The following is a 57,671-nucleotide window of genomic DNA, read 5'->3' on the forward strand; positions in this document are numbered from 1 at the left end:
GGGATCAATGGTGATAGCTTCTTTTAATAATGATGCTAACTCTTTTTCAATGCGTGCAACATTTAATGTTTCCAATCCATGAGTGTAATAAGGAAGTAACGAACTTGGCGCACAGGAATGATAAAGCTCCACATATTTAAATTTATTACGGATAAATTTAAGTAACTCACTGACAGTTATGTTTTCTATAAAAATATGAGTCAACCATTCATCTTTCAATAAGCTAAAATCACTTAAATGGGGTAAATTAGAATTAATTGTAAACTCTGATCTTAAGAGTCCATCAATCAACTTAATAGTCTTTTTATCATGTATAAGAATGTTGTTCATGTAGATTGCTATTTTAGAACCTAAATGAATTATAGTGAAAATCTATAAAAATAATCTCTGTGTCTACAATATCATGAATTAGGAAGCAACCATAATGGCTATTTAGATTGTGACTATTAAATCGTTTTTAGGTATTGGGGAGACACACTATCTATTAATCGATTTAATAGACATAAAATCTTATGGGTTTAGGATATAGCTTTAATTTGCTAAGAAAACCTTAATTATATTAATTTGGTGCTCGAGGATAATTGTCGATAGCTTGCTTTAGGTGGATATGATAATACTCCTTCAAATTTTTTGGCATATCATATTTTTTATCAGATGGTAACTGAGAATAAATTTCATTGTACAAAGAACAGACTAAATCTAAACCCCCTTCAAGTTCTGGGATATTCATAATCATCTTATTATCGAGGTGAGCCACGAACTTATCCCGATAAATTTCTATTCTGTCATGATCATAGTTAAGAACAGTTTTTTTAAAGCTAGCTGGATCGCGAACAATATTTTCCCAGTGGTATTTATGGCTTTTAGGTTTTAAAAATAGTTTTGACCATTCCAAAATCGCCATATCTAAAAAGTTATTTTGTATAGTAATCCAAAATTCGTCTTGGTCTATAAATACTTTTTTATCAAAACCAGCTTTGTAGTAGGCATAGTTTTTAACAAAATATACACATAGAATTCCTGCTCGACGTAACTTTTGATTACGGCTCATAGGAATATGTCCCCTGTCTATGGCTGTTGAGAATATAACCGAGCTAATTATATTTCCCTTGAATGTGTCTATCCTGTTATTATCTAATAAATGCCAATTTAATTCTGTATACGTGTCATCCTTAGTTATAAACCCCTCGTGCTCTTGTCCATTACTATCAAGAGTTTTATATCTAATTTTACTTCCATTTTCTAATTCTACATACAAAGTTAAAGTATCTAATTTTTCACTTTCAATTTTAGACATTAATTCAAGACTATATTCATTAGTATTATTCATATTGAACTGATGTTTTCATTAACCTTATAAAATTATAGTTAAATATTGATATGATGTGATTTTGGGACACAATAAAACAACTTATATTCTTTCGTTTTGGCTTCCTCTACTGATATTTTTTATCTCTTCAAGAGCATTCTTTATTCTTTGTGAGAACCTATCATCATCACTTTCCCAGCAGGCAGTTTCTTTGTTTTGCATCCTTTCATCAATTGAACCTGTACTATTTATAAAATTATGTGCGTGGAATATTAATTGCGCATTTGCATCCTTTAGCTTTTTTAAAGGAGTTGAGAAATCCATATTTTCAAAGTGAGAGGCTTCTGCAAGTTGGAACTCTAAATTAGCAAAAGCCTCATGAATTCGGTTATACCTCGCTTCATAACTCATTTTTATAGCGGGCCACCCCTCTTCTTCAGAAATAGCCAAATAGATTCTAAAATCACGTATAGAATTTTCAAGACTGAAGGTAGATCTGAAAATTTCTTTTCTTAAGCAATAATTATTTTTAAAATCAAACTGTTTTTTCCATGAATTAATCCCATAAATTGCAAATAATGCTGCTAAGATGGTAGCAATATGGGAGAAAATTTCTATACTTTTTGTTATTTCTATACTTTTTGTTATACAGTCCATAAGGTCCATAAGGCCTCGTCCTCAACCAATAATTTATGTCCTCTTTCGGATTCTCTTGTTTCTGGATAAGAGTATCCGACTCCGATACCACTTGAGCTATGAGGCTGGTAAACTCATGTAGATTTGCCCGTTTGTTCTTCTTGCAAATTAAGCTCGTTTCTTATTATGATTTTGCCCATGAAATCATTGAAAGTACACAAGCAAGATTTGTAGCAAGTTTATCGTTTTTTGGGTAAGCGGTTAAGTAGTTAAATCTCTGATTTAAAAACATTACTTCATTGATGACCGAGCAAATAACTATTTATTATAAGGTCGTAAAACTCATATAATAAATGTATAAAGCTTATTAACAAAATTACACCTATTATGAAAGTGAATACAAAAATAATTAAAAAACCTAATATATTATCGAATTGGTCTCTAAGAGGGTAAAACCACAGATGATACATTGTTAGCCATGAAAAAAATGAATATCTTATGATAAGTACATTTATTCGCTGTTTTTCTTTGATACTTATTCTTTTATACTGTTTAGTATATTTACCAGAAATCTAATAACCAATAATCCCCGTAAAATAAAATAGTAAAAACAACAAAAGTATATTAGCCGGTATCGAATGAGTATAGGTTGTATGTGATAATGGTATAAAGCTTAAATATCCATATATACCTGCAATATCTACAATTAAACCAACTATTGAAGTAAAGGAAATAAAAGTTATCCTTATTCCATCATTTTTAGAACAATCGCTTGATCTTACTTAGCACATAAGGGATGGAGCACCAACCAACAATGCCCTCTATGATCAATGCCAATCCTAATGCAATATAAAAATATATTCCCATTCCAAACAGTGCTGCAATACACAGTGCTGCACCAATTATTGTCCGGTTGATCCGATCTGTTTTATCTATATTGCATGTAAATCTCATCTTGCTTTCCCTGTTAGATAACCAACTGTTTAACTCTCAAAAAGACCTTCTATGGTCGCCTGCATCTCAGCCTGACTGGGCTTTGCATATCGAAAAATTTCTTTAATGGATACATTTCCACTTAATTCTTGGGCAAAGTGAACACCATGTTTATCAGTGACTTTCTTCAAGAAAGTATGCCTTAATTTATGAGGAGTAAATTCAAATTTTTCATGTTCAGGTAAAAAAGCCAACGCTTGTTTTAAAACTCTTTGGCAAATCCGGTAAACATCCAAGGTTTGTAAACGCGTACCGTAACGTGTAATAAATAATGGATCATCTTTTTGAGGAGCCCTTTGTTCTAGATACTGATCCAAATATCCTCTGCTTTCTTGTGGTAAAGGAATTTTTTGACTGATACGTTTTGACTTATGACGTAGCACCTCGCACAGCCCTTTTTGTCGATACTGCCCCACATTTAAGGTTACTACTTCGGATTCACGAAGCCCTGTGCCTAAAAGTACATAAAATAGAGCTGTTTCCATTAAAGGATTTTGATTTTTACGAGTGCAACTTTTAATGCGTTGTTCACAGGCAGATTTTAACCTCATCAATTGTCTTGATGTTAACCCATTCCAATCTGGGGCATCCGTTTGTAAATCTTTAACCTGAGCTAAGGGGTCACCAGCCAGTAATGGTCTTTGCTGATGCAGCCATCGACCAACATGACGAATCGTTGCCATGGTACGATTAATTGACGTTGCTTTATATGGTTTGCCCGTTTTCTCCGAAATTGTCCTGATTAAATTTTTTTGAAACTGTTTACTGACTGCGGGAGTCCAACTATCTACTAAGTCATGCCCTACTTCCATTTGGAAAAATTGGATGAATTTGGCCAAGTCTTTCTTTTTTGCTTGCTCCGTTTTTTCAGGAGCTCCTTTCACATGCACGGAGTAATAATAGGACAACCAAGCAGAAAGTGAATTGGTATCAAAATGAACATCTAGGGGATGAAAAATCTTATCTATCACAAACTTTTGATTTTTCGAATTTTGGCGATCCAGTAACTCCATGACTTCCCTTTTTTATTTTTTCTCCATTATACCCTGTTTGTGATGGATAAGGTACGTTATCTATCTCAAAATAGTCCTCGGGCAAACAAATGCACATTTAAATAATTTTTTAATCATTTAGTGCTATTATATATAATAATGCTCAGTGAATATATGAAAATGCCCAGAAAATTTCCTGTCATACATGAAAAAGCTGTGATAGCTCATTCCCTTCAGGGAAGTCCAGTAGGAGAAGCGCCTAAAGCAGGTGATCCTCAACCTCTCTCTCTTATGCCTCCGCAAGAACGACAAGAAATGGCTGAACGATTAGAAAAAAGTATTTTTACCCTTATGGATGAAGCTAAGAATGCTCATGAAGCTAACAATCTTAAATATAATGATCCTGATCACATTACCCGCATGAGCACTAATGAGTTCTTTTTTTACACTAAAGAGCCGCTAACCTTAAAGGAATTTGAAGAATTACAAAACAAAATTGCAGAAAAGGCTAAAACCATGCCTGAAGGGGTGCAGTTAATACTCGGATCCTTTGGGGTAAAAACCGATGATGGAAAGGTAATGAATGTCGTACCACACATTAGTTGTGGTAACCCACCCGATTTCCATCTCATTGTCAAAAGTAATACCTCGGCCGTAGACGTCCGCTATAAAGAACCTGATGGTATCGGGGGCATGGATACACTTCCTATGTTGGATAGTCGTACACATAAATCATCAATGCCCATGCCACAAATTACCATTGATGGAAAAGTTAAAGACTTCAGCTTTAATAATATAGTGCCATGCAAAACGCCTGGTGGTACACAATTTTTAACAGCAATAGACATATGCTTAGACCACAGCTATGGCGTTGCCAAAAAAAACTATCTGGAGCTAGCAAAAAAAAATCCGGAAATATTAGAGCTACCCATTTCTCACGTTGTAGTATCCAATTGGATCCGCGTAGATAAAACTAAATGTCTTGGATCCGCTGTAATGCATGTTGATCCTGTCTGTTCACCACAAGCATGCAAACAAGACATCACCCAGCAGAAAGGTTCCTCACGAAAGTTAGCGTTCGGAAATGACTCTGTCACTATTTTTGATGTTGTTGGTGAGAAAGTTCATCTTCTCGTTGAGTATGTAAAAAATACTTATGCCTATAAGACGACCGATCCATCGGCAGGACGAGATCACAAGTCCTACACAGTTACCTTAGATAAAGTCGAATTCCAAAAATCGCAAACTAGCGCTGATTTTACCACTTTCAAAAATAAATATCAGGCTCATAAAGGTGATCATCTAAAAACTCTCATTTTAGAGGATTTGCAAAAACGAATTGAAGGGACTACTACAAAACAAGAATTAGCCGACTTAAAAGAAGAATTAATGCATTCCTATGAAGGGGATGTATTAAAGAAGAGTCAAGGCTGGTTTACCGAAAAATTTGGCCTTAAGACTTCTTCGCAAAAAGTACTAGAAAATATGCTGGAACAACAAGAAAAATATTTATCCGACACTAGTCCCAAATTATCAACTTAGGGACTAGACTGAAATAGGTTAAGCTACTATGAATAAAGATAATGAGGACAAAAATGAGACCCGAAATATCAACTAAAATAACTGCCTATCAAAATCCTATTAAAGTTAATCTTGCTGGATTAAAAATAAAAGATGATGAGATTTCAGAAATAATGGCCTATATAAAAGAAAATAAACCCACTGCTACCAAGATTGATTTGGATAATAATCTTATTACTGATAAAGGAGCAAAAACTTTAAGCGAATACTTTCGTGATTTTAATGATATGCAAGAAATTAGTATTCAGTTTAATAAGATAGGTAAATCAGGAGCTATTGAATTATTCCGTCTTAAGAATGATTTCTCTAGCCTAGACATTTTGTTTCATGGAAACAAAATTACTGATGTACGTGAAATGGATGACATTGAACAGTTAGCACGCTCAGAGACATACAGGCCTTAGGTAGTGTATTTTTGATGTAGATAATAAAGCAAGCGTAGGCTGGGCTGTAAATCCCCGTATGCAACCTTGTGCACTACCTGGAAATTGATTATTAACTTGAACAGAATATTTAATTCAAGTACCAGTCCATTCATCAGATCATTTGCTGGGCTTTACAGCCCAGCCTACTCTTGCTGTATTTAAATAAGTCAAAAATAACCAAAGAATGAAGAAATAAAAAAAGACTCTCAACCATGCATCTATTGATTAGCTTACAACTAATAGATGAATTTAAACCAATCAATGAAAATCCTAATCTTGGAAGAATTATAGATCAGTCATATTGCTAAGTTAGAATAGTTTTCTTAGATCTAATTTGATTCATTCTGAAAATAATCTATGCTTATAGTAATTATTAGTTGATGGAGAATTCAATGAAACAATCAAAAAAAGTACGTAGCAAAAAGCAAGCAAAAATTCAGCATGAAGAGTTAAAAGGTGTAAGTGGAGGCAGTCCAGACATTCGGGTTTGCACGGCAAAAAAAGATGGGATAAGGGTATGCACTGGACAAAGTCCAAGAAAATAATTGAACACCATTATTTGTTATTTAAATACTGGGGCCGAGTTCCATAGCATCCAGATTACAGGCCTACGACTCAAGATCATCTAATTAATTTTCCATTTCTTATCTCTGATTGATTTAGACCTTCGTAACTTGGAATAAATTCTCATTATAATGAAAAAATATACTTTATCCGTTAATGAGTTAGCAAGCGTAGGCTGGGCTGTAAAGCCCAGCATGCAACCTTGTGCATTACCAGGAAATTGATTATTAACTTGAAAACAGTATATTTAATTCAAGTGCCTGTCCATTCATCAGATCATTTGCTGTGCTTTACAGCCCAGCCTGCTCTTGCTTGATTCTTTGTAATGAGGCGCCTATTTAACTCCTCGATAACGATAAAAACGGCTCAAAAGAAATTGACTCTGATCAATAGTGAATTCGTTTGTGAATCGAACGCTACACACAATGACATTCCCATTCCTTTAATGTCACACATTACGACCGACTCACTATTTTTCTTTCTGCTAAAAAAACAAAATAATTACAAATAGCTTCTGACGGCGTATAGACTTTAACTTATTCCATTCATTTTAAATGATTCGCTTTAAGGACAATTACGATAAATGACTTTGATTCTATCCCAAGGTTCGAGGGGCATCATAAGCCACAGGATGACATAAGCAATAAAAGCAGCCCCGCCTGCTAGAAATAAAGCAACGAAAAAGATACGAATCCAAACGGGATCGATATTGAAATACTCCCCTAAACCGCCACAAACACCGGCAATTCTCCTGTTATAGCGAGAGCGAAAAAGCCTCTTATAGGTTGTATTCGTCTTGTACATATATTCCTCTAAAAAATCACTGTCTGTTACATAAAAAATTATAGACTAATATTTAACCAAATAAGCTGATTGACAACAATTAAACGATATTTTTTTCATGTGTTAATAACAAATCATTTAAAAACTAAAGATTAATTGATTATAGATAGTTAAAGATACGATTTTCTTAAGATGTAGGTTTATTGCTCGTATCAATTATCCTATCCACATCATCCTGTTTAATTCGATCCTTATTATGTAACTCTTCAAATTGTCTAGGGATTTCGGGGCTAAAAAAGCTCACTCTTGCCACCGTAGCAATATTTTTTTTGTTTGCTAAGCCTGCTTTCTTTAAGATAAGCAGACCTTCAGTTTTATTTTCACCATCGTTCCCCATTGCTTTAACCAGTAGGGCATAACTGTTAATGCAAGAGTACAGTCCATCGCTAAAGCCCGTTAAATGTGTATGCCATTCTATTTCTAGAAGTAGTTTAACAAGCTTTAAAAATTGTTCCTCAGAAAAATTAGTTTGAGTTTCAATATCATTTGACGTTGTTTGAGTAGCGAATTCTTTGAGTTTATTTATTTCTGCTGGCGTCTCGAGGAAGAGGCGAAAAATTAGTCCGTATCTTTTTTTCACCTCTTGTGGATAATTCTCAAAGGCTTTTTGAATGTCCGCTCTTGTTATTAACATATATTTCTTTTATTTAAAGTTAAGAAGAACTTATTAATGGAGCAATAAGATGCGGTTTCGGGATATTTTATTGGCATAAGCTCATAATACAATATTCAGGCTCTTCTGGAAAAAAACCGCACCCGGCTCCCATGAACATCTCATACATAGTGTGGATAAGAAGCTACAGCTATTTTTTGATTTTTTGTTCAATTCATAATCACACGAACAAATAATTATTTATTCCTGAGACTATCAATAATCTCATCGACATCCCTTCTCCTGCCAGGAAGAATAACACCAGGGAGCAATCCTTCGGAACCTCCAGAAATATTATTTAGCTCTTCTAATGATATTTTTTTATCAACTTTTCTTTGTGCTTTGCTAAAGTGGGCTTTACTGAATTTTTTCATGATGACTCCTCATAAGCATAACAATTTATTACGGCTTATCTCTAAAAACCACTCTAATCCTTGGACTAGATCGGGGAGCCACAGCACCCGTTTGAGGACCAGACTTGTCACTACCACCAGAAACAGTGTTTAATTCCTCTGGGACTATTTTTTTTCTGGATTTTTTTTGTGTTTTATTGGTTGTTTTCATAGCCACTCCTAATCATCAAGTAACTTCAATTTAAGTATAGTCAATCTGATTAATTATTGATCATGTAATTTTTTATAAATTAGGCTTCAGAAGTCCAGGGATGGGCCCAGTCATTGTTTCTGACTCAATTGTGACAAACATGTTCAGTTATTTGACATGCATTCATTATTTACTATAATTAAAGTGTAGGCATGATGTGGCGAAAGCCAATCGAGTTTACTGCGAAACCACCTTAGGGTGGTTTCTGTCATATGAAGCCTATTAAATGATTCAAAGTGCGCCAATAATGGCAAGAGTAGCTTGCTTGTTTTCAACCAGGCTAGGTAAGATCATCCTCAATGCGCGGAATAAGAACGTAACGAAAAATCAGGCACAAACTTGCTGCAATTATCCATGACCATGAAGAATACTCATACGCATCAGAAAGCACAAAGTAATTGATATACATTTGTACAAGATCAATCAGGGTGTAAATGAACGCTGAAAACCAAATAAGATTACGATCGTGTTTGTTCCTAAATTGAGTGAGAACATACCAAAGTAAGCCTAAAAGAATGACAGAGGTGGCCAGTAAGAGGTCATTTTGGTAATGCATAAAGTCGGCTATAGCATCCGCACCTGTATGAAAAATGAGGCCGTAACAAATCCCTAACAAAAAATACCGTTGTTGCGCGAACTTTAAAGCGGCCAGGTAAAAAATCGAGGCGATCAAGCCTGAATAGATGTGAAAAGTGTGGATGGTTAAGGAGTTAGCGTGCCCATTATCAGACCCACATCGAAGGCATGATCAATGTCAATCAAATTGGCAGCAACATACCAAAAACAAGAGGTTTAAAAGGACTCTTCATCACTGCGTAAGATAGTGTAGCCACAGTTATAGAAATAGCGACATGCTGGAATAGCCACATAGTTTATTTTCTCTGGCTCCTGATAGTTTTTTTAGAATAACAATAATTTAGGGTTGAAGTCCAAGGTAAACAAAGAGAAAGTCTTTGCAAAATAAAACATAAAGACGGTTAATTCGAAGTCTCGTATTTTTCAATTTTACTTGCTTAAAACAACTTTTTATCCCATAACTTGTCGCATCCCAATTATATGTTTGTCATAATGTTTTATCTGTACCTTTCAAAATGATTTATGCAATGCAGTGCGAACCCAATAATGCATTTACCTATAATTACAAACAACCTGACGAATATCATTTTAGCCTGGATTCAATTCACCTTGCGAGATTTGTCGCATCACAATTGAAATTCCACACAGATCTTGGTTCATTACGTATCTTAGATCTCTGCGCAGGCTGCGGAGTCATTGGGATTGAACTATCCTGGCATCTTCAAGCAATCCGGCAGATTGATTTTATTGAGATCCAGGATATTTATACTGAATATTTTTATCAAAACGTGGCTAACGTCAATCGACCTGAATTGCAATTTCACTGGCATCTTTTAAATTATGATGAATTACGTGAAAAAAAATGGGAAGGAACATTTGATTTGATCATCAGTAATCCACCCTATTTCCAACTAGGCCACGGAATGCTTTCCCCTTCCGAATTTAAAAACCGTTGTCGATTTTATTTAGACAGCTCTTTTCAGAGTTATATTCGAGCACTAGAAAATTCGCTTGCAAATCAGGGTAAAGCTTATTTTTTATTACGCCCATTAAAACATCATGGTCTTGATTTATTTGCTGATATACAAAAAATACTACAGGAAACCTCAGCAACAGCAAAAAAAATATCGCATATCCGTGGCACAGATATTATTTTATTAGAAAAACTAAAATGAAATGCTAGAAAGTACTTCCTGCACTATTTCCGATTGCTTATTTTCGAAGGTTGAAGCAGGTATAGAAATTATTGGTAGTAATTTCGGCAATTTCTGCGTAATCCATACCGCGGAGATTAGCTATAGCTTCAGCAACATACTTAACCAGTGCCGGATGATTTTGTTTGCCTCGATAAGGCACTGGTGCCAAATACGGGGAATCTGTTTCAATTAATATTCTATCTAAAGGGATTTGCCTTGCTACATCTTGCAAGACAGTGGCATTCTTAAAAGTCACAATTCCTGAAAAAGAAATATAAAAATTCAAATCAATTGCTCTTCGAGCAATGTCCAGATCCTCGGCAAAGCAATGCATTACCCCACCAATTTGTTGCGCATTTTCTTCTGCCATCAACTGCAAGGTATCTTCTGCGGCTTGACGAGTATGTATAATTAAGGGTTTTGAGGTAATTAATGCCGCTCTTATATGCTCCCTAAATCTTGCTCGTTGTAATTCCTGTGCTTCCTCTGTATGGGTCCTGTAATAATCAAGGCCGGTTTCACCCAAAGCAATGCAGGCTGGATTTGCAGCTAAATCACAAAGCATTTTTGCTGTAACCGGATAGTCCATTTCACTGTTGGGATGAACGCCGACAGAAATACTAATATTGGGGTTATTAGCGGCCAGGAGCTCTAATTGAGGATAGTCGCTCAACTCAACACAGACACATAAAAAATGCTCAACACCATTATCCTTCGCTCTGGATAATACCTGAGAGATGTCATTATTAAACTCAGCTAAATCTAAAAAATTTAAATGGCAATGTGAATCAACTAACATTTAAGACCTCAAAAAAAATTTCACTCCAACATCTCAACAAACTGTCTATGTCTAATACAAAACCCCATACGATGTTTGATGGATATTAAATGGTATCAGTTAACTGGGTAGATTTAAGCATTCCGGCTAAATAAGTTTCTATCTTATTACATAAATATCGGCTATTTTCACCAATAAATTGAACCCCTATTCCCGTTGGTTTATTTCCTTGTGAACACTTGGGGGTGATCCATACTACTCTAGCATTAATCTGGTAAGGCTCAACTTCATTAATTAACTTAAGTGACAGTTGTAATTCTTTACCCAAAGGGTAAACATGATTTGTTCTTAAAAAAAGCCCTCCACCTTTAACAAAAGGCATGTAGGCGAGATATAAAAGCGCTTCACTGGGAAATGAACAGTTTATCAATTGAACATTTTCAGCCATAGCCCCTCCATGTATAAGCTAAGCCTCTGGTACTAAAGAAAATAATAAATCTTCCAAGACCAAAGTTTGATTTACATTCATATTATGGCTGATTTTTCTTAATAAAGTATTGATTTTATCAATTTGCATAAAAATCAAGACCGGATTTAATAAGGATAATAACCTGGCTAATTGATTGCTGGCAGGTCCAGTAGTACCACGGGTATTCAAATGCATGTACTGTAATTGTGAATAAACCAAGTATAAAAACCACAACATAGTACTCAACTCAAATTGGCTCCATTGAGAAGCTAAAATACAAGGATGCTCTCTTCGTTCAAGCAAGGCAACCAAGCCATCTAAAATCGACTCTGCCTGGCTTATAATCAAGGACCGATCAGACTCAGGAGGGTATTGCTCCCCAAGTTTTAGCAGATTATTGCGATATGAATCTTCAGACGAAGAAAACGATATAATCTGACAACGACTTAAAACAGTAGGTAATACCGTACTTAATTGCTGCGCTACTAAGATAAAAATCGTGTGTTTTGCTGGCTCTTCCAGAATTTTTAATAAAGCATTAGCTGATGCGGTATTCATTCGATCAGCCCCCTCAATCACTATTAATTTAAAATTCGCACGTTGAGGGGTTAGGTATGCGGAGTTTTGTAATTCTCTGATTTGATCAATTTTAATGGCACCACCACTTTTTTCTGGTTTAACCCATTCCACATCAGGGTGTTCCATACGATGAATCATCTGACAATCATTACATTTTAGACAAGGTTCATTGGCTTTTTGGTTGCAAAGAAATAATTGCATTACTTTAGTAACAAAATCGCCTAAAGCACAGTGCAAAGGGCCAACAAATAGCATGGACTGGGCAATACGTTGCTCTTGCAGCGCTGACTGAATTTGCTTCCATTGCGTTTGATGATTAATCATGCATGATGCTCTATGAATTGAGTCATTGTTTGTTGAATGGCGATCGTCACTTCCTGCAATGAACGGCTAGCATCTATGATAAAAATATTAGGATCCGCTTTAATATATTGAATATAAGTTTCATGGACCCTATGGAAAAAATCTATAGCTTGCTGCTCGATTCTATCAAATTTTCCTCTTAACTTTGCTCTTTCCATACCTAACTCAGGATTTATATCTAAATACAAGGTCAGATCAGGTTTAAAGCCATTCAGGCAAAAAGAGGATAATGTTTTAATCATGTTGGGGTCTAATCCTCGTCCCCCTCCTTGATATGCCATAGTAGATAATTCAAATCGATCTGCTATTACCCAATAACCTTGTTGCAAAGCGGGTTTAATTACTTGCTCAACTAATTGAATTCTTGCAGTATAAAGCAATAATAATTCACTTCTATCATCCAGAACATCACTATACTCAGGGTTTTTAATAATAGTTCTTAATGTCTCACCTATGGCTGTTCCGCCTGGTTCGCGAGTAGTAATCGTCTTGATATCCAGTTGAGACAGGAGATCAATTACGATATTCACTGCTGTAGATTTCCCAGCGCCTTCTAGGCCTTCAATTACGATTAATTTCCCAGCTGACATTAAGAATCCTTGTGTCGATATTGCTCAATAGCTTGTCTTTGCTGCTCATAGGTTTCTGAAAATTGATGAGAACCATCGCCCTTCGCGACAAAGTATAAGTAATTTGATAATTGAGGATGAGAAGCAGCATCTATAGCTTCTTTTCCAACCATAGCAATCGGTGTAGGGGGTAAGCCTCTGTATAGATAGGAATTATAAGGAGAGTTAACTTGCATGTCATTATGAGACAATTTCCCTTTATAATCATTTCCCAAACCATAAATTACCGTAGGATCCATTTGCAAGGGCATTTTTTTCTTTAACCGGTTAACCATGACCCCGGAAATGATCTTTCTTTCTTGAGATATCGCTGTTTCTTTTTCAATTATTGAAGCAGCAATGAGCAATTCATATGGCGTCTTATAAGGTAAATCAGCTGCCCGATGAGCCCAGGCATTATTGAGATAGTTGATTAAATTTTTATGAGCCTGCTCTAACAGCGTGCGACTGCTGCTTCCTCCTCGATATTGATAGGTATCTGCAAGCAATAATCCCTCCGCATTGGGATGACCGTCTTTAATGATAAGCCAATCGTCAGGATGATATTCTAAATATTTAGCGTTTATTAAATCTTGAGAGATCTTTTGTTGGGTAGTCCCTTCAATCACCGTAAAATTTTGCGTTAATACGTCACCTGTTACTACCTTGTGCAAAAGTTGCATTGCCGTTTCACCGGGATTAATTTGATAAACACCCGCTTTTAATTGATGAGATAACCCTTCAAAGCGAATTATTAATAAAAAAAGTCTGGTCGAATGAATTAAATGCTTCTCTTTTAAAAGAGAAGCAAACTTCGATGCAGATGCAGATGGATCAATACTAATGATCATAGGAGGGTTTTTCACGGGAATAAGAGGCGTTACAACTAAGCTATAAATATTCCAGGATATAATTAAAAAAGACATAAAAATGGCTGTAAGAATATAAATTATCAGTTTTTTATGTCTTGGGTGTTCCATTTAAATCCGCTTAAATAACAAGCTACCGTTTGTTCCACCAAAGCCCAGTGAATTACTTAAAACATAATTAATTGTTCTTTTTTGAGGTTTATGTGCCACATAATTCAAATCACATCCTTCATCAGGATTGTCTAAATTAATTGTTGGTGGAGCGATTTGATCTCTGATTGCCAAAATACTAAAAATCGCCTCTACAGAACCTGCTGCCCCTAATAAATGGCCGGTCATTGATTTTGTAGAGCTAACCGCTAAATCGTATGCATGTTCTTTAAAAATACGTTTAATCGCTTTTGTTTCATTCATATCATTAAGATAGGTCGAAGTACCATGTGCATTTATATAATCCACTTGAACTGTGTCTATATTTGCATCATGTATTGCCGCTTCCATAGCGCGAGCAGCACCATCTGCGTCTTCGTCAGGTGCCGTGATATGATAAGCATCACCCGACATGCCAAAACCAACCAACTCGGCATAAATTTTAGCACCACGAGCCTTCGCATGCTCATATTCCTCTAAGACAAGAATACCAGCACCTTCGCCCATAACAAATCCATCTCTATCTTTATCCCAAGGCCTTGACGCTTTTTCAGGTTCATCATTACGCTTGGATAGAGATCTTACAGCTGAAAAGCCCGCTAAACATAAGGGAGTTGTGGTCATTTCTGCGCCACCGCAAACCATAACATCTGCGTCACCATAAGCAATAATACGACCGGCAAGACCAATATTGTGAGTACCCGTAGTACAGGCTGTAACTACAGAAATATTGGGGCCTTTAAGATTATGCTTAATGGAAATTTGTCCAGCAACCATGTTAATTATGCCTGCTGGAATAAAAAAAGGAGAAACTTTACGGGGGCCACCGGAAACCAGTTTGTCTTGATTATTGGTTATAGTTTGAATACCACCTATACCTGCACCAACAGCAACACCAGTGCGACGTGACAAGGCTTCATTCATTATCAATCCAGAATCAAGCATTGCCTCATCAGCAGCCGCAATACCATATTGGGTAAATACATCCATTTTTCGAGCATCTTTGAGAGGTACATGGTTCTCAATGTTAAAATTCTTGACCTTGGCCCAAATTTTAGTTGAGTAATCACTAGTATCAAAATCATCCACCAGCGCTACACCACTAACACCAGCCAATATATTCTGCCAAGTTTCTTTTACATTAAGGCCGACAGGGGTAAGCATCCCCATACCGGTAACAACCACGCGCCGCTTGTTCAATGAAAGCTCCTCAAAAAAATTAAGCTTCTTCTTTATTCATATTAGATTCAATGTAATCAATCGCTTCTTGAATCGTTGTGATTTTTTCAGCTTTTTCATCAGGAATTTCTGTCTCAAACTCTTCTTCAAGAGCCATTACCAATTCCACAGTATCAAGAGAATCAGCACCCAAATCGTCAACAAATGACGCATCGTTTTTTAATTCTTCTTCTTTAACGCCCAATTGTTCAACAACAATTTTGCGGACACGATCTTCAACTGTACTCATAACTTAATTTTCCTCTTTCGGTTGATAGAAATAATTTTAAAATACTGACGGCTAGTTTATTCAATTATACAGATAACGCAAGTGCATTTAATTCATATACATACCGCCATTGACATGAATTGTTTCACCTGTAATATATTTAGCACTGTCTGATGCTAAAAAAACTACAGCATCAGCTACATCTTCTGCTTGTCCTAATTTACGCAGAGGAATTCTTTTTAGCATTTCTTCTTTAACCATATCTGGCAATGCAGTAGTCATATCTGTATCAATAAAGCCAGGAGCAACCACATTAACAGTAATTCCTCTACTACCAATTTCCTGAGCTAAAGACTTGGAAAAACCAACAACGCCTGCTTTGGCAGCAGTATAGTTAACCTGGCCTGAGTTTCCACTCGCACCTACAACGGAACCTACAGAAATTATACGTCCCCAACGCGCTTTAAACATGGGTTTTAAACACGCTTTGGACATTCGATATATAGAACTCAAATTTGTTTCAATTACTTTGTACCATTCTTCATCGTCCATACGCAATAACAGATTATCTGCTGTAATACCCGCATTATTAACGAGTATTGAAGGATATTGATTATTATCTGCAAAGAAGGACATTAAAGCATCCACCTGGTCTGCTTTGGTTACATCAAGAACCACTCCTTTCCCGGCCAGTTTTTCTTTCTCAAGAAAAGAATTTATTAAGTCTGCACCTTGTTCTGTGGTCGCGGTTCCATATACAAAGGCACCAGCTTTTGCCATTTTAAGAGCAATAGCTTGTCCTATGCCACGACTTGCCCCCGTAACTAATGCAATTTTCCCCTCTAAATTTATCATTAAAGTTCCTCTCCAGCTGGAATAAGTAGTTGCTCTATGACCTGATCCATACTAATTGTGTCATAAACACTAATCGCATTTAAACTCCGCTCTATTCTTTTAGACAGTCCACTTAATACTTTACCTGGACCGCATTCTACAACAAGCTCTACGCCATGATTTTTAAACATTTGTATGGTCTCAACCCAACGCACAGGGCTATAAAGCTGCTCTTTTAGTTTTTCTCTTATGTGCTGAGCTGAATTGTAGATACTTAAATCAACATTACTCACAACATCAATAGAAGGATTTTTAAATTTAGTTTGTGCAAGACTATCAGCGAATAACTCTGCCGCTTCAGACAATAATGGACAATGACAAGGCACACTAACTGGAATTATTTTCGCTAAGCGAGCACCAGCCTCATCAGCTAAGGCAATAAGTCTTTCTACTGCAGGTGTATGACCTGCTACAACAACCTGTCCAATAGCATTATAATTTGCAGGTGAAACGAATTGATTTGTCTGGCTGGCCTGCTCACAAAGAGTTTTAACCTGTTCATCAGCTAATCCGATAATTGCTGCCATAGCTCCAATGCCTAAAGGTATCGCCTGCTGCATTACTTGCCCTCTTCGAGCGACTAATCGGGCCGCGTCAGTTAAGGACAAAGAATCGGCACATACTAATGCCGCATACTCACCCAGACTATGTCCTGCCATAATGAGAGGGGAAGATACTCCTTGTTGCAGTAATAATTTATATATTGCTACATCTGCAGTCAGCATGACAACTTGTGTGTTTTCTGTTTGATTAAGCTTTTCTGCCGGTCCATTTTGAACTAATTGCCAAAGATCATAACCTACCGCATCTGATGCTTCTGCAAAAAGGTCAGTAACAATTGAGTATTGTGGTACAAAATCAGACAACATGCCTACAGATTGCGATCCTTGTCCAGGAAATACAAATGCTGTTTTTACCATATCAGAAAAACCCTTAAAATTTAAATTAATTATTAGTAACGAATAACCATTGCGCCCCAAGTCATTCCACCACCAAATGATTCGATTAATAACAGCTCATCTCTTTTTATAAGATTGTTTTTAATCGAATAATCAAGTGCTAAAGGTATGGACGCAGCTGAAGTATTGCCCTGATTACCAATAGTCACTATGACTTGTGACATAGGGAGTGATAATTTTCTTGCTATAGCTTGAATAATACGTATGTTTGCTTGATGTGGTATTAACCAGTTGATATCGGATTTTTTCAATTCACTAATTTCTAAAACTTCATCAACGATGTCACCCATTATATTGACGGCAATTTTAAAAACTTCATTTCCGCGCATGCCTATAGTTGCGCGTTCATCATCAAAGGTACCATTACGAAGAGTTAATAATTTATCTGCATCATATGCTGAATGTAATACACTCCCCATAATGCCTTTCCGGTCACTAGCGCTTAGTACAACTGCTCCTGCCCCATCACCAAATAAAATACATGTGGAGCGATCAGTCCAATCTAAAGCTCTGGACATACTTTCGCTACCAATCACCATGATATTTTTTGCAGCACCGGATGTAATATATTGTTTGGCAATATCCATTGCATAGACAAAGCCACTGCAAGCAGCACTTATGTCAAAAGCTGGAATAGATCTTTTAATTTTTAACGCGTATTGAACATGACACGCGACACTTGGGAAAAAATGGTCAGGAGTACATGTTGCTACCAGTATTAGATCAATTTCCTCAGCATCAAGGCCTGAGGCGGCAAGCGCTCGCTCTGCTGCTTTGGAGGCCATAAAAGAAGTGGTTTCATGCGCTTCCGCTATACTGCGACTATGAATTCCTGTCCGGGAAACTATCCACTCATTATCTGTATCAAGTGTTTTTTCTAAATCAGCGTTAGTAATTTGCCTCTCAGGAGAATAACTCCCAGTGCCACTGATGACAGCATTATTCATAACAACAATCCCTGATTTATAAAATCGTTTATTTGATCGCGTACTAAATCTACAACATTATTTTTTACTTCAAGAACAGCTTGTTCAATAGCAAATTCAAAACCTAATTCATCGGCTCCACCGTGGCTTTTAATAACAATACCATTTAAACCAAGCATACTGGCGCCATTATATCGTGATGGATCTAAACGTTTTTTTAAATGATTTAATGCAGGTAAGGCTATTAGTCCAGAAATTTTAGTAAGCCAATTTCTATTAAATGACTCTTTAAGTAAATTTAATAATAATTTTGCGATGCCTTCACTTGCTTTTAAAGCAACGTTACCCACAAAACCATCGCAAACCACTAAATCAACATCACCTGAATAAAAATGATCGCCTTCAACATAGCCCACATAATTCATCACCGAACACTCTGCAAGCATATGCGCGGTACGTTTGACCTGATCATTTCCTTTAATTTCTTCAACACCAATATTTAGCAAAGCAATTTTAGGTTTTGGTTTATTTTCAATAGCCTGAATTAACGCCGATCCCATCACTGCAAACTGAAATAAATGTTCAGCACATGAATCAACATTAGCGCCTAAATCAATGACCCAGGTTTTGCCCTTCATCGTTGGCAATTCAGAAACTATAGCAGGCCGGTCTATTCCTGGTAATGTTTTTAAAACATAGCGGGCTGTTGCCATCAAAGCACCTGTATTACCAGCGCTGACACAAGCTTGAGCGTTGCCTTCTTTAACCAGATTAATAGCCACTCGCATAGAAGAATCTTTTTTATTGCGTAACGCATGCGAAGGCAACTCATCCATACCCACCACTTCAGAGGCATGCGCTATGGATAATTGTTTCGAAGACAAGACCCCGTGCTTTTTCAAACAAGCACTGACCTTGTCTTGTACTCCGACTAGTATGATATTTAAATCAGGATTTTTTTTAGCTGCACGAATGCAGGCAGGAATCACTACATTTAATCCATGATCCCCACCCATTGCATCTACAGCAATGGTGATGTTTTTCAAGAATATTACTCTTGTTCGTCGTAAGCAGTATCGTTATCAAGAATTTTTTTACCGCGATAGTAACCATCTTCGGTCATGTGATGACGACGATGCGTTTCACCAGTAGTTGGATCAACTGAAAGTGTTGGCATACCTAACTTATCGTGTGAACGACGCATATCACGACGTGAGCGTGATTTTTTATTTTGTTGTACAGCCATTGTATTACTCCTAAACAATTTGCATTCATAAAGCGGGAATATTACCGATATTTTAACTTCAATCCAAGTATTAAATGCACAAAATATCAATAAGATTCATTTTTTTCTGTTAAAAATTGATTTATTTCACTATCACAATCGTTAATGTCAGGGTGAAATTGAGGAGCATAGAGATGCAACTCATCGACAACCAGTTCCTCCAAATCAACCTGCCAATTGGATGAAACGATACATTCGTATTGTTCCAGCAACTGCTCAGCCCGTTCATCACTTCGGCAAACAGCAATAACTGTGTGATTATCATAAGGTGTAGCAAACTCTTGCATGCAACGTTGACATACGCTTGTTAAATTGCCAGACACCTCTAGATAAATCAAATAAAAATCATCTTTAGCTTCAACATGGTAACTCACCGTTAAATGGCATGGTGTTATAAGAAAAGCAGGTAATCGCTCATTTACGGTAAGTGATGTAACTTTTTGACCATATTTAACTATTTCGGGTAAATGAAGCATACTTCAGACATCCAAAAACCGTACATTATCCAAGAATTTATAATAATTATCAAATTTATTAGTAAACGCCAGCCCCATTAGAGTGTTCAAAATGGGATGAGGGTTGCTCTGCTCACTGGAAAACAGTATTCAACGAATATGTGATATTATTAAAATCCATGATAAAAAGGAGGGAACGAACTATGGAATTAAGGAAAAAGAATTCGCTAAGCAATAAAAAAAGAAAGCATTTTCTTATACGCTCAACACTTTTGATTGGCTTATGGGGTCTAGGGGCTAATCTTTTTGCAGTCCCGGTTACCAGTGGACAACTGGTTATAATAAATGGTTTAGGTAACTCCTCTACAACAGGCAATGTTGGCACATCAGCGTCAAGTATTTCAGTGGTTGTATCTGATTCAACGGGGCCCTGCTCAACCATATCAAGCGTAGTTTATAATGGAACCGCTGTTATCAAATGGTCGTCTACAGCCGTACATAGTGCGACCGTCTGCACCGGAATTTCCTCAGTAGCAATAACTCCACTTAAGACAATGATTGGGACTATTTCCACTATTGTGTACGATTCCGTTAATACTACAACGGTCCCTGCCCTTACTGCCACTGCACCAATAACCTACTTGCCGCCGACAACTGCGTATGCCAATTTAAGTTTGATTGTAACTGGCGCCGGTGTTCCAGCCTCATCTGTACCTGCCTCAGCTACCGTATGGGGCGTTGGCGCTGCGACTGCACCGGTTTTCGATGTAGGAAATGGCTCTTTAACTAACGTAGGTGTCCCTGGCGGTATAGGAGCTGGTGGATTAAAAGCAGAAAAAGTGATGAGACGTTATGCCGTTATCCCTATGTAAAAAATCGAATAAATAATAGAGTACTGGTACAAATGCAGAAAACTTCATCCCGAGCATAGCGAGGGATCTCCTGGATGAAGGGAGATCCTTCGTCGCATGCTCCTCAGGATGACAGCGATAAGAGGCGTATTGTAATAACTCACTTCAAAAAACACCTCCAATTTTCTCTACTTTTATGAGATAATGAACAATTTGCAGTTACTTTTTGCATCTTTTTAAAGCGATATCACTATTTATGAAAGCTAAAGTTATTGTTGGTATGTCTGGAGGGGTTGATTCTTCTGTCGCAGCCTGGCTATTAAAAGAACAAGGTTATCAGGTCGAAGGCTTGTTTATGAAAAACTGGGAACAAGACGATGCAGATGGATTTTGTCCGGCAGCCCAGGATCTTGCTGATGCTCAAGCTGTATGCAATCAATTGCGTATCCCCCTTCACAGCGTCAACTTTTCAGAACAATACTGGGACCGAGTATTCGCTCATTTTTTGCATGAGTATGAAAAAGGAAGAACTCCAAATCCTGATGTGTTATGCAATAAAGAAATAAAATTCAATGCTTTTTTAAATCATGCCTTAACTCTTGGCGCAGATTATATAGCCACAGGACATTATGCCAAAAATAAAATTGTCGGAGATGTTGGTTACTTATATAAAGCAAAAGACAGAGACAAAGATCAAACGTACTTTCTACACGCTGTAGAACCTGAAGCATTGGCAAAAACGTTATTTCCAATCGGAGATTATAATAAACCGCAGATTAGAGAGTTTGCAAAAGAGCTTGGTTTAGTAACTCATGCAAAAAAAGACTCTACCGGAATTTGTTTTATCGGTGAAAAACGATTTAAATCTTTCCTAAAAGAATTTATTCTCGCAAAACCTGGTGACATTAAAAATATGAATGGCGAGATTTTAGGAAGGCATGATGGTTTAATGTTCTATACCCTTGGTCAGCGCCAAGGCCTGGGAATTGGTGGTCTGCAAAACGCAACAGATGAACCTTGGTACGTGGTTGATAAAGACGTTGTATCGAATACTTTATACATTGCCCAGGGAAGCCAACATCCAATGCTTTATGCTCAGGGTTTAATATGTAGCCCAATACATTGGCTGGCGAATTGTAAAGATAACCTGCCTTTAACCTGCTACGCAAAAACAAGATACAGACAAGCAGAACAAGGATGTATGATCTCACCCATGGATAAAGATCAGCATTATGTAATGTTTTCAAGTCCTCAAAGGGCTGTGACCCCTGGGCAATATGTGGTTTTCTATGACAAAAACCAATGTTTAGGAGGAGCCACTATAGAACAAATCATTAGATAAATTTTGCTTATACTTCACCTGGCTCTAAAATGAGGTTTTTTAGCCCTACAAAGTATATAATTATTATAGAATGGGTTTTGATACTCGTTTTATTATTAAACCGGAGTTAATTATGGCTGCTATTGATGTGTCCCCTACTGTCAACGATATCTCTTTTTCTGTAAGTGCTGCCGATAAAGTAGCAGAACTAATTAAAGAAGAAGATAATTTCAATCTTAATTTACGCGTGTCAATCACTGGGGGCGGCTGTTCTGGTTTTCAGTATGGATTTAGTTTTGATGAGGAAATCAACGAGGATGACACGATTATTGAACAACTCTGTTCCGACAATAAGTCGACAGTCAAACTTCTTATTGACTCAATGAGTTATCAATATTTACATGATGCGGAAATTGATTACATTAAAGGAATACAAGGCGAACAGTTTGTCATTAGGAATCCTAATGCAAAAACCACTTGTGGATGTGGTTCATCGTTTAGTATGGATGATGAAGACGATCTGTAAATAAAAACATGAAACAAAAAACACACTAGGAAATCCTTTCATAGTGTGTTTTTTATATCTGCGGAAGTACTGCAAATAGCCTCATTAATAAGGCTTAATAATAACCCTGGTTCCTATATGCATAAAATTCTGGCTTAGCCATCTTGCATCGCTGGGAGATACCCGTACACAACCATGACTGGCATTATAATTGGGTAACTCATAAGAGCCATGCACTGCATAATATTTACTAAAAAACATACAGTAAGGCATAGGGGCACCGCCTCTTCCTACCGGAAAACGACTGGAGCGACAACCAGGCCCTCCCTTACTAATGACTCGGAATACCCCAGAAGGCGTTTTACATCCTCTATGAATATCAGGACAATAATGTCTTCCTCCCGAACCTCGACCCGACCGCACTACCTTACCATTTGCATTTATTGCTTTCCACGACAGAGTATTAGGATTAAAAATAAAAGTATTTCCTGCCGCATAACCAGTGCTCAAAAAAATGGCAGAAAATAGAATTATTGAAATACGAGATAAGAGTGTAAAGCTAAAATTGGACTGTTCCATAATTATTCCTATTTATTCCTTCACACTCTTATATTAGTTTAAATTTTAAACAAATCAAATAAAACAAATCCATTTGTAGCTGTCTTAGACTGATAATTCAACAAAATCTTCATATAAATAAGTTATTTGAAGGCAATTTGCGATTTCTTGTTCTACTATTTAATTGATACCAAAAATAAGGATAACTCATCATGTCAAGGAAATTTCTTATAGCCACAACAATTGCACTAAGTAGTGCTTTTGTACCATTTATTTCGAATGCTGAAACGTCCGGCACAAGCACACAAACAAACGCTCAATCAGAGATGCCCAAAGACAATTGGTTAAATTCTATGGCCCCAATGCTACCTGATCTAATTTGTAAGGGTTTTATACAAGATGCGGATTTAAAAAAACGCTTCGATGAAATTAAAATGACCTATGAAAAATGCGTGTCTTTAATTCCTGACAGTGCAAAAAAATGCCAGGATCAAATATACGCCAGTATTCCTGATAAAATAAACAGCGAATCTGCTGGTACTTGGGGCAGAACGTTGGGTGAATGCATTGGCAGAGATTTTGCTGAAAAATATTTGGTTCCCAAAAGCTAATCACGTAACACTATATTGAGTAATCCAACATTCTCATCGGTAGACTTGACGCTACCGATGAAGCAACATAGGTTGGGCTCCCAACCCCGCTGCTTGTTTCCCGTGTATTTCAGTATGTTACAAAAACGCTTACAAAAATCAATCAACCGGCTCCGTTGCTTGCTCTTCCCAGTGATTTATTCCTGATTTTTTCGCCAAGAAATTTACAAACTCCTGGTGCAAAGTTAACTCTTCATCGCTTGCCTTTAACACCACTGGATTAGCCAAATTAAGGGCATAAATTTCTTGCGTTTTACTTTTTAAATCAGTGGAGGCAGATTCAACTTCAGCAAATAAACTGGATTGACCGCCAGTCATTGCCAAATAGACGAAAGCCAGGATTTCCGCATCAAGTAAAGCTCCATGCAGCTGGCGATTGGAGTTATCTACATCATAGCGTTTGCATAAAGCATCCAAGCTATTGCGTTGCCCGGGGTGTTTTTCTCGTGCGAGCGTTAAAGTATCAAAAATAGTGCAATAGTCTTCTAATTTTTTCTGCCACTTAACGTGTTTGAGCTCGGAATTAAGAAATCCCACATCAAATGGTGCATTATGAATAATTAGCTCAGCTCCACCGACGAATTGTAAAAACTCAGAAACTATGTCTTCAAATAACGGCTTATCCTGTAAAAACTCAGAACTGATCCCGTGAACACGAAAAGCACCTTCATCAACCAAACGTTGCGGATTAATATAAACATGGTAATGCTTTCCAGTTAATTTTCTATCAATTAACTCAACACAACCAATTTCAATTACTCTATGGCCCTGTTCAGGGCCTATGCCGGTAGTCTCTGTATCTAAAATAATTTGTCGAATCATCTTCTAGCTCATTTATGTTAATTCTTCTATGCCTTGATTTGCTAAAGCATCAACCAAATCATTTTCCACATGACCTGAATGTCCTTTCACCCAATGCCACTTAATTTGATGAGAAGACGCCAAACTATCCAGCAATTGCCAAAGATCGGCATTTTTAACGGGTTCTTTTTTAGAATTTCGCCAGCCATTAATTTTCCAGCCACGCAACCATTCCATCATTCCTTTTTTTAAATATTGCGAATCAGTATACAAATCAACTTCACAAGGACGTTTCAAAGATTCAAGACCTTTAATCGCGGCCATCAACTCCATGCGATTATTAGTAGTATGGGGCTCGCCACCGTGAAGGGTTTTTTCTTTACCATTATAACGCAGCAATACGCCCCATCCCCCAGGCCCAGGATTTCCTTTGCAAGCACCATCGGTATAAATTTCAACACTCATAAAATAATTCTATAAAAAAATTAACGTTAAAAGGAATAATAGTTTATTGAGAAATTATCTGTTTTTTTTGATTTTAATACCACCAATTTTAGATAAAAGCATATCCAGTAACCTGCCATAAGGAGGATAAAGCCATGAAATTGTAGAAAACCGGCTTTGCACAAATACTGGCTTCAGTTTTGAAAAAGTATTAAAACCTTCCTGCCCATGATATTGTCCCATGCCACTCATACCCACACCACCAAATGGCAAATCATCAGCAGCAATATGCATTATGGTATCATTGATGGTTAAAGCCCCGGAAAGCGTCTGAGTCTGAATATACTCTATCTCCGCATCATCTTCACCAAAATAATATAAAGCCAAAGGGTTAGGATAAGATTTGATATACTCCACGGCCTCGTTGACTGCTTTATAACATATAATAGGCAAAATGGGACCGAAAATTTCTTCTTGCATTACTTTCATCTCTTGGGTGACGCCAAATAATAAATAAATGGGTATTTTATTATTAGCTGGGTTCAACTCGCCAAAGGTGACAACCTGAGCTCCTTTATTACGCGCATCCTGGACCAACTCCAGCAAGCGCTGCTTGTGATGCTCAGAAATAATGCTGGAATAATGTTCATTATTCATCAAGTCCGGATAATGAGTATGAATAAAATTTTTAAATTCTTCTTGTATTTTTTCTTCCCACCCATCGGGAATTAATAAATAGTCTGGAGCAATACACGTTTGAGCCGCATTAAATAATTTACCCATAAATAGTCGTTTGAAATATTTAGGGTTCATAGACGAGGACAATACTGCAGGAGATTTCCCTCCCAACTCTAAAGTAACCGGAGTAAGATTTTTGCTTGCCATACTCATGACTGATTTTCCTACAGAAGTAGAACCAGTAAATAGTAAATGTCCAAATGGAAGTGAGGCGAATTGTTTTGACAGTTCTACGTCTCCATCAATAATCTGAATAGCGTCTCCTACAGGGAGAGTACTAAACAATAATTGCAGGGTCTGAGCCGTATTGGGTGATAATTCAGACATTTTGATCATTACTTTATTACCCGAAGCCAAAGCGTAAATTGCGGGTACCAAAGCCAAGTAAACAGGGTAATTCCAGGGAACCATAATGCCCACAATACCTAATGGCTGAGGAATCAGATAAGCGCGGGCTGGAGCAAGCATCCAGGATACATTTCTTGACTTTTTTTTAATCCAGAACTTCATCTTTTTAAGACAAAAGTTGATGGCTTTTATTGTTGGGAAAATCTCCAAAAAAAGAGTTTCCTGTTCCGCCCTATAAGTAAAATCTTTGCTAACCGCTTCAGCTAAACTATAAGCATTTTTTTGCAACGCTTTTTTTATCGCCAGTAATAATTTTTTCCTCTCAGTCAAAGAGGGATAAGGATTCCTTTGATATTCATTTTGCAAATGTTTAAATTGCGTATTTAAATCCATTTTTTTATCCTCATCCTATAAGAATATTATTAAAGTGGACTAGAAAATTCCGCATCAAGAATTTTCTGTTTTATAATTGCCAAGTCTGGCGCAAAGTACCGATCTCGGTCATACGGCGCCACATCAACTCGAACTTTATCATAAACCTCTTGTAATAATGGAGACGTTTTTAACGGTTTATGAAATTCTAACCCTTGACAAGCGGCTAATAGTTCAATGGCTAGGATTGTCGCAATATTATCATTCATTTCATGCAAGCGCCTGGCCGCACTGGTTGCCATTGAGACGTGATCCTCCTGATTTGCGGAAGTAGGTAGACTATCAACTGAATGAGGATGAGCAAGGGCCTTATTATCACTAGCGCAAGAAGCAGCAGTGACATGGGCAATCATAAAGCCTGAATTCAAGCCCCCTTCTTTCACCAGAAAGGCAGGTAATCCACTAAAATTTTTGTCAATTAACAAAGCAATACGCCGTTCAGCATTTGCACCTATTTCTGCAATTGCCAAAGCGAGATTATCAGCTGCCATCGCAATAATTTCCCCATGAAAATTACCACCGGATAAAATATCACCTTGTTCAGCAAAAACTAAAGGATTATCAGAAATAGCATTAGCCTCAACCTGAAGCGTATCACTGACAAATTGCATTTGGTGTAATACTGCTCCCATGATTTGTGGTTGACAACGTAAAGAATAAGGATCTTGAACCCGAGAACAATTGCGATGAGATTCTCTTATCTGACTGCCGGTTAATAACTCTCTATACATTGCAGCTACATCGCATTGAGCTTGATGGCCCCTGACTTGATGAATCCTGGAGTCAAACGGCACATCGCTACCGCAAGCGGCATCTACAGACAATGCTCCTGCTATAACTGCAGTTTCAAATAAAATTTCACTGGTAAATAAAGCAGTAAGCGCAATCGCAGTAGAAACTTGTAGCCCATTAAGAAGAGCCAGACCTTCTTTAGCCTCGAGCTCTATAGGATTAAGACCCGCAATTTTTAAACCTTCTTTAGCACTGATAATTTTGCCTTGATAGCGTACCTCACCCTCACCCAGTAAGGGCAAAGACATATGAGCCAAAGGCACCAGATCTCCTGATGCCCCTACTGAACCTTTAGCCGGAATACAAGGATAGACCTGATGATTATATAATGAAATCAAAGCACTAATTAATTCCAGCCTAACACCGGAGTAACCCTGGGCCAAGTTATTGATTTTAAGCAATAAAATCAAGGATACAATTTTGTCAGAAAGTAACTCGCCAGTGCCACAGGCATGAGAAAGAACAATATTTCGTTGCAATTCCTTTAAATGCTCTGTTGAAATAGTCTGATTTGCTAAAGAACCAAAGCCGGTGTTGATCCCATAAACGGTTTTTTTATCCTCAAGCACTTTTTTTACCGTTTGATGTGATGCTTCTATCAAACCTAGTGCATTTTCAGAAAGTGAACAGGATAGATGGCGGTCTAAGGTTTGCTTGATAGAAAGCAATGTTAATTGACCGGGTTCAAGTATAAAATTCTCAGACATTTACGGACTCCTCTTGAGAGACCATAGGCAGCCAAAGCGAGTTCTCTCTTGCGCATTGTTTGGCAAGAGCATAACCAGCATCCGCATGACGCATGACCCCGGTAGCCGGATCATTATGTAAGACCCTTGCCAATCGACTGGCAGCCTTTTCGCTACCATCAGCAACGATCACTACACCCGCATGCTGTGAAAATCCCATTCCAACGCCGCCGCCATGATGAATACTGACCCAAGTTGCGCCACTGGCGCAATTTAATAAGGCGTTTAGTAGCGGCCAATCCGAAACTGCATCGCTTCCATCTAACATGCCTTCGGTTTCACGGTTGGGGCTAGCTACAGAACCCGAATCTAAATGATCACGGCCTATAACAATAGGCGCTTTAACCACTTTATTTTTAACCATTTCATTAAATGCCAAGGCTAACCGTGCTCTATCTTTTAATCCCACCCAACAAATTCTCGCTGGTAACCCTTGAAAAGCGATTTTTTCCCGAGCCATATCAAGCCAATGGTGCAAGTGCTTGTCATCAGGGATAAGTTTTTTCACCATCTCATCGGTTGCATAGATATCCTCAGGATCTCCTGATAATGCTACCCATCTAAAAGGACCAATTCCTTCACAGAACAATGGCCTAATGTAGGCCGGTACAAATCCCTCGAAGCCAAATGCCTTTTTTTCTCCGGCCTCAAAGGCCATTTGTCTAATATTATTCCCATAATCAAAAACAGGAATGCCTTTCTTTTGAAATTCCAGCATAGCATGGACCTGCACCGCCATAGATTTTTTGGCCATTTCCACCACTTGAGCAGGTGATGTTTTCCGCATTTCAGCAGCTTGCTCCAAAGACCATCCAATGGGGAGATAGCCATTAAGCGGATCATGAGCACTTGTTTGATCAGTGACTAAAGCCGGAGTAGCGCCGCGTTGGACCAATTGAGGAAAAATTTCTGCAGCATTGCCTAAAATTGCCACAGAAACAGGTTCTTTTTTCTGACATGATTCATTTATCCAAGATAAAGCTTCATCAAGATTATCAGTATATTTGTCCAAGTATCTAGTTTTAAGACGTTTTTCTATACGAGTTAAGTCACATTCAACCGCCAAGACACTTGCTCCGGCCATAGTTCCCGCCAAAGTTTGCGCCCCGCCCATCCCGCCTAAGCCGCCTGTTAAAATCCAACGTCCGGATAAATCACCATTATAATGTTTTTTAGCAGCAGCAATAAATGTTTCATAAGTTCCCTGAACAATGCCTTGGGAACCAATATAAATCCAGCTTCCGGCCGTCATCTGACCATACATCATCAGGCCTTTTTTATCCAACTCATTAAAATATTCCCAATTTGCCCATCGAGGAACCAAATTAGAATTGGCAATTAACACCCGAGGAGCATCTTCATGCGTAGTGAATACCCCTACCGGTTTACCAGATTGAATTAGTAAAGTCTGATCATCATCTAATGCTTTGAGCACTTGAACAATTTTATTAAAACAGTCCCAATTACGCGCAGCCTTACCTAATCCGCCATAAACAATTAGTGCTTCAGGATCCTCAGCCACCTCCGGATCCAGGTTATTACATAGCATACGTAAAGCAGCCTCGGTTAACCAACTTTTGGCTTGCTTTTCTGTTCCTCTATTCGCTCTAACCACATGTTTATTCTTATCTTTATCCATTAAGATAGCTCCATCACTTACAAAATAACAAGCATCATACACCAGAGAACTTTCTGCGGGAATGAGCGATCCAAGGGAAAAAAAATTTTATACCTGAATGCAGTTATCTTAGCTCCACACCATCTTAGTAATCTACTTCCCCCCAAGTAATGCTACGTCATCTCTGTGTAATGCTACGTAACATCATTTCGGTAATACCACTTCATCTCGAGCGTAGCGAGAGATCTTCTAGCATGAGCACCGCGCCATCATTTGGAGATCCCTCGCTTCGTTAGGGATGACGCAAAATTTATTATCAATTATTCAGTCAAATAAACAACACCTCTCCCAAAGAATAGTCACCTTATTGTTTCTATGATATATTGGCGGCAATGACTGCAACCTTATAAAAAGCATATTCTATGGAAAAACACCCTAAATCACTCAGTATATTTTTTGCCACAGAAATGTGGGAGCGGTATGGTTTTTATGTTGTTCAATCTTTATTAGCGCTTTATTTGGCATTACATTTCAAATGGCCAGACAAGCAGATCTATGCTTTAGTGGGCTCATTTACAGCGTTAACCTACCTTTCCCCTTTAGTGGGTGGATGGATAGCCGATAAACTAATCGGACAAAAAAGAGCTATTTTATTAGGTGCCGTAGTTTTATTTATCAGCTATTGTCTTTTATCACTGATAGACAATAACATGGGGCTCACTGCATCGCTTGCTGGTATTGCCGTAGGAACAGGTCTACTAAAGCCCAATATATCTTCATTATTAGGGAATGAATATCTTACTGGTTCAGCGCGTCGCGAAAGCGGCTTTACCATATTTTATATGGGAATTACTACCGGTATTATATTAGGTACTACCCTGCCAAGCCTGTTAAGCGAATATTTTGGTTGGACAGCCTCATTTATCAGTGCCGCATTGGGCATGATCATTGCCTTTATGGTATTTACCTATGGAATAATGAAATACAAAATCAAAGATTACAATCCTTTTGAGTTCCAATATAAAAAAATCATTCTTGCCTTTGGATTAATGCTCCTTCTTTGGTCCTTATCCTTTTATATTCTTAATTCGCCACAATTGGCTAATTTGATTTTTGGTATTGTTGTATTGTTTTCAGCCAGCTATATCCTCTACTCTGTGAATAAAGAAAATGCCAATCAATCACGCCAAACCCTTGTAATAGGCTTGCTGTGTATTATCTCTGTCATGTTTTGGTCTTTTTATTTTCAGATGTTTATGTCACTGACTCTCTTTATTTCGCGAGTGGTGCAACCAACATTTATGGGCATTCAATTCCCTGCCCCCTATTACATTACGGTGCAAAGTGTTGGTATGTTATTTATAGGTTTTTTTCTTTCAAGAAAACACCATCAGCAGACCTTAATAGAACGTGGAGTCAGTACAGGGAAAAAATTCTTACTTGCCATGCTGTTTATCACTATTGCCTACGGAATTATTGCATTGGTCAGTACTGCTGGAGATAAAACCACTTTAATATCTCCATTACTTATTTTCCCAGCTTATCTAATGATTTCTTTAGCTGAACTACTTTTGTCTCCAGTGGGTTTAGCGGCTATTACTAGTCTTGCTGATAAAAATAAAGTCAGCACCATGATGGGGATCTTTTTTGTTTCTTTGGGAATCGGCGGCTTTTTATCAGGGAAGCTGGCAGCCCTCACGGCTATTCCGCTTGGTGAAACGAATCTGGTAGTTTTAAAAGGTCTTTATGCCACCGCATTCACTCAACAATTAGGCATCCTTTTTATCGCCACTTTCGGGTGCCTGGTATTGTTTGCAGTCATTAAATTTTTGTTAACCAAAGTTCAAATAGTAGAAGAATAATGATTAACTCTTTTTATATAAACCAATTGCTGATATCATTCGGCGCTTTTTGATAGAAGATTACTTTACTTATGCCAGCTCAAAACCCTATGCTAGACAAGTTATTAAAATCCCTCGAGGACATTCAAGCTATAGACATTAAAGTTATTGATGTTCATAAGCAAACTACGATTACAGACTATATGATTATTGCGTCTGGAAGAGCATCTCGCCATGTAAAAGCTATTGCTCAAAAAGTAATGGAAGAGATGAAATTAGCTGGATTACCAGCAATGAGCTCTACTGGCGAGGACAGTGGTGATTGGGCTTTAATCGATTTCGGGGACTTCATAGTACACATCATGCAACCTGAAAGCAGACAATTTTATAATCTTGAAGGTTTGTGGGAAGAACATCCAAAAGCTTAGGCTATTATGTTAAAAATTACTGTGATTACTTTAGGCAATAAAATGCCTGACTGGGTCGTAAAAGGCTCAAATGACTATGCCAAACGGTTTAATGACAGCATTCAATTAAAAATTACGGAAATCCCCCTTATTCGCCGCAGCAAATCGTCTGATTTGGCTCGTATTCTGGAAAAAGAGTCTTCATTAATTAAAGAAGCTTTACCTCATGGCGCACGACTTATCGCTCTGGATATTGAGGGAAAATCATTTAGCAGTGAAGATTTAGCGCTTAAGATGACTCAATTGCAACAAATCTCCAGCCACTTTTGCTTTTTAATCGGAGGGCCAGAAGGTCTATCCACTGAAATCTTAAATCTTTGTGACGAACGATGGTCTTTATCCAAATTAACGCTCCCTCATCCTTTAGTACGCATTATGTTGTTAGAAACCTTATACAGAGCCTGGACTATTATAAACAATCATCCATATCATAAGTAATGGCAACGAATGGTAAATCTGGATTAGATTAATTGGTAAAAAAACTCATTTTAGGATACTATTCTCTTTTTCGTTTTTTCCTCTAAAGATTATTGCATGTGATGCGTCCAAATCAATCTTTCAAAAATTATCGAGCGGAATCTCGGGATCAACGTTTTAGGCTCAATCTACTCGTAGCTATTCTTATTATCTTGTCCTTAATTTTAATTCTAAGACTAGCATTCCTGCAAATATCTGAATTTAAGCGCTATCAAACCCTTTCTTTAAAAAATCAGATGAGTGTTATTCCTATAGCTCCGCCTAGGGGAGTCATTCTCGATCGAAATGGGGTATTGCTGGCAGAGAATATCCCAGTATACGTTCTTGAAATAATTCCAGAACATGTAAAAAATATTAAAAAAACCTTAGCGAAGCTACAGGAATTACTTCCTTCCATTACCGATGATGATATAGAAAATTTTAATCGTACCAAGTCACAAAATCGTTCTTTTGTTCCCATTCCTATCAAATTAAAATTAAGCCAGGAAGAGGTGGCTGTTTTTGCCATCAATCAATATCATTTCCCTGGGGTCAGCATTAAAGCACGACTGATGCGTCATTATCCCTTAGGTGAAATGACGGCTCATGTACTGGGCTATGTTGGCCGAATTAATCTGGAAGAATTAAAAAGAGTAGATCCGACCAATTATCGTGCTACCAATTTTATTGGCAAGGCAGGTATAGAAAAATACTATGAAGATATTCTTCACGGTAAGGTAGGCTACCAAATGGTAGAAACGGATGTCAGTGGCCGCACCCTTAGAGTAATAAATAAAGTGAACCCCCATTCTGGTGCAAAACTGTATTTGAGTATAGACACCAGGCTTCAACAAGCTGCATATGAAGCACTTAAAGATAAACGAGGTGCTGTGGTCGTCATCAACTCGCATAATGGTGAAGTTTTGGCTATGGTCAGTTCCCCCAGCTTTGATCCCAATATTTTTGTGGGCGGAGTAAGTTCAAAGGACTATAAGATTTTATCTAATGCGCTCCAAAGACCTCTCTTCAACAGAGCCGTAAGAGGCGTATATCCGCCTGCTTCGACCATCAAACCATTTGTTGGTTTGGCGGGATTAGAAAAAGGTTTTATAACAACGGATACAGAAATCTATGACCCGGGTAAATTTAAACTCCCAACTGCCAGTCATATATTTAGAGACTGGAAAAAAACAGGACATGGAGTGATTAATTTTAAACGCGCAATCACCGTATCGTGCGATACTTATTTTTACCAGCTAGGTCACAAAATGGGTATTTCTAATATCGAGGATATGTTAGTAAAATTTGGTTTGGGTCAGTTAAGTCATGTCGATCTGCATGAAGAAGCAAATGGAATAATCCCCAGCGCACGCTGGAAAAAACAAACTAAGGGCGTTTCCTGGTATCCTGGAGATACTTTAATCACCTCCATTGGCCAAGGTTTTATGTTAGCAACCCCCTTGCAAATGGCTAATGCTACCGCCTCCCTAAGCCAACATGGGCAACGTTTTAGACCGCATTTATTAAGTAAAACCGTAAATAGTGATAACGAAGAAATTGAAGAGTACAGTCCTGTTGAAGAATATCCCGTCTACCTCAAAGACGAGGCGCATTGGGATATAGTGGCTGAAGCCATGCATAGTGTTTTAACGAGCAATGAAGGAACTGGCTACCGATTTGGACGCAACCCACCCTATCCTGTTGCAGGAAAAACCGGAACTGCTCAAGTGCATAGCGGACGACAATATGAAAAGACCAAATATGAGGACATACCTGAGGCTCTGCGTGATAACTCACTATTTATCGCGTTTACTCCGGTAAAAAAACCAGAAATTGCCATAGCCGTTGTGGTTGAAAATGATACTAGTGCTTCGACCGTAGCGCGCAAAGTTCTGGATACGTATTATCAACTTTATCCTATTAAAGCGACTCATGAATAGAACACATACTAAACCCGTTTATCGCTTCACTGCGAAGGCTCTTCACCTGGATTTTCCCTTGCTGGGGCTGTTACTGACTTTAATTACCTTTGGCCTTTTGATTTTATATAGTGCTTCAAATGCCAATATGGGAATGATTTTACGCCAATCCATGCGGCTTGTTATTGCTACTCTTATTATGCTTGTTCTTGGTTTCATTCCTCCTCATAAATATAAAATATGGACTCCCTGGATTTACAGCGTTGGCTTATCCTTGCTCATTGCAGTAATGCTCATGGGGAAAATTGGTAAAGGAGCACAACGATGGCTTGAATTAGGCTTATTCCGTTTCCAGCCCTCTGAAATCATGAAGCTGGCTGTTCCCATGATGGCCGCGTGGTTTTTTGATCGCCAGGCTCATCCCAGTAGCTTAAAATCAATTTGTATAGCTGGCTTGATCATCTTTATTCCTGCCTTATTAATCGCTAAACAACCGGATTTAGGCACCGCCATTATGGTCAGTGCAGCGGGGTTATGCGTGGTTTTTTTAGCGGGTATTCGTTTTAAAATTATTCTATTAATCATCCTTCTTCTAGGAGCAGCGGTTCCGGTAGTTTGGCATGTCATGCATGATTACCAAAAACAAAGAATTTATACTCTGCTTAATCCGGAGCAAGACCCGCTTGGATCTGGATATCATATTATTCAATCAAAAATTGCTATAGGATCTGGTGGGTTGATGGGTAAAGGCTGGTTAGAAGGCAGCCAATCTCATCTAAATTTCTTGCCGGAACATGCCACTGACTTTATTTTTGCCGTAAGTGGTGAAGAGTTCGGTTTTGCTGGTGGTTTTGCGGTGATTGCACTTATCGTGTTAATTTCATTAAGAAGCCTAAATATAGCCAGTAACGCGCAGACTACCTTCACCCGACTTTTAGCCGCAAGTCTTGCCATGTCGTTTTTTCTATCTGGCTTTGTCAATATTGGCATGGTTATGGGAATTATTCCGGTGGTCGGGATCCCTCTTCCGTTGGTCAGTTACGGAGGAACGGCTATGGTTACCTTTTTAGCCAGTTTTGGTATTTTAATGTCTATAAGTTCACATCGAATTTTATTTAACAGCTTGCATTAAAAAATCCATCTAGCGCCAGCCTCTTTCCTGACGCTTCGGGTTAAATTTCACATCCATTTCACACAATTAGTCAATTAAAGCAGCCACCGGTGCATAGCTTCTTCTGTGGATTGGGCACGGGCCCAATCGAATCAAAGCTTCCCGGTGAGCCACAGTTGGGTACCCTTTATGGCTTGCAAACCCATACCCAGGGTAAATTCTGTCAAACTCTTCCATTTCTTCATCACGTAACACTTTGGCAAGAATGGATGCAGCACTTATTTCAGGAACCAAGCTATCACCTTGCACTATAGCTTCACAAGGCACGCTCAACTCCGGGACATGTAATCCATCCACCTTAACGGTATGTGGTTGTATTGATAAAGCTTCTACAGCTCTTTTCATTGCCAATAAAGTCGCATGATGAATATTAAGTCTATCGATCTCCTCTACTTCTGCTCTACCGTATGCATAGGCCAAAGCCTGTTCTTTTATTTGTAATGATAATAATTTACGACTTTTAGCTGTTAACGTTTTAGAATCAGCAAGTCCCGGTATTGTTTTTTTTAAAATAACCGCAGCTGTTACTACTGCCCCGGCTAAAGGCCCCCGCCCCACTTCATCCACACCAGCCATAAGAATTAAATTATCCAAAGCCATCCTCTCGTTCTCAAAAATCAGATTTTGAGATAATACAGATATAAAATTGATTTATCACCTAAGAAATGCGATCATGCGTACAAATTATTAGCAAATGATGATCTATGAATAAAATTCGATGCGCAGTAATTGGTATCGGCTATTTAGGTCGATTTCACGCCCAAAAATACCAACTCATTCCTAATGCGGAATTAGTCGCAGTATGTGACGTTAATCCGGAACTATGCGAAGCGATCTCGCTTGAACTTAATGTCCCGGCTTATCAGGATTATCGCGATTTATTTGGTCAAGTTGATGCAGTAAGCATTGCAGCAACTACTAACAAACATTATGAAATTGCAAAATCCTGTCTGGAACAAGGAATACATGTTCTTATCGAAAAGCCTATTACAGAAACGGTAATCCAGGCAGAGGAATTGATTCAGCTGGCTAAAAAACACCATGCTAAATTGCAGGTAGGTCATCTTGAACGTTTTAATGCAGCACATCGGGCATTAGAACATCATTTGGAATCGCCATTATTTATCGAATCTGAGCGCTTGGCTCCCTTTAATCCTCGTGGAACCGATGTTAATGTCATCCTTGATTTAATGATTCATGATATCGATATTATTCAAAATATGGTTAAAAGCCCTATCGTGTCTATTGTTGCTCAAGGAACTCCTGTATTGACTAAAGCGATTGACATAGCTAATGCGCGCATTACTTTTGCCAACCATTGTGTCGCGAATGTTACCGCCAGCCGAATTAGTTTTAAAACCGAGCGTAAAACACGAATTTTTCAAAATAATTCTTATATTTCAATTGATTATCATAATAAGCAACTTGCTGTGTTCAAAAAAGGTGAAGGGGAAATGTTTCCGGGAATCCCTGAAATAACCCGTGAACTAAAAGAGTTTGACAAGGGTGATGCTTTATTAGAAGAGATCAAAGCCTTTTTAATGTGCATTGAAAATGACACTGTTCCACTGGTTACTGGTGAAGAGGGTAAATATGCTCTGGAAACCGCAGAAAAAATTACCGCACTGATTAATAACAATCTCACCGAACGATATGCAGAAAGCTAAGCGAGTTGTCATTATTGCCGGTGAAGAGTCAGGCGATATACATGCAGCGGCCCTAATCAGGCAGCTAAAAACCGCCTACCCCAATATAGAAATTAGCGGTATTGGCGGTAAACACATGCAAAATGCCGGAGCTGAATTGGTTTATGATCTGGCTCGCTATGGAGTCACTGGCTTAACCGAAGTGATTCGTTTTTTGAAAATACTGCGCCGTGCATTCCTGGCCATTAAAAAACATTTAAGAACACAACAACCTGATTTACTTATCTTGGTAGACTATCCGGGTTTTAACTTGCGATTAGCAAAATATGCAAAAAGAAAATTAGGCCTTAAAATTCTATACTACATTAGCCCCCAAATCTGGGCCTGGAAAGCCAATCGCATCCATTTAATAAAAGAATGTGTTGATAGAATGGCCGTGATTTTGCCCTTTGAAAAAAGTATTTATGAAAAAGCAGGTGTGCCAGTAAGTTTTGTCGGTCACCCATTAGTAGACAAAATGTCATCTATTATGGGCTCGCTGGCATCTAAAGAGGAGCTTCAGATACCTGCGCAAAAAAGAATAATTGCTTTACTGCCAGGAAGTCGTACCCATGAAATTGAAAAACATATGCCAATTCTTCAAGAAACGGCGCAGTTACTTGATAAGCAATACCCTGATCTGCATTTTGTAATCCCTATTGCAGCTACTATCAATCCTCAAAAAATTAAAACTTATTTTTCAAACAAAAGCTCATCTATTTCCTTTATTCAAGGTAAAGCAGTTGATTGCATGGCCATTGCAGATTTTGTAATCGTTGCATCTGGAACGGCCTCTCTTGAATGTGCTTTACTACAAAAACCAATGTGCATTATTTATAAATCTTCCTTTCTTACCTATCATGCGGCCATGACGCTGATAAAAGTAAAATTTTTAGGGTTATGCAACCTTTTAGTCAAGAAAATGATGGTGCCAGAGTTTCTGCAATATGATTGTAATGCCATTGAATTATCTCAATATATTTCAACTTTTTATCAAGATCCGGCACAGCCCCAAAAAATGGTCAACCAACTTTCCGACCTTAAAGAATCATTGTCAAGCAACAAGGCTGACTGCTCATTGTTTGAGCTGGTAGAGACGGAATTGTCCTAAATAAATACCTGTTTTTAGCTTGAAAATCTAGATAATCAATTAACCTTCATGTACAATTAATCTTGCTTTCATTTGTTAGTGTAAGCAATTGGAATGTATGATTTAATTAATAATAAGGAAGTTAAGATGAATGTCATTGAAACACAAACAACGACCCAATCCATTAAACAAGAACAAGGTTTACAGGATTTAGTGTACAGTTTGGTCACCCGCTTTCTTGCTGAAAATAAAACCAAATCCATTGATGATCTTTATGACATGATTTTGTCTGAAGTTGAGCCTCCTTTACTACAAGCTGTTATGGAAAAACGTCGTGGAAATCAATTACAAGCGGCTAAAATGCTGGGTATTAGCCGTGGAACAATTAGAAAGAAATTACAAAGATATTTCGGCACTAAATATTTTCGTTTAACGGATGAATAAGGGATTTCCCTATAAATTAAAGGCTCGATATTCGAGCCTTTTTTTTAAGCCCTTCATGCTAATATTTAACTTCCCCCCCTTACACCCAGTCTTCATAAAACGCCTTTCAATCCATTCATGATAGATGCAACGACAAGTTATGTAATAAATCTGTAAACAATATGTTTTTTTTCTGCCAACCATGATAAAAAGCTGCCCTATTATAACTATACCTAGGAGAAGGATATGAAGCCCGTTATTTTCTTTACAGATGCCGCTAAAGACGGTGATGATTTATTAGCTACTTTCCATTTGATATTACAGGCAAAAGCAGCAGGTATTATTGATCAAAACACACCAGTGAAACTCGTAACAAGTGATGAAATTCCCTGCGATGCGAATGGCAAGCAGAATCCTCAAGGAAAATATGGCTTACGTGCCCTTTATTTAAATAAATATCTGGAACTATTGAAACAACAATTAGATTTACCCGCTGAGGCTTATCCTGAAATTATTGCTGGCCCAGTTACTACTTATTACAGCTATGATGAAGAAAAAAAGAAATACTATAATAAATCTTCCCAGAGTGAAGCGTTTTATGCCACTGAAGAAGTAGAAGATTACTACGCCGACCAGCCCGCGCCCGAGTCTTGTTTATTAAACAGGGATACACCTAACGCGTGGATTGAACAAGTTAAAAAAGCTACCCCTGAAGGCGCAACATTAGTGAATATTGCTGCATTCAATGGAGTTACAGATTTCCTCTCTCAGCTGTCTGATGAAGAGCGTCGTAAATTTACATTATTTAATATGGGTTACAATCTTCCCTATTCAAAGAACTCAGAGCTCCAAGAAATAATAAAAAATCCGAATACACTTCCCTATAATGCCCGCAGTACTGATCCCACTAAAGCGGTACAAGCGGCGCAAGAAATGGTAAAAATTGATAATCTTCATGTAGCATCAGGAACTACTCGTTCTCTACCTAAATACGACCAAAATTCCTGGCTGTCCAGTTTTACAGAGATCATGTCACGTGCTTATCTTTTGCTAACACTGCGCTATTCAGATGAACTGTTATTACCCGTGACAGCATTTATCAAGCACTCAAAATATAAGGGATTTTGGCCTCATGATGTTGTTCCTTCATTAATGATGGTCATTGAGCAAGGCGCCTGGGGAAGTATGGGCTTGCCTCCCTTAAAAAAAGAAATGCTCTTTACTCAAATAGAACGTGTCCCGGCAACAAATTTGCAATTGCGAATGATCAACAATACTGGCGTGTTAATTGATTCAACCCCCGCCTCAGAAATACGCAGTGATCTCGCTGATCAAGCTATTGGTCACCAATCTCAACTCTTCACTTATGGTAAGGAAATAGATGTTGTGTTCTTTACCTCACTCTTGCATTTCATTGCCATACAAGCCCTTCCCAAGGAACAGCAAGAGGCACAACGAGGTCTCCTGAATCATTACAGTATTATTCTGAGATTAAAAAGCAACTTATATGATCTAAAACAAGATCCTGAAACGAATAAAGAAAAAATAGTTCAATTGGAACAACAGGTAAAATCTACCTGGACCACGGTTAGTTTTATGGAGTTGCAGCAACAACTTTCACTGCTGACAATAGAAAATCTGAAGGATGAGATTCAGTATATTTTAGGCTCTGAATCAAATACTTTTTCATTACATCAATTTACTCCGGAACAAGCCAAGTCACTTAACCTGCTTATAACTCAAATCCTTGACTGGTCTACTGAAAAGGATATTAACAAGACTTTGCTTAACGAAAATATGCTGCAATGGATAAAAGCAGTTGCTGAATACATGCAGGTCACCCAAAAACCTTTAAGTTCAGCCATGTTAAGCGATCTAAAAGCAGCATTGCAAAAGATCACTCCCACAACAAATCTCACTCCCCTCACAACCGCATTGTTTTATCGCTTAAGAGCAGAGGCAATGCCTACTGATACAGCACTAAACTTGTTAAAGCAAAACGGGGCCTTTGACGTTGAATTTAAAAGAACGGGTAATAGTTTAATTTACTCTGAATTAAGTCTTGGTGGTAATTTATCTATTGTTTTTCCACGAGGGATTCATGGGATATCTGAAGAATTCAAAGATCTATTAACATTAAAAAATCATTCAGAAGCCAATAAACTTGCCTTTAAACTCCATCTGGCCATTCATGACGCAGGCAAAGGCGATGTGATTAAGAGTGCCGTCAGAAAGAACAAAGAAGGAATCTATTTTGTTCGTCTACCGGATAATACTTATTATAAATTCGAACCCACTGTTATGTTTTATGATCAACCTGATAAGTCTCTAGTTAAAAAACCATACAATGAGATAGAACCAAGTGATGAACAACACTTCACAGAGGCTACGGCTCACGTTGATCATGATGCTGCATTAGAGGTATATGGAGCTGTTGGTGGAGCAGTTAAAGGCTGCTCGGCAACTGAGTTTCTAATCTGGGACGGGATTGCACCGGAGGATGCTAATAAAGAAGCCATCAGTATTTGCGATGAACTCATTACCTTATGTAATGAAATGAATATCGCCCAGACCATTCAAGGAGAAATACCTTTTGCAGGGATTAAAAAAGGACTGGATCTATTTTTCGCGGCATACAAAAAAGATCCTAAAATGGCGGAGTTAGTATTTGCTCATCACTGTTTTGATATTTATGGTGCAGCACAGCTTGATTCTTTTTCCAGTATTAGCGCCGGGCAACCTGAAGTGCAATTAAAAATAGAACTACTCTATAAAACACTGGTAACTGTAGCTCAAGATCATGATAATCCCGAGCCCAGTAAAACTGCGTTCCAGCTTTATCGTAAAAAGTTAGCAGCAGCAATACCAGAGATCCTTCCTATAGAAAATAACTTAGAAAATGAACAAAAAATCATTGCTATAACACGTGTTGCACAGATGTTGCGTTGTCATTTATTCAAGGTAAAAACTGATGCACAAACGAAACACATGTCCATTGCTGAAGACGGTGTTTATGATCAAAGAACGCGCCTCTTCGTAGGGAGCATCAAAGAATCGTTCAATTTACTTGCAAAGAGTGAGCAACAACAACTAATTGAAATTCTTAACCGAAACGATGGTGTAGAGAATAATGCCGCGGCTATGGTGATGTATGGTCCTAAGTTATTGTTAACGGCGACCACTGGCACTGAATTTGCACCTCAAGATCCTACTGAGTCAGCAGTCATTGCTGAACGTTTAGCACCACTGCTTAGATTGTATACAAAATTATATAATCTGCAGTCTCAACGTTCCTCTCAGTACAGTGTCATCGAAATCGTTGAGTTAGCGCTGATTGTTGAAAGAGTCTTTACATACTATAAAGAAGCGGCCAGGGAAGAAAAAGAGACCTTCGCTAACTTATTATTCACCTTGCAAGAAACAGGTAAAGCAAAAGAGTTTCTCGCTAAACTTCCTCCTATTACAGAAACAAAAACCAAGACGAAACAAGAGCAATTTGCGTGTCTTCAAGAGGCATTAAAAACAACTGCTGTTTCATTCGAGTTCTCAGTGCCTGTAGTAGTTCCTCTGGTTACACCAGTCACTGCCAAGCCAGAAGAAATTATTTCATCTGAACCACTTAAAGTTGAACCTCTTTATGAAATTTTGCAAACACTGTGCGATAACCGAAGCGTTCTTAATAAATACGAACTGCAAGAGTTGTTAATAAGCGAAGTTCAAAATACTGATTTAACCATCGATCAATATAATGAGCTTTATCTAAACATTAAGAATATTCCGGAATTGAATACTCATTCCAATCCTTATCTGGATCGTTTTTTTGGGATTAACAATACAGAGTCCTGGCGTGATACGTTAAAAATATTAAGGAACCAATCTCTGGAGAAATTATTTGCCGAACTTGAAAATCTTGAATCAGATGAAGACAAATTATCCTTATTAGAGACCGCGAAAAACTTACCTCTCTTTTGCGAGCACCGTAATAATTTCATTATACAAGGTGCTTGGGGTAGAACTAATAGTGTGAAATTAATAGAAGAGAAAGAGAACGAAATTCTTGGTCAATACGCTCTTCATTTATAAATACAATACAATCGTAGGTTGGGTCATGACCCAACTTATAAAGCTTTTGATTTATTCCATACGTGCCGCGGCTTTGTCGCGGTATTTTTTTTGCTTCCCTCAAAACTGTCGAGTTTTATTAAAAAAGTAGCCTGGGTGCAGCCGCAGGCGTAACCCAGGTTTTCCTGCCACAGCTCCCGGGTTACGCCTGCGGCTGCACCCAGGCTACGTCATCATAAAAATACTTTACAGATATCCCGGCTGCTTGCAGCCGGGCCCGTCATAACTTTGAGTTAATTAAGAAGAAACCAATAATTTGTTTACTCGATTAACAAAATCGGCCGGATTATCTAACTGACCACCTTCGGCCAATACTGCCTGTTCAAATAACATAGTAACCCATAATTCAAACTGAGTATCATCCTGAATATCGTGTAACCGTTTAATCAGTGCATGATCAGGATTAATTTCAAAGATAGGTTTACTTGTCGGAACTTGTTGTCCCGCAGCTTGTAAAATTCTCTGCATTTCCAATCCCATATCTTGCTCATCGGCAATAATACATGCTGGAGAATCAGTGAGGCGATTAGTGACCAGTACGTCTTTAACACGTTCATTGAGTACTGTTTTAATATGCTTGATTAAAGGCTCTAAAGTCTTTTCTTGCTCTTTGATTTGGTCAGTGGATTCATCACCTAATTCAACTTTACCTTTAGAAATGGATTGCAGTTTTTTACCAGCAAACTCATTCATATAACCAACGAGCCACTCATCTATTTTATCGCTAAGCAACAATACCTCTATGCCTTTTTTCTTAAAAATTTCTAAATGAGGACTATGCTTGGCTGCATTATAACTGGACGCAGTAATATAATAAATTTTGTCCTGACCTTCTTTCATGCGACTTACATATTCATCCAGGGTCACTTCTTGTTTCTCTGAACCGCTCATAGTAGTAGCAAAACGAAGTAATTTGGCAATGCTCTCTTTATTGGCAAAATCTTCAACAGGGCCTTCTTTTAAAACCAAACCAAACTCATCCCAAAACTTTTGATAGTTTTCTTTATCGCTGGTGCTCATTTTTTCCAGCATGGATAAGACACGTTTCGTACAGGCAGCTCTTATGCTTTCGACTTGTTTATTATCTTGTAAAATCTCACGTGATACGTTGAGTGGTAAATCGCTAGCATCCACAATTCCTTTTACAAATCTTAAATATCTAGGTAAGAATTGAGTCGCATCATCCATTATAAATACACGTTTCACATAAAGCTTTAAGCCATGCTTTACTTCTTGCTGCCACATATCATACGGAGCATGAGAAGGAATATAGAGTAAGGTAATATATTCATGTTTCCCCTCTACATGGTTATGTGACCAGGTAAGCGGATCCAGGTAGTCATGAGAAATATGTTTATAAAGCAATTTATATTCTTCATCGCTAATCTCAGATTTTTGCATAGTCCATAGGGCAGTTGCTTTATTGACCGTTTCAAACTCATCAGTTTTTTTATCGTCTTCAGAAGTCTTTTTCATGACTATTGGCCAGCATATATGATCTGAATATTTACTGATAATGCTGCGAATACGCCAGTCACTTAGAAACTCATCATCCTCAGCTTTTAGATGTAACGTAATTTCAGTACCACGCGTTGCCTTTTTTTCATAACCAATAGTAAATTCGCCATCGCCAGATGATTCCCAGACTATTCCTTCCTCAGCTTTTAAACCAGCACGACGGCTTTTTACAGTAACTTTATCCGCCACAATAAATGCTGAATAAAACCCCACTCCAAATTGACCAATAAGTTGAGAGTCTTTGGCACTCTCCCCTGTTAACTGGCTCATAAACTCTTTAGTTCCCGATTTAGCAATAGTCCCTAAATTTTCTACTGCCTCATCCCAACTCATACCGATACCATTATCATTAATCGTTATCGTTTTCAGCTTTTCATTCGACTGGATAGTAATTTTTAAATCTGAATCGTTTTCAAAAAGAGTTCCATTAGATAAGGCTAAAAAACGCAATTTATCTAAAGCATCAGAAGCATTTGAAATTAACTCTCTGAGAAAAATTTCTTTATTGCTATACAGCGAATGAACTACTAAATGAAGCATTTGCTTTACTTCAGTTTGAAACCCCATAGTTTGTTGCTTACTAACCATTACCCAATCTCCTGTTATACATTTTCAAATTGATACAAAACATATTAGGGTACTTTGCAGAAATTCAAGGGGGAAAAGATTAATTAATTGAATTTATTGATTTATAAAAGATTTTAAACAGTCAGAGTTGAGCGCTGGTTGAGAGCTCTAACCAGTAAAAAAGCGCAGCATACACTAAGTCTGGACATTGGCCTTTTTTACAAAGCTGATTGGTAAACCGTCTTTGCTTCACTTCGTTCGCAAAGACGACAGTTTTTCGCCAATTTTCAAAAAAACTCGAAGTTGAGATACTAAGTATGCGAGCATTTTTTACTGGCCAGATCTCACAGCCTGCACTTAAAGCGTTCAAAACTCGAAACCGGCCATGGTTAAGAGGCCGCCAGAGTGAATAATCAACACATTGCCTTTTAATTTTTCGACCTCTATGAACCTTCTTGCTTCATGAAATAATTTTGCTGAATAAATGGGATCAGCTAAAATCCCCTCTTCTCTTGCCAAACGCTTTATTTCATCTTTAATTGTCTTATTTATGGCGCCAAAAGACCGTGCTGTAGAAGGATAAAAACACTGATAATTACCTGGGGTCATACCAGTCCACTGCTTAAGTTTATTATGAAATATTTGCTCCTCGTCAGCTAATAATAAGACATGAATAAGAGATGGATGATTTAATTGTGCCAGTCCTTTAATCAGACCCGCAGCTGAAAACCCGGTTCCTGCGTCTACAAATATATGTTGGAAACTAAACCCCATCGTTTTTTCATTCTCAATGATGTCTTCAGCAAGACTCATAGCGCCACTTAAAGCCTCCGTAACGCTGGCTCCTTCATTAAGAACAAAACCGACTTCGCTAAGGCCATTAAGAAAGTCATGAGCCAAGTTCTCAACTTCAGGCCACTCATCACGATTCACCCAAATAATTTCTTGTTCATTTAAAAAAAGCAGACTCAATTTAAAATTACCCTGCACTTCTAAATTTCTCGGCTTAATTAAAAACGCAGTAACCTGTAACTTGAGTTCTCTCGCTATTTGTAATGCTGCCAGTAAATTATTCGACTGTGGACCGGCAATGATAATTAAATGACGTATGTTTTTTTGAATTAAAAAAGGGATAAGACTTGAGTATTTACGTAACTTTGAACCACTGATACCGCATCCTAATTCATCGTCTCTTTTGACATAGCAATTGACTCCATCATCCGGGAAACAATTGAGTTTATGAATGCGACTGGATAAGTTCCACATGAGGTATCTTATTTATTTCTAACAAAGCTTAAATGACTTTCAGAGGAATGTTCTTTACTAAACCGATAATCTAACTCAGTAAAGTCTTTAAGATGTTCTAAATGCTCAATTCGATGGTGCATAATAAATTTGGCCATTACTCCCCTTGCCTTCTTGGCATGAATACCAATCATTTTAATTTCATTATTCTTTTGCTCATAAAAATTGATGGTAATGATTGGGGACTTTATTTTTTTCTCATCCACTACTTTAAAGTACTCTGCAGATGCAAGATTAATAAGCAAAGGATTATCTTGAAGAGCTAATTGTTGATTCAAGACTTTAGTTACCGGCTCACGCCAAAAATCATATAAATTGGCACCGCAAGGATTGGCAAGACGCACGCCCATTTCAAGGCGATAGGGCTGAATTTCATCCAAAGGTTTCAAAAATCCATAAAGACCGGATAAAATTCCCAAATGAGATTGAGAATAATCAATTTCTTCAGCCGTCCAGCTTGAAGCTTGTAAGCCTTGATAAACATCGCCTTGAAATAAAAATAGAGCGGGATACGAGTGAGGCATAGAACTCTCTTTGAAAGAGAACTGTTGGTATCGATCGTAATTTAATACAGCCAATTCTTTAGATAAATCCATTAAAGCAGCGATCTGCTCTATAGATTGAGACTTCATAATCTTGGCTAATTTCACGGCTTTTTTGATTAGTAAAGGTTGTGAAGTATTGCCAGAATAAGGCTTTGCAATCGATAATAATTTTTTAGCGGGTGATAATAAAGTCAACATATACAGGTACCTGAATTAAATTAATACATTTAAAAATCTATTCCTACATAAATAGAGCCAGACACTGAAAACAACAAAACAAAAGCGATATACTCTCTTTAGGCTAATACTGATAAATCTCTTTTCATATTGTGCTTCAAGTTTTTTTGCAGATATACCCGTTCAGTAAATATATTATTTAAAAACTCTCTTGTTTTGATCAAAAACATATTTCTATTTTTTAGCTTTAAACTAAGTAATAGATTTCTTTTTTGCTTATGGCGGCTTAATCCCATCCCCAGGCCAAATAAAAAGCCAATAAAAATAGAAGACAATGCAAAAACTGCCCATGATAAATTGGATATAGGAACAATAACTTTAACACCGATTAATACAGAGATAACCGTCCATCCAATGCTTAATAATACTTCAGCACAAGCCACCCCAGAAGCAATACCAAAAATTGTATTTCTAAGATGTCCGGTATGAGGAAGGTTATTATTAGCGTCTTGAACTACTTTTTCAAAAGTTAACTCATTAGCTAAATAATTATTTTTTATGTAATGAATCAATGACTTTCTAATTGACTTGTTAGCAGAAAGATCGCTATTCGCTAACAGCTCAATAAAAGAAAAAGAGTTGATTTGCTCCAGATTATTGTTTGAACTTAATAACAGTCTCACTCTCGGTTGCCAGAGCAATACAAAATGAACAGTCTCAAATTGCTTGAATTTTTTGCAAACAGATGCCACAAGTGAATCAGTAATTAAAAAATAATTGTTTTCTATTCCTGATAAAAGATGTTGAGTGAACTCTTCATCACTAGAAAATAAACAGCGTAATTGTAACAGCTCATAAAATAACTCTTCAGATAAGTTAATGAACTCTCTTACGGAAGAAGTTATCTCTTCATGCAAATGAAACATATCGTCTATTAATTTTCTAAAGCCATACAGTGAAATGGGAATCGCTAAAAATAGAGAAATAACCGTTGATACTGCTATGGTCACTGTGGAGATAGGTCCTGTAAAGCCGTCAGGAGCAATAGGTGCAGTGGTATACCAGAATGCTGCAGAAATTAAACCAGCTATGCCGATGCCTTCAAAAAGAGCATGTGCACTGATAATTATTTTATCACTTTTAGCCACAGAAAATTCAGTAGATTTTGAGGCGGGAATTTTTTTATCAGCATTCATCAGAATTACCCTAATAAACTAGAAATGAGCAGATGTTCAATCCCTGTTTTTGATTCGCTTCCACCTTAATGAGCCATACCCACACGAGGTCTCTGCATGAATATAGTGATTGGATCACTGGTTAAAAGAACCTCTCCATTCGCATTAACCACCTGAACAGCAATAGTATGAGATCCTCTGTAAATACCATTTAATTCAAAAATCGTATTCGGTTGGGGATCTCCCAGTGGTGCTCCATCAAATAATATTTGCAAATTATCGCCTTCCGATAATTTAGGCTCTAATTCAACGGAAACAACAACGTACCCTTGATTGTTACGAATTGTAGCCTGATTAAGAGGATCTCTAATCGCTATTTTGGTATAGGTTCTATCACTTTTTTCACTAGTATTATTTTCTTCTTGAACAGGAGTAACCTCCTGTTTTGGTGAGGAAGAAGAAGGAGAAGGTGTTGAAAAACTCTGATCATCAGGAATTTTTAGTTTCTCCGCACCTGGGTGCGGATTATCACTAAAGTGAACAACTCCTTGACTGTCTGTCCAGGTATAAACTTCCGCATGTGAAGTGCACGTCATCATTATTAATGCAGCCAGCAGGAAAAGTTTATTCATCACCTTTATCCTTTGTCTTTACAGACTGTAATATAACTCAAATTCAAAAGGATGGGTCAGACTTCTGATTTTTGTTATTTCCTCTTCTTTCAATCGGATGTAATTATTAATAAAGTCTCTACTAAATACATCGCCTTGCAACAAGAACTCATGATCAGCTCTTAAATTTTCCATTGCTTGCTCCAAAGAAGAACAAACTGTTGGAACATCAACAAGCTCTTCAGGTGGTAAATCATAAAGATCTTTATCCATAGGTTGTCCAGGATGAATTTTCTTTTGAATACCATCAAGTCCGGCCATCATCATGGCAGTGAAAGCCAGATAAGGGTTTGCTGTTGGATCAGGAAAACGAACTTCAATCCGACGTGCTTTAGGGTTATGTACATGAGGTATACGAATTGCAGCAGAACGATTCCTTGCAGAATAAGCCAATAATACTGGTGCTTCAAATCCAGGAACCAGACGTTTGTAACTGTTAGTAGATGGATTGGTAAAGGCATTTAAGGCACGGGCATGCTTCACAATTCCGCCGATGTAATATAAGGCGGTTTCAGAAAGACCCGCATATTGATCGCCAGCGAATAAATTAACTCCATCTTTCGATAATGATTGATGGCAGTGCATCCCGCTTCCATTATCACCTACCAAAGGTTTAGGCATAAAAGTCGCAGTTTTTCCATAATTATGGGCTACGTTATGAATAACGTATTTTAAAATTTGCAGCTCATCTGCTTTTTTAGTCAAAGTATTAAAACGTGTTGCCACCTCGCATTGGTTTGCTGTCGCCACCTCATGATGATGTGCTTCAACTACAGATCCCAATGACTCAAGAGTTAAACATATAGCAGAACGAATATCATGAGAAGAATCTACCGGAGGAACTGGGAAGTAACCGCCTTTTACAGAAGGTCTGTGGCCTATATTACCACCTTCCATTTCTTTGCCGGAATTCCAATGCGCCTCATCAGAATCTATTTTATAAAAAGATCCGCTGATATTGGTTTCCCACTGAACATTGTCGAATAAGAAAAATTCAGGTTCTGGACCAAAATTAACGCCATCAGCTATACCTGTAGATTGTAAATAAGCTTCTGCACGTTGCGCTAATGACCGAGGGCAACGATCATAACCAAGCCCTGTTTGTGGATCAACAACGTTGCAACGTATGAATAAAGTATTATCCTGAAAAAATGGATCCAATTTGACAGAATCTAAATCCGGCATGAGTGCCAGGTCAGATTGATGAATTTTCTGCCATCCTTTGAATGATGAACCATCTATCATTTTTCCATTTTCAAAAAAATCATCATCAGCAGCGGATACTGGAATAGTATAATGTTGTTCCTTACCTCGTATATCAGTAAATCTTAAATCGATAAACTTTGCTTCGTGTTCCTTAATTGCCTCAAGCACTACATTTTTACTCATCATTTAGTCTCCAGGATAGTTCGGCTGTAAGTTTACCTTAAGTGACTTATTAAACCCAATAGATTACACTCTATAGTTTTCAACTATAGTAAAATAATATGGGCGCGTACCAATATCAAGCGCTAAAAAAAAATGGCAATCCCAGTAAAGGCGTGATCGAAGCGGATTCAGAGCGCCATGCCCGCCAATTGTTGCGTGAACAAGGCTTAATACCGACTCAAATTCAGACTCTGACCCAACAGCGCGTTGCCAATACGAAGAGCAAAATCTCCGCAGCGGATCTGTCGTTACTCACCAGACAATTAGCCACCCTTCTTGCTGCCGGTATCCCCGTAGAAGAATCCTTACGCGGCGTCAGTGAACAAACCGAAAAAGATAAAGTAAGAGAGCTTATTATTGGAATTCGTGCCAAGGTGCTCGAAGGGTATGGTTTGGCGCAGGCCATGGCTCAATACCCCAATGCTTTTCCTGAATTGTATAGAGCGACCGTAGGCTCAGGAGAGCAAACAGGGCGTCTTGACTTAGTTTTGGAAAAGCTGGCTGATTATACTGAAAATCAGCAAAATACCCGCCAAAAAGTACAGCAGGCTTTGATTTACCCACTTATTATGATCATTGTTTCTGTAGCAATTATTAGCTTCTTACTCACGTTTGTAGTCCCTAAAATTATTGAAGTATTTACCAGTAGCGGACAAACGCTGCCGGGTATGACTCAACTGCTCATTACCTTTAGTCAGTTTATTAAATCGTATGGGCTTTATACTTTAATGGTCATCCTCCTTGCTATTGTTGGTTTTAAAAGAAGCTTGAACAATATAAAAATTAAAATGGCATGGCATCGGTTAATTCTCCGCTTACCTATTGTGTCCTATCTGGCAAAAACAATTAACGTTGCCCGCTACATCCACACCTTTGGAATTCTCTTTGCGGCAGGAGTGAGTGTACTTGAAACCATGCGCGTTTCAGCAAGTCTGGTTACCAATTTAGTGATGAGACAAGCATTTGATGCAGCTACACTGCGTGTCAGAGAAGGCAGTGGTATCCATGAGGCCCTAAAAGAAACTCGTTACATCAGCCCGATGGCAATTCATTTAATTGCCAGCGGTGAAAAAAGTGGTCAACTTTCCAATATGATGGAACGTTCAGCCAATCATCTGGATAATGAAGTAAAGCGATTAATTGATACCTCTTTGACCTTGTTAGAACCCATGGTGATTTTGCTCATGGGTGCAGTGGTTCTGTTTATTGTTTTGGCGACATTATTACCGATATTTTCAATGGAACAATTAGTTGCTTAAAGAATAATGCTCTATAGAATAGGATGGACTTTTTATATGGATGCATAGGTTGATGCATTAAAAGTGTGTTATTATTTACCATTTAGTTTTCAAAGGAACAAAGATGAATCGACAAAAGGGTTTTTCATTAATTGAAATTATGGTTGTTGTCGTTATATTAGGTATTTTAGCCTCTATAGTCGTACCTAAAATTATGGGGCGTCCTGATGAGGCTCGTAAAGTAAAGGCAAAACAAGATGTACTCGCCATCCAAAATGCTCTTGACTTGTATAAGCTTGATAATGGCACATACCCCAGTACGGATCAGGGTTTAATGGCTTTGGTAGAAAAACCGTCAAATAACCCTACCCCAACCAATTGGAAACAATACCTTAAGTCTGTACCTAAGGATCCTTGGGGAAGAGATTATCTTTACTTAAATCCTGGACAGCACGGTGATGTGGATGTGTTTACTCTGGGAGCTGAGGGCCAACCTGGTGGAACAGGTATTAATGCGGAGATTGGTAACTGGGATGATCACTAATCGAGGTTTTACCCTAATTGAAATTCTAATCGTCATTGTTATTATAGGCATTACCGTTGGTTTTGCCTTAATTACTTTTGGGGATTTTGGCGAAAGCAGACGAATATTGTTTTCAGTCGATCAATTAGTAAATGCCCTTAAATTAGCCCAGCAACAAGCTATTTTAGAAACCAGCACCCTAGGACTTCGCATCAATAATAACAGTTATCAAATTTTAAGATTTCAAAACGCCTCCAATTGGGAGCCCATCTCTAATAAAGGGATTTTTAAAGTTACTTATTTCCCTAAAAATACGGTCATTATTCTTAAAACAAATAATAAGCCTCTTCCAGGATCGCCATCCATAATCATTAACTCTTCTGGAGACATGACTCCTTTTACTTTAAGCTTTGGAACAAATAAAGAGATGATGACCACGCTAAAGGGCTCTCATAATGGCAATCTAATTTTTTCTACGGCTAAAATCAAATGAATCCTCATACAAAGTCAAATCAGAAAATATCAGGATTTACTTTAATTGAGGTATTACTGGCACTTACTATTATCGCTATTGCTTTAACGGCTTTATTAAAAGCCACAGCACAAAATATAGAAAATACCCATCGCATCAAAGAGAAAGCGATTGGTCATTGGGTTGCCATGCAAGGAGTTTCTATGATTCAGCTCAATCTGCTCCAGCTAAACCAGAGCCAAGAGTCAACACAGGCGACCACCATGCTTGGACAACAGTGGTATTGGAGGGCAAAATTCAGCGCCACTCCCATAAAACAAATGCAGCAAATCACCATTTCTGTTAGCCCCAAACAATCGGGACCTTTTCGTGAAGAACTCGTTGCCTTCAGGTACTTACAATGAAACATAACAAGGGATTTACCCTGATTGAAATTTTAATTGCTCTAACTGTTTTTGCAATATTAGCGACCATTACTTCTTCTTCATTATATTATGCCTTCACTAATCGAACCCGGGTTAATGCCCAAGCGGAGCGTTTAAATGCCTTACAGCTTGCCATTAGTTTAATTCAACAGGACACAACGCAAACTGTAGAGCGGGCCATTAGAGGAAACGAAATGCACCTATTTCCGGTTTTTGTTGGGCAACCTCAATATCTGGAGCTGACTCGAGATGGCAACATTAATCCTCAAAGCTTTGAGAAGCGCAGTAATCTAAAACGTATCGCTCTTGTATGTATGGATGGCTCACTTCTTCATCGCACATGGCCTAGTCTGGATCCGGCCAATAGAAAGACTTATGAAGACAAAGTATTGCTTAATAATGTAACTAACTGTCATTTTAATTACTTAAATCAAAGTCTGCAGCTCTTACCAGAATGGCGGGAACAAGCCGTCACTCAAGACCAAGGGAAAGAACCATTACCGAAGGCAATACAGATAAATATTACGTTGCCAGAATGGGGTGAAATGAACTTGTTATTCGTTATTCCGGCGGCTCTTTATGCATCCACTTAAAAAATCTCGGGGAGGTGCCCTGCTCACAGCTCTTTTTATCATGACTTTAGTGGCAATTGTTGCCACAGCTATGAGCACCAGATTGCAATTAGATATTTACCGAACTCGATTAACAGTTACTCACGACAAACTTTATCTTGCATCACAGGCTGTATTGTTTTGGGCAATGAATGAGTTAAGTGATAAAACCAAGCAATTTACCAAATTGGATAAGCAAGGTATGGTTGCCCAATATCCTAAAAATATGGAGCTGATTGTTAATCATATAAAATTAAGCGGTGGTCTTTATGACTTACAAGCGCGTTTTAATCTCAACAATCTGATTGAAAAAAAATTACTGCCGGTTTTTATTAATCTTATTAGTCATACCACTCATCAGTTAAATAATAAAGAACAGCTTAATTTGGCGCTTGGGGTTCAAGACTGGTTAACTACTTATGATCTCGCTCGTGGTAAGGATAATTACACTTCCTATTACCTCTCACAAAAACCTCCTTATTATCCAAGTCATCAATTAATGAACAGCACTTCAGAATTTAGATTAATTAAAGATGTTTCTTCAGCCGTGTACCAGGCTATAGAACCTTTTGTCACTGTCTTACCAGAAACGACTCCGATAAATATCAATACTGCCTCAAAAAAAGTACTTATGTCACTTGGTAATGGAATGACTGAAGTCCAGGTGAATGAGCTCATAATGGCAAGAGGAGAAAATGGCATAAAAGATCTTAAAGACATTGCTGAGTTGGCTAAAAAAATTGATTTACCCAGTGAACAAATTACTATAGAAAGCAAATATTTTCTCAACGTAGCTGTTGTAACAAGCGATGAATTTAAATTAACAGTTTATACTTTGCTAAAACGGAGTAAGGATAAACAAGGAAAAGTATCGGTTAGTGTGATTCGAGAAAGTATAAACAGCTTTTAAAAGCTGTTTATACTTTATGCCCTCTCTCATTCAGTCTGTAGCCTGGTTGCAAGCAACCAGGCTACCATTGTGTCACAGCATATGTCATTTGTGGATCAAATCGTGGTCATTGCGAACTAAGTGAAACAATTGTTCAGATTTTCAGCGAAGCACCCGTCTGCTTCGCCAAGGCTCGCAAAGACAAGATACGCATACTCCATGAATGCTTTCACAATGTTTAATCATCGTTTTGTGCGTTACTTTCTAAAGGCCCCATATCTTTAATTATTTTATCAGCGTCTTTTTTATCCTGCTCGGACAATTTACTGTCTAAGGCTCTGAGTTCTTTTGCTGCTTCTTCATTTTTATTTCCAGCGGCAATTTTAAGCCAGGCATAAGCTTTAACTAAGTTTTTAGGTACCCCTAGCCCAGCCATGTACATATACCCTAATTTAGCCTGACCTACAGGATTTCCTTGAGCTGCAGATTTACCAAACCAGAAGGCTGCCTGTTGATAATCTTTATCCACTCCAGTACCAGTCAAAAGTAACTGACCAATTTGTGCTTGCGCTTCAGGTTGGCCTTTCTCAGCCGCAGCCTGATACCAGTAAGCAGCTTTTTGAGGATTAGCATCTACTCCATATCCTTTGAGGTAATAATACCCCAGGTATGTTTCTGCATTGGGGTGTCCTTGATTCGCTGCCTGAGAGAACCAATAAAAAGCAATTTTGTCATCAGCGGCTACTCCGCCCTGTTGCCCTGTATAGAGCAGACCTAAGCTGTAAGCCCCCTTCTCATCACCTTGCTCGGCTGCTTTTTGGTACCATTCCAATGCTTTATTAACATCTTTAGGTGTACCTTTCCCTGTCATATATTGATAAGCTAAATTTACTTGAGCCTTACTGTAACCTTGATCCGCGGCTTTTCTAAACCAGGTGAATGCATTGGTATCACTTTGTTGAACTCCGTCACCTGTTGCATACATTAAGCCAACATTTCTTTGGGCAATAGCATTTCCTTGCTCTGCTGCTTTCATATACCATTTAAATGCTTCTGGATAATTTTGGGTCACACCCTTACCAGAGTCATACATAAATCCAAGACTTAATTGAGATAAAGCATACTTCTTTTCAGCAGATTTTTGATACCAGTTTCTTGCTTCTTCATAACTCATGGGTACACCATACCCATATTGATACATGCGCCCTAATAAATACATTGCCTCTTCATTACCCTCTTTTGCAGCCTGCATTAAATGAGGGTATGCGGTGTTGTAATCACCATTCTCATAAGCCGCAAAACCAATTAGCTCGTCTGCAAAAACAGAGTTAACCATCAGCAACATCAGTGCCAAAATGAACCCGCGCATGCCTACTCCAATTCGGTGCCCTTATCTATAGAGTAGAATATTGAGCCAACAAAGCAAGTTATTGAACAAATTTATGATTTAAAAAGGAGTTTAGCAGAACTAATAAGCCCCGTAATCCTCATGAGACACTAATGGCTCTGACGCAACGCACGCCAATCTGAAAATTCTTACCCCCACTACCCTGATTGCCAGAAGTGAAGTCTTGGAAGAACGAGTTGGTCGGGATATTGAACACATCCTCAGTAGATCCCCAGTAACTGCCAGCAAGACCGCCAATATTGCCATTATTAACCAAATTAGATTGCATGTTTTGTGATATAGGAACAGCTTGGGTACCACAGGTAGTTCCTATATTAAGGCTGTCATAACCCATTTCACAAATAGCCGGCAAATACCAATCTGTATAGCCGCTAATCGTCTCCTTACAAAAGCCTGCTGCATAAAAATTCAAATTGACTGCCGGATAAAAATTAACAATCACTCGAGTATTACAGGCTCCATCCAAATTGCCATTACAGGCATCTAGAGGAGTTGATGAATTCTGATAGATTCCAGGTATGGCATCAAAAGCAGCATCAGCACTAGTTCCACCATTTCCATTCGAGCTCCAAATAATGCCATTTGGTGCGGGAGCGACCTGATCTATGAGTGCAGCAACTGTACCCCCAATGCTGCCACTATTTGGTGTGGTATCATCAATATTAAAAATAAACCCTGATTGATACACGCTACCATAAGTTAGTATATTTATCGTAGGTGTTAACGTATTGGTATTATCTCCTGATATAGTGAGGCTAATGGGGGTTGGATTAGTATCGCCCGGCATAGCACTGGGGGTTGCTCCTGGGGTAATCGTTAAGACACAAGTACCTGCTGGAGCAAGCGTTCCGCAACTGGCAGGCATTATGGTTGTGCCTGCTGGCAATGAGGGTGACAGACTATAAGTCACGTTAGTTGCGATGTCTGTGCCCGTGTTAGTGATAGTGATAATCCTTGCTACCCCACTGGTTTGCAATGCTAACGAAGGTATACTTGCTGCAAGGGTTGTTTCGCTGGGAACTGACGCGAACTTAATATTTAACCTTTTGGATGCGCTGGGTTGATAACATTGTAATAAATTTCCCTGCTGACAGACAACGGGACCACCAACTACATTCCCCTGAAGTGTACGGCCTGTAACCTGAAGCGTTAAAGTGCACGATTTCTGAGGGCCTAAAATAAACGGATTATCACAACTCCCACCAGTGATTTGACTGATGCCTGTAATTGGAGCCATCACCAAAGTGTGCGACTTTCTTGATTGATTGGTAACAATATATTGGATAATGGCAGTCCCACTGACTGAAACCGATACCTTTGTTGCCGTCAGGGGAGTAAATGTCCATAAAGGGACTCCTGCTTGGGAGACAGATAACAGAAAAAATGAACCCATGCACATAAAAAATCGTATCATTAAACATCGGATTATTGTGGTAGAGCCGTACTTTCCTTCTCCATAAATCATTGAAGCATCCCTATTCTATTTTTCGTTAATAAAACAACTTTGTATATTCGAGTTTTCTCGATGTATCAGTCTAACTATCTATTATTCAAATTTTAATGACACCGAAACAGTGTTTATATAAAAG

The 57,671-nt window shown here is 38.1% G+C and carries 60 protein-coding genes; 23 read left to right on the plus strand and 37 right to left on the minus strand.

Annotation, left to right across the window (positions count from 1 at the left end):
* The 5 genes from LOX96_RS10670 to LOX96_RS10690 all read right to left on the minus strand — a co-directional run.
* Nucleotides 1–330 (minus strand): hypothetical protein (locus tag LOX96_RS10670; RefSeq protein ID WP_250456368.1); only part of this gene is annotated, 330 nt, incomplete at its 3' end.
* A gap of 229 nt (nucleotides 331–559) precedes the next feature.
* A complete protein-coding gene (locus LOX96_RS10675) occupies nucleotides 560–1,330 on the minus strand; it encodes a hypothetical protein (protein WP_250421461.1) in 771 nt (256 codons plus the stop codon).
* Nucleotides 1,331–1,411: 81 nt separating this feature from the next.
* On the minus strand, nucleotides 1,412–1,975 hold the full coding sequence (locus LOX96_RS10680) for a hypothetical protein (protein WP_250421462.1): 564 nt from the start codon (nucleotides 1,973–1,975) through the stop codon (nucleotides 1,412–1,414).
* Nucleotides 1,976–2,704: 729 nt separating this feature from the next.
* Nucleotides 2,705–2,899, minus strand: a complete 195-nt coding sequence (locus tag LOX96_RS10685; protein WP_250421463.1) for a YgaP family membrane protein — start codon at nucleotides 2,897–2,899, stop codon at nucleotides 2,705–2,707.
* Nucleotides 2,900–2,928: 29 nt separating this feature from the next.
* A complete protein-coding gene (locus LOX96_RS10690; RefSeq protein WP_250421464.1) occupies nucleotides 2,929–3,951 on the minus strand; it encodes a tyrosine-type recombinase/integrase in 1,023 nt (340 codons plus the stop codon).
* A gap of 159 nt (nucleotides 3,952–4,110) precedes the next feature.
* Here LOX96_RS10690 and LOX96_RS10695 point away from each other — a divergent pair, with 159 nt between their 5' ends.
* From LOX96_RS10695 to LOX96_RS10705, 3 genes are all read left to right on the plus strand, one after another.
* On the plus strand, nucleotides 4,111–5,472 hold the full coding sequence (locus LOX96_RS10695; RefSeq protein ID WP_250421465.1) for a hypothetical protein: 1,362 nt from the start codon (nucleotides 4,111–4,113) through the stop codon (nucleotides 5,470–5,472).
* A 53-nt stretch (nucleotides 5,473–5,525) separates the two neighbouring features.
* Nucleotides 5,526–5,915: a leucine-rich repeat domain-containing protein gene (locus LOX96_RS10700; RefSeq protein ID WP_250421466.1), complete on the plus strand. Its 390-nt coding sequence runs from the start codon at nucleotides 5,526–5,528 to the stop codon at nucleotides 5,913–5,915.
* Nucleotides 5,916–6,328: 413 nt separating this feature from the next.
* Nucleotides 6,329–6,481, plus strand: a complete 153-nt coding sequence (locus LOX96_RS10705; RefSeq protein WP_250421467.1) for a hypothetical protein — start codon at nucleotides 6,329–6,331, stop codon at nucleotides 6,479–6,481.
* 583 nt (nucleotides 6,482–7,064) lie between these two features.
* Here LOX96_RS10705 and LOX96_RS10710 read toward each other — a convergent pair.
* The 4 genes from LOX96_RS10710 to LOX96_RS10725 all read right to left on the minus strand — a co-directional run bounded on the left by LOX96_RS10710 (nucleotide 7,065) and on the right by LOX96_RS10725 (nucleotide 8,559).
* A complete protein-coding gene (locus tag LOX96_RS10710; RefSeq protein ID WP_250421470.1) occupies nucleotides 7,065–7,304 on the minus strand; it encodes a PspC domain-containing protein in 240 nt (79 codons plus the stop codon).
* Nucleotides 7,305–7,470: 166 nt separating this feature from the next.
* Entirely contained in the window at nucleotides 7,471–7,977 is a 507-nt protein-coding gene (locus LOX96_RS10715) for a hypothetical protein (protein WP_250421471.1), read from the minus strand.
* 215 nt (nucleotides 7,978–8,192) lie between these two features.
* On the minus strand, nucleotides 8,193–8,369 hold the full coding sequence (locus tag LOX96_RS10720; protein ID WP_250421473.1) for a hypothetical protein: 177 nt from the start codon (nucleotides 8,367–8,369) through the stop codon (nucleotides 8,193–8,195).
* Between the two features lie 28 nt (nucleotides 8,370–8,397).
* A complete protein-coding gene (locus LOX96_RS10725; RefSeq protein WP_250421474.1) occupies nucleotides 8,398–8,559 on the minus strand; it encodes a hypothetical protein in 162 nt (53 codons plus the stop codon).
* Nucleotides 8,560–9,689: 1,130 nt separating this feature from the next.
* Here LOX96_RS10725 and LOX96_RS10730 point away from each other — a divergent pair.
* Complete coding sequence (locus LOX96_RS10730; RefSeq protein ID WP_250421476.1) at nucleotides 9,690–10,349, plus strand: methyltransferase; 660 nt, start codon at nucleotides 9,690–9,692, stop codon at nucleotides 10,347–10,349.
* Between the two features lie 37 nt (nucleotides 10,350–10,386).
* On the opposite strand, the gene LOX96_RS10735 is transcribed toward LOX96_RS10730, so the two are convergent.
* From LOX96_RS10735 to LOX96_RS10795, 13 genes are all read right to left on the minus strand, one after another.
* Nucleotides 10,387–11,169 carry a TatD family hydrolase gene (locus LOX96_RS10735; RefSeq protein ID WP_250421477.1) on the minus strand — a complete coding sequence of 261 codons (783 nt, stop codon included), beginning with the start codon at nucleotides 11,167–11,169 and terminating at the stop codon, nucleotides 10,387–10,389.
* 85 nt (nucleotides 11,170–11,254) lie between these two features.
* Nucleotides 11,255–11,596 carry a PilZ domain-containing protein gene (locus LOX96_RS10740; protein WP_250421478.1) on the minus strand — a complete coding sequence of 114 codons (342 nt, stop codon included), beginning with the start codon at nucleotides 11,594–11,596 and terminating at the stop codon, nucleotides 11,255–11,257.
* 18 nt (nucleotides 11,597–11,614) lie between these two features.
* Nucleotides 11,615–12,520: a DNA polymerase III subunit delta' gene (locus LOX96_RS10745; protein ID WP_250421479.1), complete on the minus strand. Its 906-nt coding sequence runs from the start codon at nucleotides 12,518–12,520 to the stop codon at nucleotides 11,615–11,617.
* Nucleotides 12,517–13,149, minus strand: a complete 633-nt coding sequence (gene tmk / locus LOX96_RS10750) for a dTMP kinase (RefSeq protein WP_250421480.1) — start codon at nucleotides 13,147–13,149, stop codon at nucleotides 12,517–12,519. Before tmk ends, LOX96_RS10745 begins: the two co-directional genes overlap by 4 nt.
* Nucleotides 13,149–14,147 (minus strand): endolytic transglycosylase MltG, encoded by a 999-nt coding sequence (mltG, locus tag LOX96_RS10755; RefSeq protein WP_250421481.1) that lies wholly within the window; start codon nucleotides 14,145–14,147, stop codon nucleotides 13,149–13,151. The genes tmk and mltG overlap by 1 nt, the downstream gene beginning before the upstream one ends.
* Nucleotides 14,148–15,386 carry a beta-ketoacyl-ACP synthase II gene (gene fabF / locus LOX96_RS10760; protein WP_250421482.1) on the minus strand — a complete coding sequence of 413 codons (1,239 nt, stop codon included), beginning with the start codon at nucleotides 15,384–15,386 and terminating at the stop codon, nucleotides 14,148–14,150.
* A gap of 19 nt (nucleotides 15,387–15,405) precedes the next feature.
* Nucleotides 15,406–15,654: an acyl carrier protein gene (gene acpP, locus LOX96_RS10765; protein ID WP_045095368.1), complete on the minus strand. Its 249-nt coding sequence runs from the start codon at nucleotides 15,652–15,654 to the stop codon at nucleotides 15,406–15,408.
* Between the two features lie 87 nt (nucleotides 15,655–15,741).
* Nucleotides 15,742–16,488: a 3-oxoacyl-ACP reductase FabG gene (gene fabG, locus LOX96_RS10770; protein WP_250421483.1), complete on the minus strand. Its 747-nt coding sequence runs from the start codon at nucleotides 16,486–16,488 to the stop codon at nucleotides 15,742–15,744.
* Nucleotides 16,488–17,447 (minus strand): ACP S-malonyltransferase, encoded by a 960-nt coding sequence (fabD, locus tag LOX96_RS10775; RefSeq protein WP_250421484.1) that lies wholly within the window; start codon nucleotides 17,445–17,447, stop codon nucleotides 16,488–16,490. The genes fabG and fabD overlap by 1 nt, the downstream gene beginning before the upstream one ends.
* A gap of 32 nt (nucleotides 17,448–17,479) precedes the next feature.
* The gene (locus tag LOX96_RS10780) at nucleotides 17,480–18,433 is read right to left on the minus strand and encodes a beta-ketoacyl-ACP synthase III (RefSeq protein ID WP_250421486.1); all 954 of its coding nucleotides are present in this window, start codon (nucleotides 18,431–18,433) and stop codon (nucleotides 17,480–17,482) included.
* Nucleotides 18,430–19,458, minus strand: coding sequence for a phosphate acyltransferase PlsX (gene plsX / locus LOX96_RS10785; protein ID WP_250421487.1), 1,029 nt, complete (start codon nucleotides 19,456–19,458; stop codon nucleotides 18,430–18,432). The genes LOX96_RS10780 and plsX overlap by 4 nt, the downstream gene beginning before the upstream one ends.
* A gap of 5 nt (nucleotides 19,459–19,463) precedes the next feature.
* Complete coding sequence (gene rpmF, locus LOX96_RS10790) at nucleotides 19,464–19,658, minus strand: 50S ribosomal protein L32 (RefSeq protein WP_250421489.1); 195 nt, start codon at nucleotides 19,656–19,658, stop codon at nucleotides 19,464–19,466.
* Between the two features lie 86 nt (nucleotides 19,659–19,744).
* A complete protein-coding gene (locus tag LOX96_RS10795) occupies nucleotides 19,745–20,173 on the minus strand; it encodes a YceD family protein (protein WP_250421491.1) in 429 nt (142 codons plus the stop codon).
* A 182-nt stretch (nucleotides 20,174–20,355) separates the two neighbouring features.
* Here LOX96_RS10795 and LOX96_RS10800 point away from each other — a divergent pair, with 182 nt between their 5' ends.
* From LOX96_RS10800 to erpA, 3 genes are all read left to right on the plus strand, one after another.
* Nucleotides 20,356–21,024, plus strand: a complete 669-nt coding sequence (locus tag LOX96_RS10800) for a hypothetical protein (RefSeq protein WP_250421493.1) — start codon at nucleotides 20,356–20,358, stop codon at nucleotides 21,022–21,024.
* A gap of 235 nt (nucleotides 21,025–21,259) precedes the next feature.
* Complete coding sequence (mnmA, locus tag LOX96_RS10805) at nucleotides 21,260–22,345, plus strand: tRNA 2-thiouridine(34) synthase MnmA (RefSeq protein WP_250421494.1); 1,086 nt, start codon at nucleotides 21,260–21,262, stop codon at nucleotides 22,343–22,345.
* Nucleotides 22,346–22,457: 112 nt separating this feature from the next.
* Nucleotides 22,458–22,850, plus strand: coding sequence for an iron-sulfur cluster insertion protein ErpA (erpA, locus tag LOX96_RS10810; protein ID WP_250421496.1), 393 nt, complete (start codon nucleotides 22,458–22,460; stop codon nucleotides 22,848–22,850).
* An 84-nt stretch (nucleotides 22,851–22,934) separates the two neighbouring features.
* On the opposite strand, the gene LOX96_RS10815 is transcribed toward erpA, so the two are convergent.
* A complete protein-coding gene (locus tag LOX96_RS10815) occupies nucleotides 22,935–23,408 on the minus strand; it encodes a L,D-transpeptidase (protein ID WP_250421497.1) in 474 nt (157 codons plus the stop codon).
* 191 nt (nucleotides 23,409–23,599) lie between these two features.
* Between LOX96_RS10815 and LOX96_RS10820 the strand changes: the two genes are divergently transcribed.
* Nucleotides 23,600–23,998 (plus strand): hypothetical protein, encoded by a 399-nt coding sequence (locus LOX96_RS10820; RefSeq protein ID WP_250421498.1) that lies wholly within the window; start codon nucleotides 23,600–23,602, stop codon nucleotides 23,996–23,998.
* A gap of 138 nt (nucleotides 23,999–24,136) precedes the next feature.
* Here LOX96_RS10820 and dnaQ read toward each other — a convergent pair whose 3' ends face one another.
* The 5 genes from dnaQ to hutU are packed head-to-tail and all read right to left on the minus strand — an operon-like array spanning nucleotide 24,137 to nucleotide 29,977.
* A complete protein-coding gene (gene dnaQ / locus LOX96_RS10825; RefSeq protein WP_250421586.1) occupies nucleotides 24,137–24,856 on the minus strand; it encodes a DNA polymerase III subunit epsilon in 720 nt (239 codons plus the stop codon).
* A 15-nt stretch (nucleotides 24,857–24,871) separates the two neighbouring features.
* A complete protein-coding gene (gene rnhA / locus LOX96_RS10830) occupies nucleotides 24,872–25,303 on the minus strand; it encodes a ribonuclease HI (RefSeq protein WP_250421499.1) in 432 nt (143 codons plus the stop codon).
* A gap of 54 nt (nucleotides 25,304–25,357) precedes the next feature.
* A complete protein-coding gene (locus LOX96_RS10835) occupies nucleotides 25,358–26,761 on the minus strand; it encodes a coniferyl aldehyde dehydrogenase (RefSeq protein WP_250421500.1) in 1,404 nt (467 codons plus the stop codon).
* A gap of 29 nt (nucleotides 26,762–26,790) precedes the next feature.
* Entirely contained in the window at nucleotides 26,791–28,299 is a 1,509-nt protein-coding gene (gene hutH / locus LOX96_RS10840; RefSeq protein WP_250421501.1) for a histidine ammonia-lyase, read from the minus strand.
* Nucleotides 28,292–29,977, minus strand: coding sequence for a urocanate hydratase (gene hutU, locus LOX96_RS10845; RefSeq protein WP_250421502.1), 1,686 nt, complete (start codon nucleotides 29,975–29,977; stop codon nucleotides 28,292–28,294). Before hutU ends, hutH begins: the two co-directional genes overlap by 8 nt.
* 401 nt (nucleotides 29,978–30,378) lie before the next feature.
* Between hutU and LOX96_RS10850 the strand changes: the two genes are divergently transcribed.
* The 5 genes from LOX96_RS10850 (at nucleotide 30,379) to rodA (ending at nucleotide 35,771) form a co-directional block, all read left to right on the plus strand.
* Nucleotides 30,379–31,818, plus strand: coding sequence for a peptide MFS transporter (locus LOX96_RS10850; RefSeq protein ID WP_250421503.1), 1,440 nt, complete (start codon nucleotides 30,379–30,381; stop codon nucleotides 31,816–31,818).
* A 71-nt stretch (nucleotides 31,819–31,889) separates the two neighbouring features.
* A complete protein-coding gene (gene rsfS, locus LOX96_RS10855) occupies nucleotides 31,890–32,225 on the plus strand; it encodes a ribosome silencing factor (protein WP_250421504.1) in 336 nt (111 codons plus the stop codon).
* Nucleotides 32,226–32,231: 6 nt separating this feature from the next.
* Nucleotides 32,232–32,702, plus strand: coding sequence for a 23S rRNA (pseudouridine(1915)-N(3))-methyltransferase RlmH (gene rlmH / locus LOX96_RS10860; RefSeq protein WP_250421505.1), 471 nt, complete (start codon nucleotides 32,232–32,234; stop codon nucleotides 32,700–32,702).
* A gap of 101 nt (nucleotides 32,703–32,803) precedes the next feature.
* Nucleotides 32,804–34,660 carry a penicillin-binding protein 2 gene (mrdA, locus tag LOX96_RS10865; RefSeq protein WP_250421587.1) on the plus strand — a complete coding sequence of 619 codons (1,857 nt, stop codon included), beginning with the start codon at nucleotides 32,804–32,806 and terminating at the stop codon, nucleotides 34,658–34,660.
* Nucleotides 34,653–35,771 carry a rod shape-determining protein RodA gene (rodA, locus tag LOX96_RS10870; RefSeq protein WP_250421506.1) on the plus strand — a complete coding sequence of 373 codons (1,119 nt, stop codon included), beginning with the start codon at nucleotides 34,653–34,655 and terminating at the stop codon, nucleotides 35,769–35,771. The genes mrdA and rodA overlap by 8 nt, the downstream gene beginning before the upstream one ends.
* Nucleotides 35,772–35,837: 66 nt before the next feature.
* On the opposite strand, the gene rnhB is transcribed toward rodA, so the two are convergent.
* Nucleotides 35,838–36,410, minus strand: coding sequence for a ribonuclease HII (gene rnhB / locus LOX96_RS10875; RefSeq protein ID WP_250421507.1), 573 nt, complete (start codon nucleotides 36,408–36,410; stop codon nucleotides 35,838–35,840).
* A gap of 104 nt (nucleotides 36,411–36,514) precedes the next feature.
* Between rnhB and LOX96_RS10880 the strand changes: the two genes are divergently transcribed.
* The 4 genes from LOX96_RS10880 (at nucleotide 36,515) to LOX96_RS10895 (ending at nucleotide 43,091) form a co-directional block, all read left to right on the plus strand.
* Nucleotides 36,515–37,477 (plus strand): Gfo/Idh/MocA family protein, encoded by a 963-nt coding sequence (locus LOX96_RS10880; RefSeq protein ID WP_250421508.1) that lies wholly within the window; start codon nucleotides 36,515–36,517, stop codon nucleotides 37,475–37,477.
* Nucleotides 37,464–38,606 carry a lipid-A-disaccharide synthase gene (gene lpxB / locus LOX96_RS10885; RefSeq protein WP_250421509.1) on the plus strand — a complete coding sequence of 381 codons (1,143 nt, stop codon included), beginning with the start codon at nucleotides 37,464–37,466 and terminating at the stop codon, nucleotides 38,604–38,606. Before LOX96_RS10880 ends, lpxB begins: the two co-directional genes overlap by 14 nt.
* A gap of 126 nt (nucleotides 38,607–38,732) precedes the next feature.
* Nucleotides 38,733–39,029 carry a helix-turn-helix domain-containing protein gene (locus tag LOX96_RS10890; RefSeq protein WP_348645838.1) on the plus strand — a complete coding sequence of 99 codons (297 nt, stop codon included), beginning with the start codon at nucleotides 38,733–38,735 and terminating at the stop codon, nucleotides 39,027–39,029.
* A gap of 225 nt (nucleotides 39,030–39,254) precedes the next feature.
* Complete coding sequence (locus LOX96_RS10895) at nucleotides 39,255–43,091, plus strand: hypothetical protein (RefSeq protein WP_250421511.1); 3,837 nt, start codon at nucleotides 39,255–39,257, stop codon at nucleotides 43,089–43,091.
* Between the two features lie 276 nt (nucleotides 43,092–43,367).
* Here the strand turns inward: LOX96_RS10895 and htpG are convergent, their stop codons facing one another.
* The 6 genes from htpG to glnA form a co-directional block, all read right to left on the minus strand.
* A complete protein-coding gene (gene htpG, locus LOX96_RS10900) occupies nucleotides 43,368–45,236 on the minus strand; it encodes a molecular chaperone HtpG (protein WP_250421512.1) in 1,869 nt (622 codons plus the stop codon).
* A 345-nt stretch (nucleotides 45,237–45,581) separates the two neighbouring features.
* Nucleotides 45,582–46,481: a pyridoxal-phosphate dependent enzyme gene (locus tag LOX96_RS10905; protein WP_250421513.1), complete on the minus strand. Its 900-nt coding sequence runs from the start codon at nucleotides 46,479–46,481 to the stop codon at nucleotides 45,582–45,584.
* Between the two features lie 8 nt (nucleotides 46,482–46,489).
* Nucleotides 46,490–47,263, minus strand: a complete 774-nt coding sequence (gene yaaA, locus LOX96_RS10910; RefSeq protein WP_250421514.1) for a peroxide stress protein YaaA — start codon at nucleotides 47,261–47,263, stop codon at nucleotides 46,490–46,492.
* A gap of 98 nt (nucleotides 47,264–47,361) precedes the next feature.
* Nucleotides 47,362–48,438: a hypothetical protein gene (locus LOX96_RS10915; RefSeq protein WP_250421515.1), complete on the minus strand. Its 1,077-nt coding sequence runs from the start codon at nucleotides 48,436–48,438 to the stop codon at nucleotides 47,362–47,364.
* 65 nt (nucleotides 48,439–48,503) lie between these two features.
* On the minus strand, nucleotides 48,504–49,049 hold the full coding sequence (locus tag LOX96_RS10920; protein ID WP_250421516.1) for a DUF4124 domain-containing protein: 546 nt from the start codon (nucleotides 49,047–49,049) through the stop codon (nucleotides 48,504–48,506).
* 18 nt (nucleotides 49,050–49,067) lie between these two features.
* Nucleotides 49,068–50,477 (minus strand): glutamate--ammonia ligase, encoded by a 1,410-nt coding sequence (glnA, locus tag LOX96_RS10925; protein WP_250421588.1) that lies wholly within the window; start codon nucleotides 50,475–50,477, stop codon nucleotides 49,068–49,070.
* Nucleotides 50,478–50,575: 98 nt separating this feature from the next.
* Here glnA and lspF point away from each other — a divergent pair, with 98 nt between their 5' ends.
* The 6 genes from lspF to gspK all read left to right on the plus strand — a co-directional run bounded on the left by lspF (nucleotide 50,576) and on the right by gspK (nucleotide 54,695).
* Nucleotides 50,576–51,775: a GspF family T2SS innner membrane protein variant LspF gene (lspF, locus tag LOX96_RS10930; protein WP_250421517.1), complete on the plus strand. Its 1,200-nt coding sequence runs from the start codon at nucleotides 50,576–50,578 to the stop codon at nucleotides 51,773–51,775.
* A gap of 103 nt (nucleotides 51,776–51,878) precedes the next feature.
* Complete coding sequence (gene lspG / locus LOX96_RS10935; RefSeq protein ID WP_250421518.1) at nucleotides 51,879–52,298, plus strand: GspG family T2SS major pseudopilin variant LspG; 420 nt, start codon at nucleotides 51,879–51,881, stop codon at nucleotides 52,296–52,298.
* Nucleotides 52,288–52,770 (plus strand): GspH family T2SS minor pseudopilin variant LspH, encoded by a 483-nt coding sequence (gene lspH / locus LOX96_RS10940; protein WP_250421519.1) that lies wholly within the window; start codon nucleotides 52,288–52,290, stop codon nucleotides 52,768–52,770. Before lspG ends, lspH begins: the two co-directional genes overlap by 11 nt.
* Nucleotides 52,767–53,153, plus strand: coding sequence for a GspI family T2SS minor pseudopilin variant LspI (gene lspI / locus LOX96_RS10945; RefSeq protein WP_250421520.1), 387 nt, complete (start codon nucleotides 52,767–52,769; stop codon nucleotides 53,151–53,153). The genes lspH and lspI overlap by 4 nt, the downstream gene beginning before the upstream one ends.
* Complete coding sequence (gene lspJ, locus LOX96_RS10950) at nucleotides 53,150–53,767, plus strand: GspJ family T2SS minor pseudopilin variant LspJ (protein WP_250421521.1); 618 nt, start codon at nucleotides 53,150–53,152, stop codon at nucleotides 53,765–53,767. Before lspI ends, lspJ begins: the two co-directional genes overlap by 4 nt.
* Nucleotides 53,754–54,695: a type II secretion system minor pseudopilin GspK gene (gspK, locus tag LOX96_RS10955; protein ID WP_250421522.1), complete on the plus strand. Its 942-nt coding sequence runs from the start codon at nucleotides 53,754–53,756 to the stop codon at nucleotides 54,693–54,695. Before lspJ ends, gspK begins: the two co-directional genes overlap by 14 nt.
* 217 nt (nucleotides 54,696–54,912) lie before the next feature.
* Here gspK and LOX96_RS10960 read toward each other — a convergent pair whose 3' ends face one another.
* Nucleotides 54,913–56,043, minus strand: coding sequence for an SEL1-like repeat protein (locus tag LOX96_RS10960; RefSeq protein ID WP_250421523.1), 1,131 nt, complete (start codon nucleotides 56,041–56,043; stop codon nucleotides 54,913–54,915).
* A 118-nt stretch (nucleotides 56,044–56,161) separates the two neighbouring features.
* Nucleotides 56,162–57,547, minus strand: coding sequence for an Lcl C-terminal domain-containing protein (locus tag LOX96_RS10965; RefSeq protein WP_250421524.1), 1,386 nt, complete (start codon nucleotides 57,545–57,547; stop codon nucleotides 56,162–56,164).
* Between the last annotated feature and the right edge of the window lie 124 nt (nucleotides 57,548–57,671).

Source organism: Legionella maioricensis (assembly GCF_023618015.1).
Taxonomy (GTDB): Bacteria; Pseudomonadota; Gammaproteobacteria; order Legionellales; family Legionellaceae; genus Legionella; species Legionella maioricensis.

What these genes read in the sequence shown, in the direction of transcription:
- lspH (WP_250421519.1), top strand. Translation starts at nt 52,288, where the DNA reads ATGATCACTAATCGAGGTTTTACCCTAATTGAAATTCTAATCGTCATT.
- LOX96_RS10960 (WP_250421523.1), bottom strand. Translation starts at nt 56,043, where the DNA reads ATGCGCGGGTTCATTTTGGCACTGATGTTGCTGATGGTTAACTCTGTT.
- glnA (WP_250421588.1), bottom strand. Translation starts at nt 50,477, where the DNA reads ATGAGTAAAAATGTAGTGCTTGAGGCAATTAAGGAACACGAAGCAAAG.
- mnmA (WP_250421494.1), top strand. Translation starts at nt 21,260, where the DNA reads ATGAAAGCTAAAGTTATTGTTGGTATGTCTGGAGGGGTTGATTCTTCT.
- erpA (WP_250421496.1), top strand. Translation starts at nt 22,458, where the DNA reads ATGGCTGCTATTGATGTGTCCCCTACTGTCAACGATATCTCTTTTTCT.
- fabG (WP_250421483.1), bottom strand. Translation starts at nt 16,488, where the DNA reads ATGATAAATTTAGAGGGGAAAATTGCATTAGTTACGGGGGCAAGTCGT.
- mltG (WP_250421481.1), bottom strand. Translation starts at nt 14,147, where the DNA reads ATGGAACACCCAAGACATAAAAAACTGATAATTTATATTCTTACAGCC.
- LOX96_RS10820 (WP_250421498.1), top strand. Translation starts at nt 23,600, where the DNA reads ATGTCAAGGAAATTTCTTATAGCCACAACAATTGCACTAAGTAGTGCT.
- lpxB (WP_250421509.1), top strand. Translation starts at nt 37,464, where the DNA reads ATGCAGAAAGCTAAGCGAGTTGTCATTATTGCCGGTGAAGAGTCAGGC.
- fabD (WP_250421484.1), bottom strand. Translation starts at nt 17,447, where the DNA reads ATGGTAAAAACAGCATTTGTATTTCCTGGACAAGGATCGCAATCTGTA.
- LOX96_RS10690 (WP_250421464.1), bottom strand. Translation starts at nt 3,951, where the DNA reads ATGGAGTTACTGGATCGCCAAAATTCGAAAAATCAAAAGTTTGTGATA.
- LOX96_RS10895 (WP_250421511.1), top strand. Translation starts at nt 39,255, where the DNA reads ATGAAGCCCGTTATTTTCTTTACAGATGCCGCTAAAGACGGTGATGAT.
- LOX96_RS10780 (WP_250421486.1), bottom strand. Translation starts at nt 18,433, where the DNA reads ATGAATAATGCTGTCATCAGTGGCACTGGGAGTTATTCTCCTGAGAGG.
- LOX96_RS10685 (WP_250421463.1), bottom strand. Translation starts at nt 2,899, where the DNA reads ATGAGATTTACATGCAATATAGATAAAACAGATCGGATCAACCGGACA.
- rodA (WP_250421506.1), top strand. Translation starts at nt 34,653, where the DNA reads ATGAATAGAACACATACTAAACCCGTTTATCGCTTCACTGCGAAGGCT.
- rpmF (WP_250421489.1), bottom strand. Translation starts at nt 19,658, where the DNA reads ATGGCTGTACAACAAAATAAAAAATCACGCTCACGTCGTGATATGCGT.
- LOX96_RS10720 (WP_250421473.1), bottom strand. Translation starts at nt 8,369, where the DNA reads ATGAAAAAATTCAGTAAAGCCCACTTTAGCAAAGCACAAAGAAAAGTT.
- acpP (WP_045095368.1), bottom strand. Translation starts at nt 15,654, where the DNA reads ATGAGTACAGTTGAAGATCGTGTCCGCAAAATTGTTGTTGAACAATTG.
- LOX96_RS10815 (WP_250421497.1), bottom strand. Translation starts at nt 23,408, where the DNA reads ATGGAACAGTCCAATTTTAGCTTTACACTCTTATCTCGTATTTCAATA.
- LOX96_RS10725 (WP_250421474.1), bottom strand. Translation starts at nt 8,559, where the DNA reads ATGAAAACAACCAATAAAACACAAAAAAAATCCAGAAAAAAAATAGTC.
- LOX96_RS10715 (WP_250421471.1), bottom strand. Translation starts at nt 7,977, where the DNA reads ATGTTAATAACAAGAGCGGACATTCAAAAAGCCTTTGAGAATTATCCA.
- LOX96_RS10735 (WP_250421477.1), bottom strand. Translation starts at nt 11,169, where the DNA reads ATGTTAGTTGATTCACATTGCCATTTAAATTTTTTAGATTTAGCTGAG.
- rsfS (WP_250421504.1), top strand. Translation starts at nt 31,890, where the DNA reads ATGCCAGCTCAAAACCCTATGCTAGACAAGTTATTAAAATCCCTCGAG.
- rlmH (WP_250421505.1), top strand. Translation starts at nt 32,232, where the DNA reads ATGTTAAAAATTACTGTGATTACTTTAGGCAATAAAATGCCTGACTGG.
- yaaA (WP_250421514.1), bottom strand. Translation starts at nt 47,263, where the DNA reads ATGTTGACTTTATTATCACCCGCTAAAAAATTATTATCGATTGCAAAG.
- LOX96_RS10740 (WP_250421478.1), bottom strand. Translation starts at nt 11,596, where the DNA reads ATGGCTGAAAATGTTCAATTGATAAACTGTTCATTTCCCAGTGAAGCG.
- lspI (WP_250421520.1), top strand. Translation starts at nt 52,767, where the DNA reads ATGAATCCTCATACAAAGTCAAATCAGAAAATATCAGGATTTACTTTA.
- lspF (WP_250421517.1), top strand. Translation starts at nt 50,576, where the DNA reads ATGGGCGCGTACCAATATCAAGCGCTAAAAAAAAATGGCAATCCCAGT.
- LOX96_RS10710 (WP_250421470.1), bottom strand. Translation starts at nt 7,304, where the DNA reads ATGTACAAGACGAATACAACCTATAAGAGGCTTTTTCGCTCTCGCTAT.
- LOX96_RS10695 (WP_250421465.1), top strand. Translation starts at nt 4,111, where the DNA reads ATGCCCAGAAAATTTCCTGTCATACATGAAAAAGCTGTGATAGCTCAT.
- LOX96_RS10850 (WP_250421503.1), top strand. Translation starts at nt 30,379, where the DNA reads ATGGAAAAACACCCTAAATCACTCAGTATATTTTTTGCCACAGAAATG.
- LOX96_RS10745 (WP_250421479.1), bottom strand. Translation starts at nt 12,520, where the DNA reads ATGATTAATCATCAAACGCAATGGAAGCAAATTCAGTCAGCGCTGCAA.
- LOX96_RS10915 (WP_250421515.1), bottom strand. Translation starts at nt 48,438, where the DNA reads ATGAATGCTGATAAAAAAATTCCCGCCTCAAAATCTACTGAATTTTCT.
- tmk (WP_250421480.1), bottom strand. Translation starts at nt 13,149, where the DNA reads ATGTCAGCTGGGAAATTAATCGTAATTGAAGGCCTAGAAGGCGCTGGG.
- lspG (WP_250421518.1), top strand. Translation starts at nt 51,879, where the DNA reads ATGAATCGACAAAAGGGTTTTTCATTAATTGAAATTATGGTTGTTGTC.
- LOX96_RS10880 (WP_250421508.1), top strand. Translation starts at nt 36,515, where the DNA reads ATGAATAAAATTCGATGCGCAGTAATTGGTATCGGCTATTTAGGTCGA.
- LOX96_RS10730 (WP_250421476.1), top strand. Translation starts at nt 9,690, where the DNA reads ATGATTTATGCAATGCAGTGCGAACCCAATAATGCATTTACCTATAAT.
- LOX96_RS10705 (WP_250421467.1), top strand. Translation starts at nt 6,329, where the DNA reads ATGAAACAATCAAAAAAAGTACGTAGCAAAAAGCAAGCAAAAATTCAG.
- LOX96_RS10800 (WP_250421493.1), top strand. Translation starts at nt 20,356, where the DNA reads ATGGAATTAAGGAAAAAGAATTCGCTAAGCAATAAAAAAAGAAAGCAT.
- rnhB (WP_250421507.1), bottom strand. Translation starts at nt 36,410, where the DNA reads ATGGCTTTGGATAATTTAATTCTTATGGCTGGTGTGGATGAAGTGGGG.
- LOX96_RS10700 (WP_250421466.1), top strand. Translation starts at nt 5,526, where the DNA reads ATGAGACCCGAAATATCAACTAAAATAACTGCCTATCAAAATCCTATT.
- rnhA (WP_250421499.1), bottom strand. Translation starts at nt 25,303, where the DNA reads ATGAGTGTTGAAATTTATACCGATGGTGCTTGCAAAGGAAATCCTGGG.
- LOX96_RS10675 (WP_250421461.1), bottom strand. Translation starts at nt 1,330, where the DNA reads ATGAATAATACTAATGAATATAGTCTTGAATTAATGTCTAAAATTGAA.
- LOX96_RS10835 (WP_250421500.1), bottom strand. Translation starts at nt 26,761, where the DNA reads ATGGATTTAAATACGCAATTTAAACATTTGCAAAATGAATATCAAAGG.
- gspK (WP_250421522.1), top strand. Translation starts at nt 53,754, where the DNA reads ATGCATCCACTTAAAAAATCTCGGGGAGGTGCCCTGCTCACAGCTCTT.
- lspJ (WP_250421521.1), top strand. Translation starts at nt 53,150, where the DNA reads ATGAAACATAACAAGGGATTTACCCTGATTGAAATTTTAATTGCTCTA.
- LOX96_RS10905 (WP_250421513.1), bottom strand. Translation starts at nt 46,481, where the DNA reads ATGTGGAACTTATCCAGTCGCATTCATAAACTCAATTGTTTCCCGGAT.
- hutU (WP_250421502.1), bottom strand. Translation starts at nt 29,977, where the DNA reads ATGGATAAAGATAAGAATAAACATGTGGTTAGAGCGAATAGAGGAACA.
- LOX96_RS10795 (WP_250421491.1), bottom strand. Translation starts at nt 20,173, where the DNA reads ATGCTTCATTTACCCGAAATAGTTAAATATGGTCAAAAAGTTACATCA.
- htpG (WP_250421512.1), bottom strand. Translation starts at nt 45,236, where the DNA reads ATGGTTAGTAAGCAACAAACTATGGGGTTTCAAACTGAAGTAAAGCAA.
- LOX96_RS10965 (WP_250421524.1), bottom strand. Translation starts at nt 57,547, where the DNA reads ATGATTTATGGAGAAGGAAAGTACGGCTCTACCACAATAATCCGATGT.
- hutH (WP_250421501.1), bottom strand. Translation starts at nt 28,299, where the DNA reads ATGTCTGAGAATTTTATACTTGAACCCGGTCAATTAACATTGCTTTCT.
- mrdA (WP_250421587.1), top strand. Translation starts at nt 32,804, where the DNA reads ATGCGTCCAAATCAATCTTTCAAAAATTATCGAGCGGAATCTCGGGAT.
- LOX96_RS10920 (WP_250421516.1), bottom strand. Translation starts at nt 49,049, where the DNA reads ATGAATAAACTTTTCCTGCTGGCTGCATTAATAATGATGACGTGCACT.
- LOX96_RS10680 (WP_250421462.1), bottom strand. Translation starts at nt 1,975, where the DNA reads ATGGACCTTATGGACTGTATAACAAAAAGTATAGAAATAACAAAAAGT.
- LOX96_RS10890 (WP_348645838.1), top strand. Translation starts at nt 38,733, where the DNA reads ATGAATGTCATTGAAACACAAACAACGACCCAATCCATTAAACAAGAA.